Genomic DNA, 57,671 nt, shown 5'->3' on the forward strand with positions numbered 1-57,671 from the left:
CGTGCGCGCGCCGTTGAGTCCATTATGGTCGAGCGTATGACTGCCCTCTCTTCGGAGGAGTTTCAGGATTTACTTCGTCCTTGCTTCCAAGAAGATGAGATTAAACTGATTCTTGTGGGTGCTTTTCTCGGCTTTTCGGCCGGTGTTGGCCAACTCATTTTTGTATTTGGTGAGGCGTTAGTCTAAATAATTTAATAACCGCACAGGGGTTAGACTGTGCAAGGCGGTAGTGGGCCTCTATACTGCAATACACAAGAACGTACACTTTCGCGACTGGTTTACCTGGGGGCAACGGATGCCAGGCTTCTTTTCCTGGATTGCAGGCTTTTTTGTAACGGAAAAACCGGCACCTCCTGCAGTTTCTGAGGCAAGGCTATTTAATCCTTCAAAGCCTACACAACCTGCCATAACAGCGGAAGATGCTCAAAGCCTGTCCATGCAGCTTGAGGAAAATCTTTTTTGCTGGCTTCTAGACACCGGCCCCGCTCAGCTTCGCTCTGATCAGGCCCCGTCACACCAAGCACTTCAAGAGCTCGATCACCGCCTCGCGAACAGAAAAATGGAAGAGCTGCCAAGGCGGCCCATGACACTTCCCATGCTGATGAAGGCGCTTTCTGATGAATCCGGCGACCGGCAAAAGCTGAGCCAGATTATTCTAGGAGATCCCTCCTTAACTGATCAGATATTGCAGGTGGCCAATAGCCCCTATTTCCGCACTGGCGACGCCACCATCGAGTCGGTGGATCAGGCTGTTTTCATTCTAGGCATTGATGGTATTCGGAATGTGATTTCGGCAACGGTTATGCGACCAATGATGGCAGCTCGCAATAGCCGGGAAGCTCTTTTTGCCCAAAGGGCTTGGCGCTGGGGCCTCACCTGCGCCCGCGCGGCAGAGTTTATCGCGAAGTTACAAGGGGAAGACGCAAGTGCTCACTTCACTGTGGGACTTTTACCGGCACTCTCCTATATCACCATTCGCAGGGAGCTCCAACAGATATGTCGAGCCCAGCGTGGTAGCGGGGAGCCGGATGTTGTGTTGATTCGTACTGCTTTAGCTCGCTACCAATGGGTTGCCTCCCAATTGATCGCCAGTGAGTGGGGGCTGCCCCCTAAATACCACGCGTATCTAATGTCGGCAGAGCGGCCAGTGCCCGATCAGGAGCAGGCAACGCTGGTAGATGGCATGGTGATAGGTAGTCGTGAAGTGTTACGCCATGCGCACCAACGCAACCTGCCTGAAGAAGATTTGGAGCACATCGTTCACCTTACGCCGGAACAAACAGGCCGGGTGCGCGCTGCCATCAAAGCCCTGCTCAGCCAGCAGAGCTAGTGTCAGCACCGTTTTTCAGCAAAGCAGCAAATGTTTTAGATTCATTCTCCCGCTCGCCGTTGAGCAAATCAGCAGGGAATACCGGCGGTAGCCTGTCTACAACACGATCTTCATCGCGGCGCACAACCTTAAGTACTTCCCCTACTGTAATAAGATCCAGTGCTCGCCCCGGTACCAGCTGATCACCCTGTGGCCCAGCAAGGCTTAAAAGGCCCGCGCGAATCAGCTTGTCGCTAACAGCCCGAGTTACTTCACCCGGCACACGCAAATCATGTTCCAGAGCTTCCTGCTGCGGCGCTTTTTTGCCCTCGCTAAAAGGCCGCGCTACAAGCCACATCATGGCCAAGGCAATTTTTTCCTGTAACTCTGGCGCAAGCTGCACATGGCGGCGTTTAGCAACGGAGCCTGGGTTTTGCAGGTAATACGAAAGGCTTGCCCCTAGAAGTAGAATCATCCAGTTCAGATAAATCCAGATCAGCATGATAATGCCGATCGCAAAACTGGAATAGATAGCTGCGTATTTAGCCGAGCCAGCTACAAAAGAGGCAAACAGCATGCCTCCTGCCTGCCAGGAAACCCCTGCAACCAAACCTCCAATGGCCGCATACTGAACTTTTACGCGAGTGTTGGGCATAAATACGTAAACAAAAGTGAAGGCGCCCACCACAAGGAAAAACGGTGTGAAGCGGCTGACTGCAAGAATCACCGAACCAAAAGGTTCGATGGCAATCAGAGTTTGAACGAAGGACGACGAGAAGATGGTAGCGCTCACGCCGATGGCAGAAACCATCAGCAGCGGGCCGACCATAATAACGCTCAGGTAGTTGCTGAACCTCTGGGCTACCGAGCGCATCTCCGGCACATGCCAGATCATATTGAACGACCGCTCGATTTTCTGCACCAGCGACACCACGGTGTATACCAGCAGGCCTAAACCGACAGAGCCCAGCACTCCGACCTTCATGTTGTCCACGAAGCCCAGTATACGCTCCGCCATTTCGACGCCCTCAGGCCCCATGGGCTGGAAGAACTGGAATAGGAACGGCTCCATACGCTGGTGCACGCCCAAAGCTTTCAACACAGAAAAGCTCAAGGCCAGCAAAGGCACAATACTGAGTAGTGTGGTGTACACCAAGCTCATGGCATGCAGAGTTAACTGCCCACTGACGACATCACGCACCAATGCATACGCTGAGCGGCCAACCTTATACAACCAGGTCCAAGGCCAGCTTTGTGGCGGATTCGGGTTTGCGAGAATCCAGTTTTCTGCAGCCTGCAGACGTTCTTTTAATTGGAAAGAAGCCACTTAACGTCCTGTTTTCTATATATCAAGAAGGTATCCTGAAACGGATACGAAACAAAATGAGTATGGCCTACTTTCAGAGGCAGAGGAAAGCAGGCCTGTCGGATTCCATGCACCAGTGCAACTTTACCGCGCCTTTGCGGCGCATCAGCCCTACCAAGTAACGGACTTGTTAGGGCCCCGCTTGATGATAGGAGTTTCACCTTCCCAAATGGCCAGACCGGATGCTAGCTCCGTTAGAGACAGTTGAATGTAATATTCCACCTGCTGCTCTTTCCCGACCTTATGGTTACGCTGAAGAATCTTTCCGGAAAGACTTAAATCCGGCGCCTGAAGCGTACCCTTACTTTGCACGGTAGACTGGTCAAACTCCTCAGATTCCCGCAGTTCACGCGCTTTCTGAGTCATTTCGTCTTCAGCGCCATTAAGGCCAACCGCCGTGGTGGTTACAACCTTGCCAGAGCGTAAAAGCGCCACCCGGATTTTCTTGGTTAGTTGGTCTGTGTCGATCCGTTGCATGGTGTCGTTGGTAATACGGCTGACCACCATTATGTAACGGCCGCCGTTTGGGTTATTCACGGCTCCGCTTGCAAGCATGTCTTCAACGGCATCGGTAGCCGCTTTTTCAAAATCCCGATAATCCATAGTCATGGCAACCGGGCCATCGTCAGCAGCGGGATCGATGTAGCGGGTAGGTGCAGCACAGCCAGCGAGAACCGCAAGTCCTGCAGTTATAACAACAGCGCGTATCAACATTAGGTTTTCCTTCTATTTGGGCTCACGAAGATGTAACTGGTAACTGGTGGCCCTTGAGTGGGGTGCCGTCGCCTTAAAATAGCGGGTTTGCCCGGTTAGTAAGCTCGCTTTGCGGTAGCCTTCACCAACACCGGGCACAGTCATACCCTTGGCATCAAACCAGGTTACTTTCCACGCCAACTCTGCGTCTGATCTCGCCTCAACGGCGAACTGTATCTGCAGAAGGCTCTCCCCATCGGGCTGGGGTATGCGTTCCTCAAAGAGCTCTGTTACGGCCGTGATGTAAATAACTTCCGGGTCTACCTTCAGCTCTTGCCTATCGGCCAATAAGTTACTTACTTCGGGTTGCGAAGCACAGCCTGCCAAACCAAGAACCAGCAAGCTGGCGAACAATACTGATTTCATAAGGCGCGTCCTGTTTTGTGTTAATCAGCTTATCTATATTGCTGTGAAAGCTCATGCTACTACTCATACCACTTGGGTAAACGCGCAAAAGCCGCCTCAGCTCCACCTTGCAAATCCATAATAATCACCGTTGCCGGTGCCTGTAACGTCGGGCGTTTCACATACACCAGAGTAAATGGCTGTTGCGGAATTTCCAGCGCGCCCAGCGTCTCCCCCCTATGATCCAGCAGTGGCAGAGTTCCGTTTTCCGGGCGATCAATGCGGGCAGTCTGCCAGTGGTTCGGCAGCGCCTGCCAACTGCGCAAATCAGCCTGAGTGGTGGCTATGGTCAGCACCGCGGCGAAGAGCTGCCCCACAGGGCCAAATTGTTCAGCTGCTTCTCTCTGAAGAACCGCTTTGCTGATAGCAGAGGTAACCGCTCTGGTGAGTATGCCTGAAAAACGCTCTTTCATTTCAGTACGGACAACCTTACCCATATCCGAAATGCGCTCGGTTCGTATTACCTCGCCGGAGGAATCTGCTGCGCCGATGCTCCCGGGTACCGCAGAGCGGTCAGTGTATACAGGTAAGGCAATGCTAAAATACGAGGGCACTTGTTGGTTACCGTAGGTCAAAAACAACGGCACATCCAAACGCGATTCCCTAAGCACCGGGCCCAGCCCGTTTTCATACACAATCCACACCTGTGGCGGCAGGGTTTGCAAGCTCTGCGCGCCCGAGGCAAGGCTCTCAGCTAGGTCCGCATCTGCTTGCAGCATCCTATTCCCGGGGCTCATTTCTGCCACTCGGGCAAGTGAGGTCACAGCACGTTCGTAGTCTGAACCGCCTTCGGCATTCGCGAGAAAATAAAGGCCGTGCAGGTAGGTGCTGAAAGGCACGATGAACTCCGGGAAAACAGACCATTTCGAAGGCGCACCATAGCGGTTGTCGACCGCTGATTGAAAACTGCCGCTCTGAAGGCTGTTGCGAACCATAGAGGCTTTTTGGCTTCCCCCCTCCGCTTCATGCTTCAAGGCGGCCTGTTGTGCAGCAATCTCCTTACGAAAATAATCAACAGCGCGTCTGGTACGATCATTAGCCCGGTTAAATTCCACTCGGGCATAATCATTATTGCCCGATGCAAGAAACGCCAGCCCTTTGTAGGTGTTCACCAGAACAGCTTCTGACAGCAAAGCCTTGTAGTCTCGCTCTGAGTCATTAACCATCACCGCCATCAAGCCTTCCGCAGTGCTTGCCAGCAGCCCCATGGTATCTTGGCCTTTCATTCCCTCTTCAGCGAGGTCGTAGGCTTTTGTGGATTCACTGTTTCGATCGGTCAGGCGGTACATTTCCCCCTGATGCAGCAGTTCTAGCAAATGTTCTTGAGTATCGACTGGTTTGTTTTCAGGCGCAGGGAAGCTCACTGTTTTCAGCGCAGCGTCGTAATCACCGGTCACATAAGCGGCGTTAAACAAAGCCAACTGGTCGCGATGCTGGAATGGCGAGCACCCCGACACAAGCACCGTCGCAAAAGCGGCCAGAATCATATAGCGCAGTGCTGTCAAGCCATTACCTCTCGCACACCCTCTCTCCCTGCACAACATTGCCTGTTGATAGATCAAGAAACCGAAGCAAGGTTGTGCGCTGTGATATCCACAATGCGTTGTCGTGCTTCGCGGCTGGCCCATGCCGAGTGCGGTGTAATGATGAGATTCGGAATATCTCCAGCAAGCAGGGCATTGCCATTGCGCGGCGGCTCCTCGGTCAGAACATCAAAACCGGCACCCCTAATAATGCCTTCGCGTAAAGCGTTCGCAAGAGCGCCTTCATCCACAAGGCCGCCACGGCTGGTGTTAATTAAAAGCGCGTCCGGCTTCATCATCTGCAACTCACGTGCGCCAATCAGGTTGCGGGTTTCATCGGTAAGAAGACAGTGCAGCGAGAGCACATCAACTTGAGGCAAAAGCTCATCCAGCGGAATCCGTGAGTAGCCATCAACCTTGCCGGTTGCCTGCCCCGGCCGCGCGCCGAGCAATATCTTCATACCAAAGGCTTTGGCTCGCTCGGCCACACCTTGGCCTAAGTCACCGTAGCCCACAATACCTAAAGTTCGGCCTTCCAGCTCCATGATGGGGTGGTTCATTAGGCAAAACATGTCGCTCTTCGCCCAGCGCCCTGCCCGCACATCCCGATCGTAATCCAGCAAGCGCGTTGCTAAAGCCAAAATCAGCGCCATGGTGTGCTGGGCTACCGTGGAGCGCCCGTAGTTCGTCACGTTCAGCACCTGTATGCCGTGGTCTTTGGCAGCATTCAGGTCAATGTTGTTCAGCCCAGTGGCCACAACCGCTATGGTTTTTAGCTCGGGGCTTTGTTCAAAATGCTCGCGCCCGAGTACCACCTTGTTGACCAACACCGTATCAAAACCCCGAATCCGTTCAGCCACCTGCTCCGGCGTTGTAGCTTCATACTTCACAAGACCACCAGTCACGCGCTCAATAGGCCCAAGATCCACATCATTGCCAAGCGTAGCAGTATCCAAAAACGCGGCTTTCATACTTTTCTCCTTCATCAACAAATGCTGAGATTAAGGTAGACTGAATCAAACATCCAAATAAGAGAATCGAAACTATGGAACACGAATTCTGGCACGAGCGCTGGAGCAAAAAGGAAATCGGCTTTCACGAAGGCTCCGTCAACAAGTTTTTATACGATCACTGGCCCGAGCTTTCTGGCGGCGGCACTGAGGGTGTTTTTGTACCCTTGTGCGGCAAAGCCCACGATATGTGGTGGCTGCACGATCGCGGGCACCCGGTTATTGGTGTAGAGCTGAGTGAAATCGCCTGTAAAGACTTTTTTGAGGAGGCGGGCGAGAAAGCCATGGTGCACCCAAGCGAGCCCTTCACCAAATTCAAGCATGAAAGCCTGCAGCTCTGGTGCGGCGATTTCTTTCAATTGGTGCCAGATGACTTAAAGCACAGTCGCTTGGTATACGACCGTGCTGCGCTCATTGCCCTGCCACCTTCAATGCGCAAAGCCTATGTGGAACATCTTACGGCCGTCATCCCCGATGGCACACGCATTTTGCTTATCACCCTCGACTACGGCACAAAAATCAGTCCGCCACCGTTTAACGTGAGCGATGAAGAGGTTCGCGAACTCTATTCACCGGATTACGAGATTGAGCACATTCTTACCAACACGCTGCCCAACGACCACCCGTTCACCAAGCGCAAAGGCCTTATTGGTGCAACAGAGAGCGTATTCAGACTGACTAAACGCTGAGGCCAGCAGCCCAGCGGTAACATAATTTAATGAACCTTAACCATTAACAGCCTGTCCAACCTCGTGACCGTGAACTAAGCTCAGATTGAATAGGTCAAAACCCGACACAGATCGTGACAGGCCAAAACCGATACTTCCATTCACCTATAACCAAAGCGAATCGCCGTCGTGGCGACCGTAACTTAACGGGGATACTGCGTGCACTGAAAGCTGAAGAACAGCGAGCGAGGGGCTACCAATGAGCATACTGCAGCAATTCAAAAACCGGTATGAGAGCACCCAAGAAGAAGAGTGCAGTCTTGAAGAATACCTAGAGATCTGCAAAAACGACCCAGCGGCCTACGCCACGGCTGCAGAACGGTTACTGATTGCCATCGGCGAACCCGAATTTGTCGATACTTCCCGCGATGCACGTCTGTCGCGCATCTTTTCCAACAAAATCATCAAACGCTATTCGGAGTTTTCCGAGTTCTACGGCATGGAAGAAGCTGTGGAGAATATAGTATCGTTCTTCAGGCACGCAGCTCAGGGCCTGGAAGAAAAGAAACAGATTCTGTATCTGCTTGGGCCGGTTGGTGGTGGTAAGTCATCGCTGGCAGAGAAGCTGAAGTACCTGATGCAAAAGGTGCCCTTCTACGCAATCAAGGGCTCCCCCGTTAACGAGTCGCCTCTGGGGCTTTTCGATCCGGCAGAAGATGCCGCCATTCTGGAAGAAGAATATGCCATTCCTTCCCGCTACTTGAAAAACATCATGTCGCCTTGGGCAGTTAAGCGGCTGCACGAATTTGGCGGCGACATTAGCCAATTCCGCGTGGTGAAGAAATACCCCTCCGTTCTAGACCAGGTTGCCGTCTCTAAAACCGAGCCAGGGGACGACAACAATCAGGATATCTCTGCCCTTGTGGGCAAGGTGAACATCCGCATGCTGGAGGATTATTCACAGGATGATCCCGACGCCTACAGTTTCAGCGGCGGCCTGTGCAAAGCCAATCAGGGGCTGATGGAATTTGTGGAGATGTTCAAAGCCCCCATCAAAGTGCTGCACCCGTTGTTAACCGCGACTCAAGAGGGTAACTACAACACCACCGAAGGCATGGGTTCGGTGCCCTTTGATGGCGTTATTCTGGCCCACTCCAACGAGTCGGAATGGCAAACCTTCCGCAACAACAAGCACAACGAGGCCTTTCTTGACCGGGTGTATATCGTCAAGGTGCCTTACTGCGTGCGGGTTACGGAAGAGATCGAGATATACAAAAAGCTTCTGCAAAACAGCTCTCTGGCTGGGTCGCCCTGCGCCCCGGACACACTGGACATGCTGGCCCAGTTTTCAGTTCTCTCGCGTATTAAGGAGCCTGAAAATTCCAGCATTTTCTCCAAAATGCGGGTCTATGACGGCCAGAACATTAAAGATACAGACCCCAAAGCCAAATCCATTCAAGAATATCGGGATGCAGCGGGCGTAAACGAGGGTATGGACGGCCTCTCGACCCGGTTCGCCTTCAAGATTCTCTCCAAGGTGTTCAACTTCGACACCACTGAAGTGGCCGCCAACCCGGTGCACCTGCTGTATGTGATTGAAAAGCAGATTGAACAGGAGCAGTTCGCGCCAGACGTTCAAGAGCGCTATCTGCGCTTCATCAAGGAATTTCTGGCACCCCATTACGTTCAGTTTATCGGTAAGGAAATCCAGACGGCCTATCTGGAAAGCTACAGCGAGTACGGGCAAAACCTGTTTGACCGCTACGTGACCTATGCCGACCTGTGGATTCAGGATCAGGAATTCCGGGATCCGGAAACTGGCGAAATCCTCGACCGTTCTTCCATCAACGAGGAACTGGAGAAAATCGAAAAGCCGGCGGGCATCAGCAACCCCAAGGATTTCCGCAACGAGGTGGTCAACTTTGTACTGCGGGCGCGAGCCAACAATCAGGGCGAAAACCCATCCTGGCTAAGCTATGAAAAGCTGCGCAGCGTGATCGAGAAGAAAATGTTCTCCAACACCGAAGACTTGCTGCCGGTTATTTCGTTCAACCCCAAAGCCAGCCAGGAGGATCAGAACAAGCACAAACAGTTCGTCGAACGCATGGTCGATCGTGGCTATACGGAGAAGCAGGTGCGCCTGCTGGCAGAGTGGTACCTGCGGGTTCGCAAGTCTCACTAGCAGGATGGCAGGCTCTATAAACGAGCCTGCCATCCTAGGCCGGAACCTGTAAGTGGAGTGTGAATTATGGGTATGACCCACATAGTCGACCGACGACTGAACGGCAAAAACAAAAGCGCGGTGAACCGGGAGCGGTTTTTGCGCCGCTACCGGCATCACATAAAAAAGGCGGTTTCGGATGCGGTGCACCGGCGCTCTATCACTGACATAGAGCGGGGGGAGAGCATTAGCATTCCCTCGCGGGATATTGATGAGCCTGTGTTTCACCACGGCCAAGGCGGTCACCGGGAGATGGTTCACCCGGGAAATCAGGAGTTTGTAACCGGAGATCGGCTACCCAAACCAGAAGGTGGTGAGGGCCAAGGTCAGGGGCAAGGCCAAGCCAGCCCCGATGGCGAGGGCATGGATGAATTTGCTTTCCAGATAACGCAGGAAGAGTTCTTGAACTTCCTGTTTGACGATTTGGAGCTTCCTAACCTTGTTCGCAAAAAGCTCAAAGACACCGAAGCATTCAATTACGTGCGTTCCGGATTCAGCACTCAGGGTGTGCCCGCCAAGCTCGACGTTGTAAGGTCACTGCGTGGCGCCCACGCGCGCCGTCTCGGCCTTGGCGGTGCCCGCAAGAAAAAGATTCGCGAGCTTGAGGCCCAGCTTGCGGAGCTAAAAAGCGCGACCGCTGATCTGGACGCTGCGTTCAGCCATGAGGATCAGGTTAAAGCACTCGAAGACGAAATCGCACGGCTGATAGCCAATGTGAAACGGATTCCATTTATTGATGAAATCGACCTGCGTTACCGCCAGCATTTAAAGCAACCCAAGCCTGCAACCAGCGCTGTGATGTTCTGCCTGATGGACGTTTCCGGCTCTATGACGCAGATGCATAAAGACACCGCCAAGCGGTTTTTCATCCTGCTGTACCTATTCTTGAAGAAGAACTATAAAAAGATCGACGTGGTGTTCATTCGCCACCACACCAGCGCCAAGGAAGTGGACGAAGAAGAGTTTTTCTATTCCCGTGAAACCGGCGGCACAATTGTTTCCAGCGCTCTGAAGCTGATGCACAAGATCATCGAATCCCGCTACTCCCCGGCCGAGTGGAACATCTACGCAGCTCAGGCATCCGATGGCGACAACTGGAACGACGACTCGCCGGTGTGTGGCAAGCTTCTGACCGACAGCATTCTTCCATTGGTGCAGTATTACGCTTATGTAGAGATTACGCCCCAAGATCACCAGATGCTCTGGTACGAATATGAGCGGGTGCAGGAGCAGTTCCCCGGAAGTTTTGCGCAACAACAGATTGCGGAGCCCAGCGAGATCTACCCGGTCTTTCGCAGGCTTTTTGAGAGGAAAGCGGCATGAGTGACGCCATAGATCGCCCCAATGCTCCGGGCAGCGACAGCCCGGCAACTCGCAAACCGGTTTCCACCGGATCAGAATGGACCTTCGAGCTGATACGGCAATACGATGAGGAAATTGCCAAGTGCGCCGCCGAGTTCGGCCTAGACACCTACCCCAATCAAGTTGAGGTGATCAGCGCCGAGCAGATGATGGACGCCTACAGCTCCGTTGGCATGCCGGTTGGCTACAATCACTGGTCTTTCGGCAAGCAGTTTCTTAGTACCTCCAAAGGCTACCAGCGGGGGCAGATGGGGCTGGCCTATGAGATTGTGATTAACTCTAACCCCTGCATTGCCTACCTGATGGAAGAAAACACCCTGCCTATGCAGGCACTGGTGATTGCCCACGCCTGTTATGGCCACAACTCGTTTTTTAAAGGCAACTACCTGTTCCGCACATGGACAGATGCCAGCGCCATTATTGATTATCTGGTGTTTGCCCGACATTATGTTTCTGAATGCGAAGAGCGCCACGGCGTGGATGCGGTGGAGCAAATACTGGATTCCTGCCATGCATTGATGAACCATGGCGTTGATCGCTATAAGCGGCCTGCCCCGATCTCGGCTGCTAAAGAAGTCCTGCGCCAAGCAGAACGGGAGGAATATCTGCAACGCCGCGTGAACGATCTGTGGCGCACCATTCCGAAAATGGATGAGGACGAAGACCCGATAACGCGCAAAAAACGCTACCCGGAGGAGCCTCAGGAAAACCTGTTGTACTTCATCGAGAAAAACGCGCCCCTACTGGAAACCTGGCAGAGGGAAATCATCCGGATTGTGCGCAAACTGGCGCAATATTTTTATCCGCAGCGCCAAACGCAGGTAATGAACGAAGGCTGGGCCACCTTCTGGCATTACACCCTGCTGAACAGAATGTACGAAAAAGGTTTGGTCACTGACGGTTTCATGCTGGAGTTCCTGCAAAGCCATACCGCTGTGGTGTATCAGCCGCCGTTCAATAGCCCCTGGTATTCCGGCATCAATCCTTACACCCTCGGGTTTTCTATCTTTACGGACCTACGGCGAATCTGCGAAGCACCTACAGATGAAGATCGCGAATGGTTTCCCGATATTGCTGGTACTGACTGGGTAAAAACCCTGCACTTTGCCATGGCCAACTTCAAAGACGAGAGCTTTATTCAACAGTTTCTGTCACCCAAAGTGATGCGGGATTTAAAGCTTTTTGCCGTTGAAGATGATGATCAGGAAGACAGCTACAAGGTAACCGCCATTCACGATGAGCCTGGCTACCGGGAACTGCGGGAGAAGCTGGCCCGCCAATACAACCTCAGCCACCGGGAGCCCAATATTCAGGTCTGGAATGTGGACGTTCGTGGTGATCGTTCTTTGATGCTCAGGCACGTACCTGTAAATAGAGTGCCTTTGGGCAAGGATACAGAGGAAGTGCTGCGGCATGCGCACAGGCTGTGGGGGTTTGATGTGCATCTGGAAAGCGTGGATGAAGGTACGGTAGTTGATGAATACCACTGCCCGCACCCGCCGCCGTTAACGTCCTGAGCGTAAGTGAGTCAGTGGCAAGACCACTTCCGCGTGCAAACCGCCCAAAGTGCTTTCGCCCAGCCTGAGGTCGCCACCGTGTAACGCCGCCAGCTCAGTAACAATCGACAGCCCCAGCCCGGAGCCGGATCTTGTTTCATCCAGCTTGCCGCCCCGGCTCAGGGCCTGCTCACGTGTTTCTGGTGACATACCGGGGCCGTCATCGGAAACGCTGAGCACCAGCCAGCCACCCTCTACAGTGCCCGTCAAGCTGATGCAACCCTTGGCCCAGTTGATGGCATTTTCCAGCAGGTTCCCGACAATTTCCTGCAAGTCCTGTGCGTCAATCCGTACCTGAAGCCCTTCCTGTAAATCACTCTGAAACACCAATCCGCGTCTTCCAGCCAAACGCTGGACGCCTTCAATAACCGGCGCAAGTACGGTGGTTACCTCCTGTTCCGCGCCCAGAGTCACCGGCCCCGCTGCCGACGCGCGGGCGAGATGATGCCGTATGGCTTCATCCAAACGCTTGAGCTCTGCTTGCATGGCCGCTTTCTGTTCACGCGGTAAGCGTTCTGCCAGAGTGCCCAACACGGCAACCGGGGTTTTCAAGGCATGGGCCAGATTTCCCGCAGCGGTTCTGCCCCGTTCCATCAGGCGTTGGTCTCTTTCCAATACCGTATTAATGGCATCTGCCAGACGCGCCAGCTCTCGTGGCAGATCGGTCTCAACTGACGGTTGCCGACCCTGCTCTACCGCCTTCAAGCTTTGCTCAATTCGGCGCAGGGGCGCTAATCCCCAGCGGATCTGCAAGCCGATTAGCACAATCAGTAGCCCGCCCAGTGTTGCCAGAGAGAGCCATAATAAAGTCTGGAATCGCGCAACCTGGGCATCTACCTCATCCAGACTCGCAGCCACCTGAACATGCAGAACATCGTTGAGGTTGGGCAAACGAATGTCCCGTTCCAGCAAGCGAAGTTGTTTCCCTCTGGGGCCAGCGATGGTTCGAAACGCCATGTCGGGCTCTTGAGACACCGCCAGCCTTTGATCCCACAACGAGCGGGAAGTAAGTACCCGCTGGCCATCGTCACGAACCTGCCAATACCATCCGGAGAATACACGATCAAAGCGGGAGTCTCCCAACTGCCTATTGGTTACCAGAGCATCCTGATGGATATCGTAGCTAACCCCGGCGATCACTACGTTAAGTAGCGACTCCAACCGTTCATTGAAGGCTGTGTTCACCGCCTCGCGAAAGTTCCACGACAGCAAGGAACCGGCAGCAGGTAGAACCAGTACAACCAAAACCAGCGCAGATACCAGCATCCGTGTAGCTATGGGAAGGCGACGCAGTCGGTCTGCCAACATCATGATTCCTCGCTGGTATCCGTAACCATTCGATAGCCCTGTCCCCGCAGGGTTTCAATACTCTTGCTACCCAGTTTTCGCCGAAGGCGGCTGACCTGCACATCAATCACATTGGAATCCGGCTCTGTATCACCGTCATACACGTGCTCGGTTAATTCCGCTCGGCTGACCACGCGAGGCGCAGCGTGTACAAGGTGGGAAAGCAATCTCAACTCCTGAGCGGTCAGGGATACCGGCATGCCAGCGCGGGTTACTTGGGCGCTGTGGGTATCAAGGCAAATATCCCCTACCCGAATAACCGGATGGGCATGTCCATGAGCCCGGCGAACCAAAGCTCTCAAACGGAACAAGATTTCTGCCGTTTCGAACGGCTTGGTGACGTAATCGTCAGCTCCGGCAGAAAAGCCGGCAGCTTTATCAGACCAGCGTTCTCTGGCCGTCAAAATCAGAACCGGTAGTTCAATACCCTGCTCGCGCCACCCCGACAACCATTGCGCTCCGTTGCCGTCGGGCAGGCCCAAATCGAGAATAACCGCATCATAACGCTCGGTACTGATCATAAAATCCGCAGTGCGACCATCGCCTGCAATTTCCACCAATAAGCCAGCATCCTGTAACGACGATGCAAGCCCAAGGGCCAGAGGTTCATCGTCTTCTACCAGTAAAATTTTCATTGGCGTTTCATTCCGTTGATGTTGTTACCTTCAATGCCGATAAGCTCACCCGTGACCGCATTCACTTCAAACTCGACGACCTGCCCCTCGGAGCCCAGCAATTCAATTTCATAAAGCCGCATGCCATCGTCTTCTTCAAACTCCACGTCAATGACCTGACCTTCCCAGTCCCGGAGCAGGCTGTCCAAAATCTCACCTAACGGCTTTATTCGGCCTGCTTGCACCTCTTCATGGAGCTTGCGCCAGTCTTCATCTGCAGAGGCTGGCACAGCGGCTGTTAGGCAAAAGGCTATGGCTAAGGCTGCGGCAATGAATGCGGCTGTGGGGATGATCAGTTTCAGAAGGTAGCAGGGTAAATTTTTCATAGGGTCATTTTGTCAGAGCCAACATGAATGAACCATGAACGAAACACTCACTCTCCTGCAAGCAGCCCTTACCTAAGATGCACTCAACGTTCAGGAAGTCTTCCCACAGGAGCACGTCCAAGAACGCTTTTAAAAGACGATTGAAACACACTCCACCATCATTGAATCAGGAGCAATACCATGAAAACACTCATAGCAACCGCACTGACCGCAAACCTTGTTACCGCGCCACTGGCTTTCGCATCCGGCCCGGTTGACGACGCCAAGCGGGCAATCCAGATTGGATCCGACTACGGCATTTCGCACTTCCACAGCATTGAACTCGAAGACGATCACGACGACGTTGGCAGCATGGAGATTGAAGGCTGGGTAGATGGGCAATGGTATGTAGAGCTAGACATCAATAGCGATGGCACCATTCAAAAAGAAGAGCGCCGCAAGCGAAATGACGGCCCTTGGGGCCTGACTGCCGCGGATGTTGAAAAGTACATTGATGCCAGTGCAAAACAAGGCATTAACCGCATTGAAGACATCAAAATCAACGCCAAGGGCGAGATTGAAGTGGAGGGAGACAACGCCGAGGGGCAAGAACTGGAAATCGACTACCACGCGGGCAGCATGGAACCCACACGGGTGGATAAAGACGGCTGGATGTAAGCCAAAAACCCCTGCCGGCGCACAAGCGCCGGCAAACGCTATTTCTCCTTACTTCGAAAGCTCGGCGCTGGCTTTGGGAATGAGGCGCCGACCGTACATAGCAAGCAAAAAGCCGATGGGGAACATGAGTACGCCATAAACGGCGGCCGGTATCGACATGGCGCTAGACTCCAGTAACGTGAGGGTCACCATCAGAGCAATCGTGCCATTTTTCACCCCCAACTCTACAGCAACGGCCAGAGATTCTCGTTGGGTCAGCCCCGCCATACGGCCCGCAAGCAAGCCGATAAAAATACCCGCTGCATTCAGCAAAATGGTTGCTGGCCCTGCCTGCTTGAGCAATTCCCAAATCTGGTCCCGCGCCCCATACATAAGCGCAACGATCAACAAGGCAAGTACAACGCCGCCGAACACACTCACAATACTTTCAGCCTTGCGCGCCACCTCTGGCTTACGTGAGCGCACCTGCATACCGATTGCCACCGGAAACAGCACGATTCCAACCAGCATACCGATGGTTTTCCACACCGGCAGAACAATATCTTCCTCCGTGCCCATGTAGAACTGCAACGCCACATTGGTAAACAGCGGAAGTGTGAGAATGGTGATCAAACTCGCACTAACGGTCAGCACAATCGACAGCGCTATGTTGCCTCTGGCAAGCAACACAAAGAGGTTGGAGGTAGTGCCTCCGGGGCACGCGGCAATAATCACCAAGCCCACCGCAATGGCGGGCGGCACTGCTAATAGAGACGCCAATGCAAACGCCACCAAAGGCATCAACAAAATCTGCGTTAGGGTTCCGACAATTAGGCCTTTGGGATAAACCGCCACTTGGCGAAAATCGCGAATGGTCAGGGTCATGCCTATACCAATCATGATAATGAACAATGCAATCGGCAGTCCTGCTGAGATCAGTGGGCTGGATTCCACAATGCCTCCGGATGTTGTTATTTGTTATTCGTTTAACGTTGTGAAACTAACACAAGCGCTACACTTTCGGGAGCCTGATAGTCGCAACCTTGTATAAAACCTCTGAAATGGTTTGAAGATATTTTTTTACATCAATGATCGCCTGAGTAAGCGGTAACCCGTATACTTGCAGACAACAAATAAAAGACACTCTTTGACGCCCCGAACCGGGCAGAGGTGCTTAAGGAATGAAACGCCTGGGAACACTTGATGCCTCATGGTTAGCCGTAGAGTCTGAAGACACGCCAATGCATGTCGGCAACATGTTGATCTTTTCATTGCCGGAAGACGCGCCCGACACCTTCCTTCGCGATATGGTTACCAGCATGAAGGAGACTGGCGAGATTGCACACCCCTGGTGCGCCAAGCTTGCATGGTCCGGCACACTGGGGCGGCTAATAGCTCCCGCTTGGAAGGTCGACAAGAACCTCGACCTTGACTACCACGTGCGCCACTCAGCTCTTCCCAAGCCCGGCGGTGAACGGGAGCTAGGCGTTCTAGTATCACGCTTACACTCCAATCCTTTGGATTTCGCTCGCCCGCTTTGGGAGTGTCACGTGATAGAGGGGTTAGAAAACAACCGGTTTGCCCTCTACACGAAAATGCATCACTCGATGATTGATGGCATCAGTGGCGTGCGTTTGCTGCAGCGGGTTTTGAGTAAGGATCCTAATGAAAAGGGTATGTTGCCGCCCTGGGCCATGCGTCCAGAAAGGCTCAAACCGCGCAAAGGCGAATCAAGGCAAAGCGCCCCCTCTGTATTTTCTCAGGCACTGGATGCCGTTAAGCTGCAAGCAGATATGGCGCCCACTCTATGGCGCGCCGGGAACCGCCTCGTGCAATCTGCTCGCCATCCGGAGGCTGGCCCTACCGCACCCTTTGTCGGGCCAGTCTCGAAGATTAACCATCGGGTGACCGGCCAGCGCCGGTTCGCCACCCAGCATTACAAGCTTGACCGCCTGAAAGAACTGGCTCATGCATCCAAATCGTCTCTGAACGACATAGTTCTGTACCTGTGTGGCACAGCACTTCGGCGTTTTTTGCTGGAGCAGAATGATCTGCCGGAGACCCCACTTACAGCAGGTATTCCGGTCAACATTCGGCCAGCAGATGATCAGGGCACAGGCACGGCGATAAGCTTCATGATCGCCACCCTCGCAACCAACGAGGCCGACCCACTTACCCGCTTACAGAGCATCATTGCCTCCACAAACCGGGCAAAAGAGCACTTACAAAAGCTGCCCAAGAGCGCCCTCACCCAGTACACCATGCTGCTGATGTCGCCCTATATCCTGCAGCTTTTGTCTGGCCTTGGCGGGCGCATGCGCCCCGTGTTCAACGTGACCATATCCAACGTACCCGGCCCGCAGGAATCCTTGTATTACGAGGGCGCCAAGCTGGAGGCCATGTATCCGGTTTCATTGATAGCGCACGGCGGTGCTCTGAATATTACTTGCCTAAGCTATGCGGGAGCACTGAATTTCGGATTTACAGGTTGCCGGGACACCTTGCCCAGCATGCAAAAACTGGCGGTGTATACCGGAGAAGCGTTGGATGAACTAGAAGCGCTAATTCTGCCGCCCAAGCGTAAGCCTAAAAAAACGCGGGCAAGTAAAAACGGCAAGGCCTGAGCTAGATTAGGCCTGTTTGTTATCCCAGTGCGCAGCACCAACGAAGATGAGCTGAAGGAAGCGGCATGTCCGCTTCCGTATTTGCTCTACCTGATACTCGTCTTCAGCCGAAACGCCCATTAGGTCGGTAAGGCTGAAGGCGACACTGCGAACCACCAGATCGCAGGTCATTTCAAGATCTCCGTCAGTAAGGTGGTCTGCCAGTTTCAGTCGCCGCAAGTCGTTCGCCAACTCCGTGGAAAAATATCGCATTTCACTGCGAATGCCGTCTTGAATAGCCCGGCTTTCCCCCGCCAACCCTTGGGCCATAAACAAAAAGAAACTGCGGTTAGCCTGTGCATGGCTGACAAAAATCCCTACCGACTCCTCAATAAGCTTATCCGCCTGAAAGACGTTTTCACGCGCCTCCCGCATCATTCGCCGCAGCACCAGCCCAAGCTCATCGACCAGTTGCAACCCCAAATCATCCATGTTGCGAAAGTGCCGGTAAAAAGAAGTAGGAACCACACCCGCCTGACGCGTTACTTCACGAATACCTAGGCTGGCGAAATGTCGCCCCTTGCCTACTAGTGTTAGCACGGCACTCATCAGCTTTTCACGGGTCTCCCCGGGTTTGCGCTTTTTTCTTTCCGACATGACTTGCCCATACCGCATTTATCGTTGGGTTAGGGTAACAAGTGTACACATACATAAAAAATAAAGTATCAAATGCTTGTCATTTCGTGCCAACGAAAAGCTCCCCATTGTTTGCTCACACCCCCATGTGTACAGTCGTACACAACATGTGCACAAGTGTACACATTAGGTTAGGCCGCATAAGGAGAAAGCATCATGCTGGCAAGAAACACTCAAACAAACGCACTGCACTGGCTTGGAAAGCAGCTTTTTAATCGGAATGATCCGGCTGCCTTCTTTGACCCACTGCTGGAGACGCTAGACCCCATGTTGGTGCAAAGCCAAACACCTGCAAGGGTCGAGCAGGTTATTGAAGAAACCGCTGACACACGCACATTTGTAATGAAACCGGCAGCACGCTGGGCTGGCTTTCAAGCAGGCCAACACGTCAACATATCCGTTGAGATTAACGGCGTTAAACACACGCGCACGTTCAGCCTATCCAGTTCCCCCGAGCTATGGTCTACACAGGGACTGGTTACCCTAACCATCAAACGGCTGCCCGGCGGTCTGGTAACCAACTGGCTGCATGACCACCTCGGTCAAGGGCAGGTGTTAGGTTTGGATGAGGCCTTTGGAGACTTCCTGTTACCAAAAACGCCTCAACCGGTGCTCTTTATCGCTGGCGGCAGCGGTATTACACCGATTCTTAGCCAACTGGAAACCATGGCCACGCGCGACTTCCGGGCACCGGTCACCCTGCTTTATTTCGTGCGCACCCAGCGGGATGTCATTGCGGAAGAGCGCTTGAAGGCTCTTGCAAGCCGCTACAGCGCTCTAACCTTGAACATTATCGCTACCAATGAAAACGACAAGCCCCGTTACTTGAAAAGCCAAGACCTAAAAGCTGTGCCAGGCCTCAAAGCAAGGCGCGTATTTCTGTGCGGACCAAAAGGTCTGATGGATCTGGCCAATGAGTTATTGCATCAGCAGGGTGTGCGCGAAAAGGACATCCACAGCACTTTCTTTTCTTCGGCAACTCCAGCTTTGAACGCCGATCTGGCAGATCAGGTTCTTGGCGGCAAAGTGCAGTTCGGCAAGAGCAATCTGGAAGCCAGCTCTGAGGGCGATGCCAGCCTACTCGAAATCGCCGAGGCGTCAGGCCTTAAACCACGCCACGGCTGCCGCATGGGTATTTGCCACCAATGCAGTTGCCGCAAAACCAGCGGCACAGTCATCAATCGACTCACCGGTAAAGCCTCCGGCTCTGGGGAGGAAAGCGTTCAGCTTTGTATATCCATTCCCCATGGCCCTGTAACTATCGACGTTTAAGGAGCAAGACTATGAAACAGATGACAGAGGTACAGCTCCAAGAACTGGAGCAAGACCTGAACACCATTCGTGATGAGATTCTCGCAGACTTGGGAGAGCGGGATGCGCGCTACATACGCCGAGTCATCCGCTTGCACCGTGCCCTTGAAGTGGGAGGTAGGGTAATGATGCCGTTCGGCTTAATCCCACCCGTTTTTGTGGCGGCAACGGTTTCTCTCGGTCTTTCTAAAATCATAGAAAACATGGAAATTGGCCACAATGTAATGCATGGCCAGTATGACTGGATGAACGACCCATCTCTACACTCGCAAACCTACGAGTGGGACACCGCGTGTTCATCAGACTCCTGGCGACGAACCCACAATTTCGAGCACCACACCTACACCAACATCATCGGTAAAGACCGTGACTACGGCTACGCCCTGCTGCGTCTGAGTGATGATGAAAAATGGCACCCGGCCCACAGCCTGCAGTTTCTAAACTACATTCTGTTGAGCGTGTTTTTCCAATGGGGTGTTAGCTTGCACGAACTGGAGTTCGAGCGGATACGACGCGGCGAGATCCGCTTGAGAGACAAACTTCCGTTTCTAAAGGATTTCCTACGTAAAGGCGGCAGGCAGGCGTTCAAAGACTATGTATTCTTCCCGCTTATTACGCTACCCGTAGCACCCATCGTACTGGCGGGTAACCTTGGGGCCAATCTGATGCGCAACTTGTGGTCGTCCACCGTGATCTTCTGCGGGCACTTCACTCAGGATGCTGAAACCTTTAACGCAAAAGACTGCGAAAATGAGAGCAAGGGACACTGGTATTTACGCCAGCTTACCGGCTCCTCAAACTTTACCGGCAGCAAATGGGTACATCTGCTCAGCGGACACTTGAGCTATCAGATCGAACACCATGTTTTCCCGGATCTGCCGGCACACCGTTACCCGGAGATTTCCGACAAAGTTCAGGCGGTATGCCGCAAACACGGCATAGGTTACAACACAGGCAGTTTTGGGCACCAGTACGGCACCGTAGTGAAAAGAATACTGACCTACTCTCTGCCTGACCGACTGCGCACTAAGCTCATAGGTCAGCCAACCTAAGCAGGCCGTCAGGCGATCTGGAGCAATCTTAGCAACTGCGGCTTGTGCTGATCTTTCATAATGTCTTGCAGAGTGTATTTATCAAGCACTGAAAGGAATGCCTGCAGAGCTTCTCCGAACATGGGCTTGAGCCCGCAAACCGGAGCGATTTTGCAGGCATTTTTAGAGGAGTAACATTCAACAATGCTCAGATCATGCTCGGTTTCGCGTACCAGCACGCCCACGTTGATATCTTCTGGCGCCATGTGCAGCCTCATGCCGCCTTTTTTGCCTCGCACTGTTTCTATATAGCCCTTTTTGTTGAGCTGGTGCACCACCTTCATCAAGTGGTTTTTTGAGATATCGTAGCTGTCGGCAATTTCCTGAATCGTTGCCAGGCGATCACCCTGCACCGCCAAATAAATCAGCACTCTGAGTGAGTAGTCGGTGTATCGGGTAATATGCATTCAATACTCCAGATATTCAGTGAAAGCCGTTAAGTTAATACGAAGGCCGAGTTAGCAAGTACATCGCCACGCACGCCATAAAAGTGCCTGATATAGCCAATACAATTGCCGCCACACCCATAAAAAACAACAAACTCCAGCTGAGCAACATCATGCTGCAAGCCAGCACTTTGGCCTTTTTGGGTATAACCCGGTTTCGGCGCCAATCTAGTATGGCTGGACCAAACGTCGGGTGCTCCTCCAGCCAACTGGCGAACGCCGGAGAGCCTTTGCTGGCAAAGAAAGCTGCCAACAAAACAAAGGGAGTGGTGGGCAGCAAAGGCAAAACCACGCCGATGGCAGCCAAAGCTATTGATATGTACGCAAGAACCCTGAAACCGGTTTTGCCGGATCGAGCGGCCATAGCGGGAACCTCACCCCTGTTCAATCTTTCACCTATTCTAACGCTAATCAGTGGACAGGTCTTCCGAGGCGACTTAAAAATACCAGCCGGGCGACATAAGAAATCTTGATACCAACCGCAAACAGCAAAGTGCCCACATGGGCAAGCACTTGAATCATCATAGGAAATCGCCCGGCAAAGGGGTAAGCCATCAAAATGGTGGCTATCAGGCCGAACAAAGACCAGACCATAGCGCTATTGGCACGAAACAGCAGTTTTTCCATTCTATCCTCCAAAGGGACCTTCAGCGGGCATCAGGGATGAGCGCCCAACTAATAACAAGTATTTTATAAACACCTTTTGAGCAAAGATCAACCACAACCTAGAAATCAATCAGGCCCGTTCAACAAAGCAAACACCGCCAAAGGCATTAGGCTGGCTTACCTAACGAGGGGTATCGGCTTCCCTGTTTGATTCTGCGATACTCGACCTATCAGTAATCCGTAAACGCGCATTCAGCAGTTACAGGAAAGATACCGATGTCCAAGAGCAAGCTGACAGACCGTTTTGGCAGAACCGTCAATTACGTGCGCCTGTCCGTTACCGACCGCTGCGATTTTCGCTGCGTTTATTGCATGGCAGAAGAGATGACCTTTCTGCCCCGGCAACAGGTTTTAACGCTTGAGGAAATTGCCCGAGTAGCGAAAACATTCGTATCTCTGGGCACAGAAAAAATCCGCCTCACCGGTGGGGAACCTCTGGTTCGCAAAGACATTCTCGAACTGGTTCGGGAAATAGGTACCTACGGCCTGCGTGACTTTGCCATGACCACTAATGGCAGCCAGTTGCCAACCATGGCAGAGCCACTGCAACGAGCTGGCCTGAAGCGACTGAATATTAGTCTGGACTCTTTAGACCCGGATAAGTTTGCCAGCATTACCCGCACGGGCAAGCTGTCGCAGGTTCTAGAAGGTATAGACGCAGCCAGAGCGGCCGGGTTTAAAGGCATTAAACTCAATACCGTTGTAATGAAAGGCGGGAATGATCACGAAGTTCCGGATTTAATCGAGTTTGCGCGAAAGAAAAACGTCGACATTACTTTTATTGAAGAAATGCCACTGGGTGAAATTTCCGAACACGACCGTGGTCAGGCTTTATGTACCAGTGACGAGGTGCGCGACATAGTCCGCCAGCACCACGATTTGAGGCCAACGCCGGAAGACTCCGGCGGCCCCGCACGCTATTACCGAATGTCTGACAGCCCCATTAAAGTTGGCTTTATCTCGCCCCACTCCCACAATTTTTGCTCAACTTGCAACCGCGTGCGGGTAACCGTTGAGGGCAGGTTGCTGCTTTGTTTGGGCAACGAGCACTCTGTTGATCTTCGCCGGGTACTTCGTGGCCATCCGGTAACCAATGACAAACTCCGACAAACCATCATCGACTCCATGGACCTAAAGCCGGAGCGCCACCACTTCTCCACCAATGGCGATGTGCAGATTCTGCGCTTCATGAACATGACCGGGGGTTAATCCCCGGCAAACCTCCGACTGCAATTTCAACGGCCTTCTCGCCAGTCAAAGCCCTGCTTAAAACACAACAATAATTCTCAGGGCATATCCATGAAAAAAACGGGCGCGACTCTTGTTCGCCACGCTTTGGAGCAACTAGGCATACGCCGCACCTTTGGCATTCCGGGTGTACACACCACTGAAATTTATGACGAGCTCAACCGTTCTGAGAGCATTGAGCCGACACTTGTAACCCATGAGTGCGGCGGCGCGTTTATGGCAGATGCGGTCAGCCGCACCGGTGCAGATCAACACGGTTTACAGCGGGGGAGGTTAAGACCAACTTGTCTCGGATGGCAACCTGGGACAAGTTGAAGATTGTGGGGCGCGCCCTATGGAGAAGGGTCCGGCCTTAATGCCCCATATCGCCATGCATTTCACCAGCGGGCATCTCTGTGTTGAGGTGCTCCAAGGTAATTGCATCAAAAGCCAATAACTCACCACCGCGTTCCATCATGAAGTCATGGGCAGCCGATTCGGTGGAGAAGCTCACCAATGTCTGGCCCATGGCGCCTTTGCGTTCTGAGCCGACCACGTAAACAGCTTCGCGGGCGTCTATCAGGGCGGTGTCGTCGGGGCTCTCCCATTCGGTTTGGCTCATGTCGTGAACATACAGCGTGTGCTTGCGCATTGTGTTCTCTGGCTGCAGTGCCCATGCGAACATGTCACGGGTGGAGCAAAATTTGTAGACGGTTTGCTCTTTCTCGGTAATCACTTCGCCCTTAGGGCCAGGGAAGCGGGTTATGGCCATGCCGCATACGTGGCACTCGTCGCCATCTTCTATATGTACCGCAGCAGGTTTTTCGACGATTTTTTCAGTTTCCCCGGAGCAGCCGACCAGAAATAGTGCAAACATCAGCAATGCTGGCAGTAATTTTAAACGAACAGGTTTCATGGAGTTCTCCATAATTAAGGGGCTAAGGTTAAATGCGTCGGCTACGGAACAACGCCCATGCGCCAGTTAAGGGAATAACAAACCAAAGAACCAATGCTAGCCAAAGCCCGCTCGGGCCAATGGGCAAGTCTGCCCCAAGGCTTAGAACGCCACTGAGCTGCGCGCTATCGCTAAACGTCACTATATTTAGCAAGCGGTAGATATCTGTGGGATTGAGTAGCAGAAGCCAGGGTAGTAGTTCAGGGTTGAATTCGCCTTGGCTTGCAACCAGTGTGCCCAGCAGCATCAAATCGAATATCAACACAAAGAAAAACCAGATCGCTAAAGCTAGTCCTGCAGCAACAGGTTTCTCGCTTACACGCACGCTAACGACATACGCCAGTGCAATAAAACTCCAGCCTAACAATGTGGTCGAAACGATAAAGCGGAACATGGCGACAGCCAGAGCGCCTACAGCGACATCTTCTACCAGCAATGCAATGGCAACACCTGCCACGCCAAAGCCAATCAAAGTGGCCAGTGCCAATGTCAGCCCGTGGCCGAGAAACTTGCCGAACAACAACTGCCCACGGCTTAGGGGGTAGGTCATTAATAGCAACAAGGTGCCGCCCTCTTCCTCCCCTACAATGGCGTCATAGGCCAAGAGCAGGGCAATAAGCGGAATGAGGAAAATACCCAAACTGGCAAGGCTGGCAATCGTTGCAGGGGTAGATGCGTAACCCACCTGACCAGATGCTGCGGCACCAAACCAAGCGATACCCACTGCGAGAGTTGCGAACACTATGGCGATGGCAATCAGCCAACGGTTGCGCAAGCTGTCGCTCAACTCCTTACGTGCAATAGTCCAGATACTGTTCATTGCGCACCTCCACGATGGGCAAGACCACCCGACCCTATAAAGTGCACGTACACGTCCTCCAGTGTTGGCTGGTAAATACCTAAGTCACGCACCTCCCCGGAGGCCATCAGAGCCTTCACCAGCTCCATTTTTTCCGCTGGGCGAACATCCACATGCAGCCGTCCATTATCGTGGCGCATCATTAGCCCTGCCGAAGCCTTGGCGCTATTGACAACAGACTCCAGTGCCGCAACGGTGTTTTCCGGTTCTATAGAAAGCGTGGTGGGCATATTAGCTTGCCTACGCAACGAGGCCAGATCTCCCACTGCTTTCAAACTGCCGTCAGTAAGAATCGCCGCCCGATCAATATATGGCTCCACACCGGGAAGCACATGGGAGCAAAGAACAATCCCCGTGCCTTCATCCCGCAACTTGCGTAAGAGGCGGTAAAGATCAGCCGTCGCCACCGGGTCCAGCCCAACTGTAGGCTCGTCTAACATCAACAACCGAGGTTTACCAAGCAACGCTTGCGCGAGCCCAAGGCGCTGGCGCATGCCTTTGGAATAGGTTTTAACTCGGGCATCCATCGCGTCATCTAACCCCACCTGCTCCAGCAGCTCAGGCACTTGGCGTAGGTTCGCGCCTTTTAATCGAGCAAAATGCGCAAGAATCTCACGACCTGTGAGCTGTGGATAAAACATCACATTCTCTGGCAGGTACCCGATGTACTGGCTGATTTTGGGGTCGCCAGCTTCGCCCTCCAAAACCGACACCTTACCTTGGGATGGTGTCATCAACCCCAGAATCAACTTGATACTGGTCGTTTTGCCAGCGCCGTTGTGGCCAAACAACCCAAGAATCTCTCCAGGCTCAAGCCGCAAATCAACGCCATTCAACACCAACGCCTTATCGTACTTGTAGCTCACATTCTCAAGACGAAAACAGCTCATCAGGACTCCGGTTGCAACATTTTGGGCGGACTCATCAACGGGTGTGAATCGGTCACCCCCGCGGCCTTAACTACTGGAAACGCTTCCTGAACCCAACGCAACGTATCCACCGCAGGGCTAAACATCAGAATTTTCGCTTCCGGATAAGTCCATAGCAAACGATCAACATTGTCATTGGGCTCGTAGGGCACATCACCAACACCATCCTGATTGCGATCCCAACCCAGATAGTCACTCCAGAAATTACCCTCACCGTCCTTAGACCACTCCTGAGTGCGCAGGGCGACATACTTTACTTGACGTTGATTGTTGATAAACGCATTACGGAAAACCTCGTTATCCTCCGAACCTGCGGTTAAATGGATACCCACACCACTGTCTCGAAACACGTTGTTTTCAAAAGTATTGTACAAAGAGTTATAGATAAAAACGGCTTTCCCTTCAGCGCCAGATACAGAAACACCCGCGGTCTGGCCCTGCGACACACCAGAAACTACATTCCCCCGCAAAACAGACTGGGTAATAAAGTTCATCAAAATGCCGTAATTCTCATCATTCTCCGACCGGTTATTGAGCACCGTAAGCCGCTTGCTCTGCATCAGCGCATACCCAGTGCGGGTTCCTCGGGTCACATTGCCTTCCAACAGATTATCCATGGAATACATATAGTGAATCCCGTAACGCAGATCCGACATAGTGTTATTGCGAATCTTATTCCCGTTCGCCGTCTCAATATAAATCGCATCCCGGGTTTGGCGAATATCATTCCCTTCAATCAAAGCCCCGGTGGTATTGAACAAATGAATACCATTCCCACGATCGTTCGGACGAACAGTCGCATCACCACGAATGGTATTGTTCCTCACCGTCACATCCGGTGCCGCATCCAGCCAGACACCAAACGCCTGGCCCTGAAGATAGTTATTCTCCACGGTGGCACCACGGGCCTCTCGGTTGACAAACACCCCAGCATCCAACTCATTCAGATCCGTACCCCAGTTACGGATACGGCACCCGGTGAGCGTTACCCTCTCGGCCACAATCTTCACCGCATTGCCCGTGCCCCCGCCATCAATAAGCGTTTCCGGACTGCAGGCGACAGTCACCCCCGGCACCCGGATAGCCAAAGACGAAAGGTTTTCAGGTGGAAGCTCAAAAGAAGCGCCCGGCTCCAGATCATCCAGCTTCTGCTGAATATCGGCCTGAGCGGTCAGCGATAGTAACGCGGCTGTCAGGGCCGCAACTACGCGCAAAATGTGGTGCATTAAATCGGTTCTCACACTGGAAGCTATTGCCAAAGTTGGGCAATACACAGGAAGAGCCACTTCCAAAACTGTGCGAAGCCATGGGTGGAGTGCGAAGCACTTCACGGGCAAGCCATGGACGGCTTGCCCAGGACCTTTAGCGCGACGCAGGAGCATTAGCGCTAAAGGGCGAAGCCAAGCGTACATGGACGTATTTACAGCGTGTTTTGGAAGTGGCTCTTCCTGTGTATTGTTGCTCAAAGCCAGAAGAACCGGAGCCCATAAAGAGCTCCGGCCAAAACGCCTAAATCAAGCCTTCTCTACCAACATCCGCCCAGTCATCTCCATGTGCAGAGCGTGACAGAACCAGTTGCAGTAGTACCAGTTAACGCCCGGCTTATCCGCAATGAACGTAACCGAAGACGTCTGCTGTGGGCTGATCTCCATGCTCACACCATGGTTAACCATAGAGAAACCATGAGTCACATCCTCAATGGTATCCTGATTGGTAACATAAACAGTCACCTCATCGCCCTGCTTCACCTTAAATTCCGTCAAGCCGAACATAGGCGCAACCGACGTCATGTAAACGCGAACCTTATTACCATCGCGAATCACCTTGTTATCGGATTCCAGCGTAATGCCATCCTTCTCAGCCTGAGCGCGGGCGCTAGCAAAGTAAGGATCGTCGCGAGTATAAACCTTCTTGGTTTTGATCTGATCGCGACGAACCATAATGCAGTCGTGCGGCTCGGCGAAGGCTGGGCCATCGTGAACCAGCTTCATCTCCTCACCGGAAATATCAATCAGCTGATCATTCTCAGCGTGCAAGGGGCCAACCGGCAAGAAACGGTCCTTGGAGAACTTGGACAGAACCACCAGCCACTTGCCATCGGCATCCCGGGACTCGGTCAGCGACGCATGGTTATGGCCTGGCTGGTAATGCACATCCAGCTTCTGGCGCAGATAGTTAACATCTTCACCGTTATAGTGCCTGATGGCATCAGCGATGTTCCACTTGGCTACCTGGCTGTCAATAAACAGCGTGGTATAAGCGTTACCGCGGCCATCGTAGGTGGTGTGCAAAGGCCCAAGACCCAGCTCTGGCTCGGCAACAACAACATCGCGAAGTTCGATTTTGTCATCAAACACATCGTCCAACTTATCGATCGCAATAACCGTGCAAGTAGGCGACAGTTTACCGGCTGCAATGAAGTACTTACCGTCCGGAGAAGTGTTCACACCGTGCGGGTTTTTAGGCACAGGAATGTAACGGGTAAGTCTGGATTTGCCACGGCCATCGACAACAGGAACTTTGGAATCGCCTAGCGTCTTGAAATCGCCATTCTTTACGGCTTCCTCGATGCGCTCAACGTTGAACACAACCACCCAATCGCGATCGTTGCGCATGGTGCCCGCAAGATCTTTGGCTTTTTCCGAGTTGTAACAGGTAGAGGCTGCGTACTTGCCGGTGTAGTCGGCGTCGGTGTTGTCCAGGTTACCGTCGACAATCACCTGCCAGGCCACTTCCATGGTTTCCGCATCCAGTGCGTTGAACATGGTGTAGCTGTTCTCCATGGAAAAATCGCTGCCATCGTTAGGGTGCGGGATCATATATTCTGCGTTGCAGAAAACGTACTTGGTGTGCGGCACCTTCTGCAGACGCAAGCCGTGGATGGCCTGCACGTTTGGAATAGTAGTGATCTTGTCACACTTCATGATATCCAGACGGATACGCGCAACACGGGTGTTGGCCTTGTCGTTGATGAACAGGTATTTTCCGTCATAACGACCATCGGTCATGGATACGTGAGGGTGGTGGCAGTCACCGTTCAGGAACTTGTTGTCGTGGCCGAGAACATCCTTACTCTCGTTGGTGATACCCCAACCTGTCGCTGAATCCACGTTGAACACAGGAATACGCATCAGCTCACGCATGGATGGAACACCCAGAACCCGAACTTCACCCTGGTGACCACCGCTCCAGAAACCGTAGTACTCGTCCAGTTCGCCCGGCCCTACGTGGATCTTATTCTGAGCTTCTTTCGCCGCAGCGGCAAAGGACTCACGAGTCATTACAGCACCACCTAGGCCCGCAGCACCAACCGCACCGGCCAGCGCAGTGGCGCCCAGAAAGCGGCGACGGCTCAAGCCGCTTTCGCCATTTTCAACCACATCCTTCTTAAGCTCATCTGTCTTTTTCATAACATCCAACTCCGTTATTAGTAATGGCGGTTCTATTTCTCTTTTTTTTGGTTTTGCTCTGCTACGTCACCTGCACCACCGGAATCTCCTCCGGGTGGCCCGGCGCGTTGTGACCACGACGTTTGCCTCTTCGCTTAACAATCAGCGGCGGACACTTGTGGTCATCGAAATAGGTCATCTGACAATCCAGACAATAATGGCATTCCTGATAATTAATGGTGCCGTCCGGATGAATAGCCTGAACCTCACATTCCTTGGCGCATAGCTGACAAGGGTTGCCGCACTCCTTACGGCGTTTGAGCCAGTCGAACACACGCAGTTTGGTAGGCAGCGCCAAGGCAGCACCCAGCGGGCACATGTAGCGGCAGAATACTTTGCGAGTAAAAATATTCACTACGAGCAAAAGCAATGCGTAGGTGACAAACGGCCAACTGCGATCAAAGTGCAGGGTAATCGCGGTTTTGAAAGGCTCGATTTCTGCCATCTTTTCAGCAGTTGCTAGAGAATCCAGAGACACCCCGAACAGCACCAGCAACACAATGTACTTAACGGCCCACAATCGTTCGTGAATGGCCCAAGGCACGTCGTACTGGGGCACTTTGAAGAAACGAGCAATTTCGTTGATCAACTCCTGCAGGGCACCAAACGGGCATAGCCAGCCGCAATAAACCGCACGTCCCCACAGCAGCACAATGCCTGCCACAGAGGCCCAGAGCACAAAGATAATCGGGTCAATGAGGAAGGTTTCCCAAGTGAAGCCACTGACCAGACTGTGCACGAACGCCAATACGTTAACGATCGATAACTGACCCAAGGCATACCAACCAATGAAAAACAGCGTATAGGTGAGGAATGCGTGGCGAATCCAGCGCGTAATCTTAGGCTTTTTCACCAGCCAGTCCTGAAAGAACAAAATCAGCAGCAGCACACCAATACCAATACCCAGCACGATCACCTGAAACTGACGTTGATACCACACCTGCACCCACAAAGGCTGCTCCTCAAGCCACTCTTCTTCCGTCAGAACAGGCTCTGCACGGGTGTAGTACTGATCCGGCAACTGGTACTCCAGCGGGAACACCTGAAATTCACTGTCCAGAGGTCCTGTCTGGCGCTTTACGGTCAGCTCCAGAGTCCAGGGTGTGCCGGGGTCGAAGTTGTGCTGTTGCCGAACAATAAAAATTGCCATTTCCTTGAAACCCGGCATGCCTTCAGCATAAACATCGTTGAGGCGATAGAAATCTAGATCCCGGAAATTGAAGGTGTCGCCGTACTGACGAATCTGAACGCGGTCGAATATACCACCGCGCACATAGCCGGAGCCTTTGAAGGAGTACTCACCGTTTGCCATAACGGCAATTGCTTGCTCACCCTCTTTCAATTCAGACATCAGCCAGTCGTACTGGCTCTCTCCGAGCAAATTCCGGCCAATGGTTGGTGTGTCCAGATAGGCTGTATACAGGTCTATTAGAGCTTCATCACGCTCGTCCTGTGCGGCTATTTCGATACCTTCTGCATCGGTGCCTTTAAAGGAGTCATCTACCTGACCTTTGGTTAGCAGCATACGGCGAATTGAGCCATCACCAGTTAGCTGCTCCCAGGTACGGGCCTGAAAACCATCCATAATGACTTCAGCTGTGGGCGGGCGCTTGGTACCACTACCTTCGACCAAACCCAGCTCAACGCCCACCCGGTGAGCGGTTCGCATAATAACTTCGTTGATCACCATTACCGTTACGGTAGCTCCGGAGAGGCCATCTACGGCGACCTTACGCTCGGTAGAGGTACCGCCCACAGTCACGCGCTGGTCTGCTTTCAGCCCCGCGTACTGATCGGTGAAGTCATGCATCTTGCTTTCAGGAATACCCACCAAAAGTATGGGCTCGTCGTGGTGAATCACTTTGGCAAAGCGAATGGTGCCCTCAGTATCCAACACCACCATAGCGTTCAGCGGTTTGCCGGAATAGGCTGGGGTTTGTACGAAATCGAGTGACTGGTAAGCATAGCCTTTGAGCTCGTCGCCAGCGTACAGCTCTTGTATGGCGCGATTGCCTTCTCTGGGCTCCAGCCGTGTCACTTCCGGAAAGGCTTTCTCGATAACTTGGCGCCCGGCCACCGGCTCATACTGACTAAGAGGGGCGGCCTGAGCCAGAGGCAAGGTTGCCAACAGCAGGGTGAATAAACAAAAAACAACACGGAAATTAACGTTCAAAGCAAGCCCCCAACAAAAACAGCAAATCATCCAAGCTTGAATTAACTAGCCTAGGTGACTGAGGAATAAATCAAATACCTCTATGTGGTTAGGTCTTCCGTGAAAACCAGATAGATAACGCCGTTTAACCAAGGCTAACGGCGTTTCCACTCGTATCTAAGGGTAGGTAATTGCTGACATTTCCCAAACGAATGGATTCCACCATCATGGTCATCGGCTGCTGAGCTTCGTCTGACGATGGAGGTGTTCCGCCTCTGCCGGACATGGCTGCGACAAACACCACATCCCATGACTGGCCGGTATTTCGAGACTCTTCCGCCAGTACAGAAAACTCTGAAACCTCTTGTGGGGTTTTATCTACACAGACAACCGGAGTGAGAGCGCCGCCCTCCCCCCTTTCGAATGCAGCTTTTTCCTCGGCGGAGGCATCATCTGGCAATTCAGCACGGCAGAAAACGAACAACAGACGCTGGGGTTCGCGCTCGCTTTTCGTTGCTTTGATCAAATCACTGTAACTGCTAATCATGAAGGCTATATCCTTTCTAATTTCTACTGGCTGATTTCGATCAATCTTTTAGGATCGGAGATAAACAGTTTGCTCCGGTTTACCCTAACCAACCCGTTAGACTTAAGATCCGCCAAAATTCGAGAGAAGGTTTCCGGCTGCATTGCGAGCCTTGATGCAACCAAGCATTTTGGCAAAGGCAACTCTACTTCCCCACCCTCTGCAACGCCGTTTGGCAGCAAGTCAATCAAGTATCGGATCAGCCGATCTCGGGCATTCTGAACCGTCATAATCTCAAGATCATGAAATCGGGAAACTGCACGCATGGCATAGTGCCTAAGCGCTGCGTTAGCGTACTCAGGCTTGCTATCAAGTAGCTCCTGATAGGCTTTCACAGGGATCATCAGAACTTCACTGGTTTTCAGTGCTTCGGCGTAGCATGCGTATCGGGCAGGGTCGGCGTAGATCATAACTTCCGCAAAGCAATCGCCGGGCGCAATGCTATCAAGAGTGCGATCAATGCCTGATGAGTCCAGCCTATACAGCCGCAAGCGACCCGATATAACAAAGAAAAAGTGATGGGCGGGCATGTCCTGACGATAGAGTAATTGGTGATGCCCAAGGCGAAGGCGGCGGGATTGTAGAATCAGATTCTCCAAATCCGAATCGCTGAGTGCACTGAAAAGGGCGTGACTGCGCAGTGGCTGCAACCCTCCTTCATCGTCTACTAGCGTGTTAGTAGCCACCATAACCGGTTTGGCGTAGCGGGATTCTGCAGATTGCATCGCCACCATTATCATATCCTCGCTCATATCATGCATTCAAAATCATGTTTTAAATAATAGGAGGATACTCTCGAAAAATCGCTCCCTCCATGGAGGTAGTAACACGGTTATTCAGGGGAAATTGACTTAACGCAAAACTTCGCATTACTACCTGCTTTGTATATTGACTTTTCGTTCGCGGCTTTTAATTACTGCATCAAAGGTGAGTCCGGCAATTCAAGATCTACGCCTTGAACCCCCGCCTCGAATGCCAACACTTGCAGATATTGACGGCATGCCCGCCGGGTGACGCTTTCACTCAAATACTGGCGGATTTTCGGCTTCACATGTTCGTATGGCAGTTGCTCGCCATCAATGCGCTGATCTACGCGCACAATGTGCCAGCCGTAACGGCTTTCAATCAATTCCGGATTCAGACCCTCTTTGAGTGTGAGCACAGGCCTTTCAAACTCTTCGACGGTTTGCCCTTTACTGATTTGGCCAAGGCTCCCGCCTTGATGACGAGATTCGCAAGCAGAGTACTGCTTGGCTAAAGGCAAAAACTGGGCACGGCCTTCTAAAAGTGACGACAACAACTGCCGCCCTACTTCTTCTTGGCGCATGCGTTCTTCCACATCATCTGGCGCAGCGGCCAGCAGAATGTGGCTCACCGCCATGAGCGTTGGGCTGCGGAACCGATCCGGGTTCGACGCATGAAAGCGCTCGCAATCCTCTTCACTGGGCTCCGGCACATCGAGCTCTTGCTCTAACACACGAGCGATCGCGGCTTCTTCGTCTAGTTCTTCCGGTAAGTTGAGAGCTTTCGCCCGTTGCAATAAAAGCTCCCGAATAACAAGGCTTTTAGCCGCTTCATGCCAAGCTTCAGCAACCTCCTCAGCCGGATGGTGCTGCATTTCCCGAGCAATATCTTCTTCGGTAATCAGGGTTTCACCCACATACACTGGTGGGAACTGATTTCTGGGTTTTTCCGGCTCACCGGTGGGGATCAATTGCATGGTAGGTCTCCGTATATGTTTTCAGTGGCGCCACCCTCCTCTCCCCCAGCCCCTCTCCCACGAGGGGAGAGCGGAGCTACACATCCCAACCTGCGGGATTGCCCTCACGCCAGAGAGCAGTGCAGTAAAAGCCCCTCTCCCCTCGCGGGAGAGGGGTTGGGGAGAGGGGGCGCTTTATCTCTTACGCCCGCTTACGCACCACCTGATACTTCCGCCCGAAATACTCCAACGGCACACTTAGCATGTGCACCAAACGGGTGAAGGGGAAAAGTACAAAGATGGTCAGACCAAGGAACATATGGAGCTTATAGATCCAGTGTACGCCCACTAAGTATTCCGCTGCCCCACCCTGGAAGGTAAAGATCGCTTGTGCCCAACCCGCCAATTGCAACATGGTGGCACCATCAAGGTGGCCCAGTGTTGGCAGGATAGTTGCCAAGCCCAGTGCCACCTGAACCACAAGAACAACAATAATCATGTTGTCAGCAAAGGTGCTGCTAGCGCTGATTCTGGGGTCGGTCAGTCGGCGATAAGCCAACATTGCACCACCAACCAGGCACATCACCCCGGCAATACCACCCACCACAATCGCCATCACCTGCTTGGTACCCGCTGTCATGAAGGGTTCATACATGAAGTGCGGTGTAAGCAAGCCAACCAAATGACCAAAGAAGATCACCAGAATGCCTACGTGGAACAACACGCTGGCCAACACCATGTTTTTCTTACGCAGTATCTGGCTGGAATGTGCCTTCCAGGTGAACTGCCCGTGGTCGTATCTCGCCCAGGTGCCAACAATCATCACCACCAGAGCAATGTACGGGTAAATCCCGAAAATCAGTGTATTCAGATAAGACATCATCTTGGTCTCCTCCTGCGCCGTCAGGCGTCTCTCGCGGCGGCACGCGCCTGAGCGGGCGTTACATCCGTCATCAGATGATCACTGAGGTGAATGGTTTGGGTCTGTTCCATTTCCCGGCGGCGCTGACCAACAACGCCACCTGTGTTGCAGGAACTGCCCTGATCATCCACAAACTTCACCATTTCTTCTTCCCATACCTTGTCCAGAGCTTCTGCCGTATCGTCGCGCTCCTCAGAGGCCACAAGCTGTGCTAGCTCTTGACGGTTCGTTGTGCGACCAGACAGTTCCAGCAAAGAGTCCATGGCTACGTGATAGATGCTTTCACGCTGGTACAGGCGCTCGCCCAACAGGCCAAGAATGTGGTGGATATCTTCCAGCCAGTTTTTAATCTCGTCCCAAGGCCGGGTAGACAAATACTCCAGGAACAGCGGCAAATAATCCGGCAACTCCTTGGCGTCGATTTCCAGCCCGTTGGCCCGATATTGTTCCATCAGATCAACCATGGCCTGACCGCGGTCACGGGACTCCCCATGAACGTGCTCAAACAACAGCAGCGAGGTGGCGCGGCCTTTGTCGAAGGTGCCTGTGTAGGCTTCTTCGAGATCCAGCAGGTCGCCATCGCATAAACGGTCAATACACTGGAGCAGTTGCTCTTTGTTTGTCCGTGGCAACCGGCTGTCCTCCAGAACAGCGGCAACCATGGCGTCTTTGGAGGCCTGAAGTTCCGCGGTGGGATACTCCAGAATCCGTGCCAGTACTTTCAATAGTTTCATGCGGCCTCCTTACTCCTGCAGCTGTTTCGGGTCGACTTGCTTCACTGTGGTCAGCTTTTGCACCATGGTGGAGGTGTTTTTACGACCGCCAAACATGCTGAATTCGCTGTCACCACCGCTGCAACCGTCGCCGAAGCTGAAGCCGCAACCACCGCGCTCACCGTGCGCATCCGGGAAGGCTTCTTTCGCCAGCTCACGATGGCTGGTGGGAATCACGAAACGATCCTCGTAATCGGCAATGGCCAGATAACGGTACATTTCATCGGCTTGAGCCTTGGTTAGGCCAACCTCTTCCAGTGCACGCAGATCCTCCACGCCGTCTACTGTTTCTGCACGCTTGTAAAGACGCATAGCCATGATGCGCTTGAGTGCACGCACAATCGGCTTCTCGTCACCTGCGGTGAGCAGGTTGGCGAGATACTTCACCGGAATCCGCAGGCTTTCGATCTTCGGCAACACGCCATCAAACTCAACCTTGCCAGCTTCTGCTGCAGACTGGATCGGGCTAAGAGGCGGCACGTACCAAACCATTGGCAGAGTGCGGTATTCAGGGTGCAGTGGCAGTGCCAGTTTCCAGTCCACCGCCATCTTGTACACCGGGCTGCGCTGGGCTGCCTGAATCACGTTCATTGGCACGCCGTCTTTTTTGGCTTGCTCAATGACTTTCGGATCGTTCGGATCAAGGAAAATTTCCAACTGCTTTTCGTAAAGCTCGTGCTCCCCTGGAGTGCTTGCTACTTCTTCAATGCGGTCGGCATCGTAAAGCAGCACACCCAGATAGCGGATACGGCCTACGCAGGTCTCTGAGCACACGGTCGGCATACCGGCTTCAATACGCGGATAGCAGAAAATGCACTTCTCAGACTTGCCAGTTTTCCAGTTGAAATAGATTTTCTTGTACGGGCAGCCGGATACACACATACGCCAGCCACGGCACTTGTCCTGATCGATCAGTACGATGCCATCCTCTTCCCGCTTGTAGATAGCGCCACTTGGGCAACTGGCCACACAGGTAGGGTTCAGGCAGTGCTCGCACAAACGCGGCAGGTACATCATGAACGTGCTTTCAAACTGACCGTAAATGTCAGCTTGAATCTGGTCGAAGTTCTTATCCTTGCGACGCTTGGCGAATTCGGTACCGAGAATTTCTTCCCAGTTCGGGCCCCACTCGATTTTCTGCATGCGCTTGCCGGAGATCAGCGAGCGAGGCCGTGCAACCGGCTGGTGCTTGCTGTCGCCTGCGGTGTGCAGGTGCTGATAATCGAAATCAAACGGCTCGTAGTAGTCATCAATTTCCGGCAGGTCCGGGTTGGCAAAGATGTTTGCCAATACTCGAAACTTACCGCCAATGCGCGGGCGGATCTTGCCACTGGCATCACGCATCCAGCCGCCTTTCCACTTGTCCTGATTTTCCCACTCTTTCGGGTAACCAATACCGGGCTTGGTTTCTACGTTGTTGAACCATGCGTATTCCATGCCTTCGCGACTGGTCCATACGTTTTTACAAGTCACTGAACAGGTATGGCAACCGATGCATTTGTCCAGGTTCAGCACCATGCCTACTTGGGAACGGATCTTCATTTTACAGCCTCCTGAACAGTGTCGTTGCCTTCGCCATCAAGCCAGTCAACGTTCTTCATTTTACGCACCACCACGAACTCGTCGCGGTTGGAACCCACGGTTCCATAATAGTTAAAGCCGTAGGAGAACTGCGCGTAGCCACCAATCATGTGTGTGGGCTTCGGGCAAGCCCGGGTTACCGAGTTGTGAATACCGCCGCGGCTACCTGTTACCTCAGAGCCCGGGATGTTCACAATCCGCTCCTGAGCGTGGTACATCATCATCATGCCCGGCATAACCCGCTGGCTAACCACCGCCCGCGCTGCAAGTGCGCCGTTGGCGTTGAATACTTCTACCCAGTCGTTATCTTCCACGCCCACATCGCGGGCATCGTCTTCACTCAGCCATACAATGGGGCCACCGCGAGACAGGGTCAGCATCAACAGGTTGTCGCTGTAGGTACTGTGAATACCCCACTTCTGGTGCGGCGTCAGGAAGTTCAACGCTTTTTCCGGGTTGCCATTGGGTTTTGCGTTCAGCAATGGCGCTGCGGCTTTGGTGTTAATGGGCGGACGGTACACCAGCAGGCTTTCGCCGAAGGCCCGCATCCACTCGTGGTCAAGGTAGAACTGCTGGCGGCCAGTCAATGTGCGCCAGGGGATCAACTCATGCACGTTGGTGTAACCAGCGTTGTAGGAAACATGATCATCTTCCAAGCCAGACCATGTGGGGCTGGAGATGATTTTGCGGGGCTGGGCCACGATATCGCGGAAGCGAATGGCTTCGTGCTCTTTGCCCACGGCTAAGTGACTGTGATCCAGACCGGTAAACTCCGACAGCGCAGCCCAGGCTTTCACAGCCACGTGGCCGTTGGTTTCCGGCGCCAGCGTCAGAATTACTTCGGCTGCATCAATAGCGCTTTCAATCTTCGGACGACCTGCGTTCGCCCCGTCGATGTGCTTGTAGTTCAGCTCACCCAGGAAGTTCACTTCTTTTTCGGTATTCCAGTTAATACCCTTGCCACCGTTACCGAGCTTGTCCATCAATGGCCCAAGTGAGGTGAAGCGCGCGTAGGTATTGGGGTAATCCCGCTCTACCGTGATGAAGTTAGGCGCGGTCTTGCCAGGAATCAGCTCACACTCGCCTTTTTTCCAGTCTTTAACATCGAATGGCTGGCCCAGCTCTGCTGCAGCGTCGTGCATCAGCGGCAGGGTAACCACGTCTTTCTCAACACCCAAGTGGCCTTCCGCCGCCTTGGAGAAGGACTTGGCGATGCCTTTGTAGATTTCCCAGTCACTGCGGGATTCCCACGCAGGGTCTGTCGCAGCAGTCAGCGGGTGAATGAACGGGTGCATGTCTGATGTGTTCAGGTCGTTCTTTTCATACCAGGTAGCGGTAGGCAGAACGATGTCTGAGTACAAGCAGGTTGTAGACATGCGGAAGTCGAGAGTAACAAGCAAGTCCAGTTTGCCCTCAGGCGCTTCGTCGTGCCACTTCACTTCTTCAGGCTTCACGCCGCCGCTATGGCCCAGATCTTTACCCTGCACACCGCTCTTGGTCCCCAGCAGGTACTTGAGCATGTACTCATGACCCTTACCGGATGAGCCCAGCAGGTTAGAGCGCCAGATGAACATGTTGCGCGGATGGTTCTGGGGTGCTTCCGGATCTTCCGATGCAAAGGCCAGTGAACCGTCTTTCATGGATTGGGTTACGTAGGCTGGCACATCCATGCCCGCTTTTTCAGCTTCTGCTGCGATGGTCAGCGGGTTGCGATTAAGCTGCGGCGCAGATGGCAACCACCCCATGCGCTCTGCACGCACGTTGTAGTCGATCAGGCTTCCGCCGAACTTGGACTTGTCTGCCAGAGGCGAAAGAATCTCGCTCACATCCAGCTTCTCGTAGCGCCACTGTCCGGAGTGGGCGTAGAAGAACGAGGTACCGTTCATCTGGCGTGGTGGGCGCTGCCAGTCCAGACCGAATGCCAGCGGCTGCCAGCCGGTTTGCGGGCGCAGTTTTTCCTGACCTACATAGTGGGCCCAGCCGCCGCCGCTCTGGCCGATACAGCCACACATGACCAGCATGTTGATCAGCGCGCGGTAGTTCATGTCCATGTGGTACCAGTGGTTCATACCGGCACCAACGATGATCATGGAACGGCCCTTAGTTTTGTGGGCGTTCTCACCAAACTCTCGAGCGATACGAATCACTTTCTCGGCGGGTACGCCGGTGATTTTCTCCTGCCAGGCCGGAGTGTAAGGCTTGACCTGATCGTAGGAGGTTGCACTGTCGTCCTCACCCAGACCACGGCTCAGGCCGTAGTTGGCCATCATCAAGTCGTACACGGTAACCACGAGGGTTTCGCCGCCTTCAGCCAACTCAATTTTACGGCTGCCCAGCTTGTGGGTCAGAGTGTCGCTAATTTCAACAGATTTGAAGTGGTCGTGCTTAACCCCACCGAAGTACGGGAAGGCCACATCAACGACTTCGTCATGCTTTTCAACCAGCGACAGCTGCAAGCTTACATCTTCGGTTTTTGCTGTTTGCTTGAGGTTCCACTTGCCTTTCTCACCCCAGCGATAGCCGATAGAGCCGTTGGGTGCAGTGAGTTGGTTACTGGCCTCGTCGATGGCAATGGTTTTCCACTCAGGGTTGTTCTCTTCACCCAGACCACCCACCAGATCACTGGCGCGCAGGAACCGGCCAGGTACGTAACGGCCATCTTCCATTTTGTCGAGCTTAACCAGATACGGCATGTCGGTGTAACGGCGCACGTAGTCGGTGAAATACTCGCTGGGGTTGTCGAGGTGGAACTCTTTAAGAATGACATGGCCCATGGCCATACCTAGAGCCGCATCTGTACCCTGCTTGGGGTTCAGCCACTCGTCAGAAAGCTTGGATACTTCGGCGTAATCCGGGGTAATGGCAACGGTTTTGGTGCCCTTGTAGCGCACTTCGGTGAAGAAGTGAGCGTCCGGTGTACGAGTTTGCGGCACGTTAGAACCCCAGGCAATGATGTAGCCCGAGTTGTACCAGTCTGCTGATTCAGGAACGTCGGTCTGCTCACCCCAGACTTGCGGGGAAGCCGGTGGCAAATCGCAGTACCAATCGTAGAAGCTTAGGCACACACCGCCGATCATCGACAGATAACGGCTACCAGAGGCGTAGGAAACCATCGACATGGCCGGGATTGGAGAGAAACCAATGATCCTGTCCGGCCCAGTTGTTTTGGCAGTGTAAACGTTCGCCGCACCAATCAACTCGTTAACTTCGTCCCAGCTGGAACGCACAAAACCACCCATACCACGGCGGGGTTTGTACTCAGCAGTTTTCTTGGGGTCTTCAACGATGGAAGCCCAAGCTTCAACCGGGTCATTAAACTGCATGCGTGCCGCACGCCAAAGCTTCATCAAATGCTTACGCATCAGAGGGTACTTCAAGCGGTTGGCGCTATACATATACCAAGAATAACTGGCACCACGGGGGCAGCCGCGAGGCTCATGGTTGGGCAGATCCGGGCGGGTACGGGGATAATCGGTTTGCTGAGTTTCCCAGGTAACCAGACCATTCTTAACGTAAATTTTCCAGCTGCAGGAACCGGTGCAGTTTACGCCGTGAGTGGAGCGCACAATCTTGTCGTGCTGCCAGCGTTGGCGGTAACTGTCTTCCCAGTCGCGATTCACATCGTGGGTTTCGCCGTGGCCGTTCGCGAAGGATTCGCGCTTTTTGCTGAAGTAACTCAGCTTATCGATCAAATGACTCATGGTCTCTCTCTCCGTCTGCCGGATCGTTTTTCCGATTTAAGATCATTGTGTGGGAGAACAACCCTGAAATCTGCGTGGTTACTACCACATAACCCGCATCTACCACTGAGGTGGTAGGCGACTTATATCCCCGGTTGGAGAAAAGTCTGGCGCTCGTGCTGGCGATTGAAGCGGGCAAACATAAATTGGCAAATGCAAAGCAGTAGAAACAGGATCATAAACACAGCACTGCGAACACCCAGCCAGTGATTCACAGCTCCAAATATAACCGGTAATAGGAAAGCCACGGAGCAGGCGCTAACGAGTAGTAAACCGGCAACAAACGCGGCATTCTGGCGACTTTCAAGGATCACCATTCTCTGAAGGCTGCCCATAGCGCAACCAAGGGCCATTCCGAGCACCACTACAAAAACACTTTCAAACGTCATAGGCAGAGCAAACTCAACCTTAATGGTTGTTTCCACACCGCGAATAAACAGTGTCATAGGCGGATAAGACAACACCACCAAAGCTACGAGACCCACCAGAAGCGACCGACTAATGACCCGGGGGCTGCCGAAACGATCAGACAAACCACCCCCCAGAATCTGCGCCATAGCACCGGGGATGATGAACCATTGAGCAAGCTTGGCGCCTGATTGTACTTGCAAATCGAACTGGGACGAAAGGTAATCTGGAAGCCACAAAGCCAGCGCAAAAAAACTGCCTGCAACCACACCAAAGTAAGCGCCAAGCTGCCAAATGCCCTGCCGTCTATAGCGACATAACAGCATGGATATAGAGATTTCAGTTTGGGGGTCTGCTATGGCGTCTTCTGGGTCTGTAAGCAACAACAAAAGTGCAAGCACCAACAAAAGGACAATCAAATAAGCCAGCGGAACGCCATGCCAAGAGAAGGCTTCATGGAAAAGCGGAACAAGGTAGTAGGTAAACCCGGCACCGGTAACGCCAGCACCAAAGACTCCAAGTACGAGCCCCAACCGTTGGGGCTTGCAACTACTGGTTACAAACTGCAGCCCAGCACTGTAAAACCCGCCAGCCAGACCGAGCCCGCCAGCTGCAAAAAGATATCCGGGGAAAGTATCGGTGGTGAGCAAAACCATCATGCAAACCGCAAGCCCGGCAAGACAAATGAGCATAATACGGCGGGCACCAAATTTTCGGGCAGCAAGGCCTGAGGGTACAGCCAAAAGCGCGCTTACAGCCATGGGCATGGCCAACAAAAGGCCAAACTGAAGATTACTCAGGCTGAGCTCGGCTCTAAGATGAATGCCAGCAACTGCAAATAGCGTCCAGCAGCCTGCCGCAATAACGAAGCCTGTTAGTGCCAGCGGCAGAATCACGGCAAGTGCTGCCAGCCGCTCATCCTCCTGATCCGCCTCTGACTTCATTCGCTGACGCCCTTGTGAACTGTTTTTATTACTACCTTTTAGTCTCATCTTTTGCCCTGACGCAGGTCAAAGACTATGATGGGATACCAACCATTGGGGTAATTGACTATCCTCAAGGAGGTATCCAAGCCCGGCGACTGCAAAGACGAGACGTAATGAGATCCAGAAGCCCCCTTGTTAACCGGATTGCCATCGTTGTTTCTGCCGTTGTACTGACATCTATTGTCAGCATGGTGACGACGCTTGCAGTTTCAAAAAGTATTGAAGGTAACGCCACTGCAATCAATGTAGCGGGCGCACTGCGCATGGGCGCTTATAGGTTGCTGTCTCACGCCGCCAGCCCGGAATATAACAGCGTTGGAGTAGGCAAGTTTCAAGAACTAGCCTCCCGTTACGAGCTAAGCCTCAAAGACACTCACATTACTCGCGCTATTCCTGCCACCGACGATCACCCGCTCGCCAACCAGTATCGAGAGCTAACTGCTTTTTGGGAAGAGACCCTGCGCCCAGAGCTTACACGCCACCCAAAAGGCGCGCCGATTCAACCCGAGATGCTTGCCGCAACTGAATCCTATGTAGCCTCGGTAGACCAGCTGGTCAGCATGCTAGAGCGACGCACCGAAGCGCGCATCGGATTGCTACATCTTATTCAGGTCATCAGCTTGGCATTTTCCATACTCATTATTGTTGCCCTATTTGTTGACCTGAGAAACAGAGTTCTCAAACCCCTACGCAAACTGGTTAGCATTGCGGGAGCCGTCGGCGAGCAAAACTTTTCGCTAAAGGCGAACATGAAAGGAAGCGACGAACTGGCACAACTGGGTAGCGCATTTGACCAAATGACCAGTGAGCTGGCGCTCACCTATTATGAGCTGGAAGAGCGTGCTCGCAGCAAAACTGAAGAACTCGAGAAAAGCCACGCTGCTCTACAATTACTTCACTCTGCCAGCCGTAGTTTGTTTGCCAACCACGACCTATGCAGCGGCGCGGTGCCTATGCTGCAGGAGCTGGAGCAGCTTTTGGGTATAGGTCCAATTCGGCTCTATCTCCACGACAAGGAATCCTCAGGACCGGTGCAAACTGTTACCACGGCGACAACTGAACGGCCGTTTTACTGTCGCGACCACCACTGCAATGCCTGTTTGGTAACAGACGAAGTTTATGATGATCTGCCGATAGAAGAGAATGACGGACGCAGGCTGCTGTTGCCCATTCGAACACCCGGCACACTCCTTGGCACGCTGGAGGTTTGGTACCCTGCCGACGAGGAACTTTCAGATACAGCCCGCCACCTTTTGGAAACCCTTAGCGACCAGTTGGCAACGGCCATTTTTCTGGAACGCCAGATCACGGAAGAACAGCAGCTTACGCTAGCCGAGGAGCGCACAGTTATTGCCAGAGAACTCCACGACTCTCTAGCACAATCCTTGTCTTATTTAAAAATGCAGGTCGCCCGTTTAAGGCGCTTGAACATAGAAGGTGATCAAAAAAGCGCCCACGACGCTATTCTAGAAGAGCTGAGCACTGGCCTGAACAGCGCCTACCGTCAGCTGCGGGAGCTGTTGGCGACCTTCCGCTTAAAACTGGACACTCCAGATCTCGCTACCGCTTTGCGCAAAACCATAGAGGAATTTTCAACGAGGTTGGGTAAGGCTGTCGGTCTGAATTACAATCTCCCGCCTCAGGCACTATCGCCTAACGAGGAAATTCACACGCTGCAGATTGTGCGTGAGGCTTTGGCCAATGCTGTCAAACACGCTGACGCGACCGAGGTTGCTGTGGATGTGCTGTTCGAATCTCCACAAGTTAAAGTAAATATTCGGGATAACGGCAAGGGTTTGCCAGAAGGCGGGCAGCCGGTAAACCACTACGGGCTGATCATCATGCAAGACCGTGCCCGCACATTGGGTGGCCAGATTATTGTGCAAAACCGCGATAACGGCGGCGTTGAAGTTATACTTACGTTCATTCCAAAAAGCCGGCACTTGATTCCAAGCGAAACATCAACCAGTTGAACACAAAACAGGTGGCAACTCGAAAACGCCGCTACCTAATCAAGAGAGAGGAAGCGAAGTACCATGTCTGAAGTAGCGTCTGATACACCCGCCAGCATTTTGCTGATCGACGACCACCCGCTGTTGCGCCAAGGCATCAAGCAGCTCGTCGAAATGGAAGAAGACATGGTAGTGGCGGGCGAGGCCAGCAATGCCAACGACGGCGTTCGACTGGCAACCGAGCTAGAGCCCGACCTGATTCTAATGGACCTCAATATGCCGGAAGTTAGCGGCATTGACGCACTGAAAAAACTTAGGGAGCTGAATGTAAGCTCTCGAATAGTAATGTTTACGGTATCTGATCAAGAAGATGACGTAGTCGCCGCCCTACGCGCTGGCGCCGACGGCTACTTGCTGAAGGACATGGAACCGGAAGACATGATTGCCCAGCTTCGCCAAGCTGCAACAGGAAAAATGGTCATTAGTGACCGCCTGACAACTCTTCTCGCTGAAGCTTTACGCTCCAACAAGCCTCAGCAAACTTCACGCCCTGATTTCGACAGCCTAACCCCGAGGGAAAAAGACATTCTGCGGCTGATTGCAGAGGGCCTATCCAACAAGATGATCGGTCGCAAGCTGGATATCAGTGATGGCACCGTAAAAGTGCACGTGAAGCACCTACTCAAAAAACTCAGCCTGCGCTCGCGAGTTGAGGTTGCTGTGTGGGCTGTGGAGGAGGGTCTGCACAAGGGCTGAGCTATATCAAATCAAACACAGCGCGTTTTGTTTACTCTGGGCAGTCTGAATTCACTGCCCGGAGTTGATTATGGCCCTGCCCTTGCCGATTCGTTTACCTTCGTCTAGCAACCTTCTGATTAGCGATTCTCTGGCATTGCTTTCTGAATACCTGCCATCACCCTTTCCTTTACTCGACGCCATTGATCGCTCAATTCCGATGCCGATGAAACAACTGGTTGCTGAAGCACCCCTCAATCGAATTTTTGCGGAAGCCATAGCTGATGGCGAGTTTGACGATTTTGAAGGACGCAGTATTCGGCTGGAGGTGAACGGCGGCCATCCGGGCATTACATTTGGATTTTGGTCTGGCAGGCTACGTGTGCTGAATGGCCCGGGCGAAGCCACCATTCGAGGCTCCTTCTCTGCGTTCAAAACCCTCGCCGAACGTCGGCAAGACCCTGACCAGCTGTTTTTTCAGCGACGACTGGTCATAGAAGGAGATACGGAATTGGGTCTAGCGCTGAAAAACCTTCTCGACAGCCTAGAGTGGGATCTCAAGCTCCGGAAATTGCGTTTATTTTGAAGCTTTCTGTTGTTAGGGCCATATGAAACCCATGCCCCCCTGTGCGATGGTTTAGGATCATTAAACGGGGAGTCCAGCCCGGATTTGCACAGTGAGCGAACAAAATGAACGAAATTCACATGATGTCACTGGCTGAAAGGCTTTGCCTTACCGCCGCTTTTGTCTTTTTTATGACTGGGCTGCTAACAGGTATCTGGAAGTACTGGTGCATGGCCCGAAGCCCTAAAGCAGCTGCGCCACGGTATGTAGACATTGCCCACCGCAGCTCACTCATGTACAGCTTTGCCGCCGTGTTGCTAGGTTGGTTTGCCAGCTACAGTGTATTTCCGGATTGGCTGAATACTCTGGGCGCCGTATCTGCCCTGAGCTTTTTTGCTTTAGCCATTGGCACTTACATCATTCACGGTTTTTTGCGGGATACCAGCAACCAGCTACGCAAGCCGCACACGTTGGGCACCATGGCACTGCCGTTTTGGATTGTTCATGGCTTTATGATTACCCTTATTGTGGCTGAGGTGGGAGGCTCGCTGATTTTGGGGGCCGGTGCCATGATGGCAATCTGGTGACCGCTCACCTGTTATAAATGCTTAGGGGGCTTTCGATGACTAGCAGCATTATAATCAGGCAACTCAGAGTCGGCCGCCTGACAAAACTCGCAGATACCGAAACTCTTACCGGCATTTACAAGCAGGAAGTTGACTCTGCGTACTTAAGTGTCAATGGTCTAAACAATGACCAGCAAGGTGACAAACGCCATCATGGCGGCCCCGAGAAAGCCCTGCACCACTTTGCCTCAGAGCATTATCCGCGACTTCGCAAAGCACTGCCCGAACCCGCCGCTGAGTATTGTCAGCCGGGAGCCTTTGGTGAAAACCTAGTGACTTCAGGATTTACCGAAGCCGACGTGTGTGTGGGCGATATTTTCGCGCTTGGGGAAGCCGTTGTTCAAATTTCCCAGCCTCGCCAGCCTTGCTGGCGCCTGAACCTGCGCTTTGGCATACCGGATATGTCCAAGCGGCTGCAAGCCAGTCTCAGAACCGGCTGGTATTACCGGGTTCTTCAGCCTGGGGTCATCCGTCGCGGTGACACTCTGACTCTTGATCAACGACCAAACCCGGGCTGGCCTCTGAGCAGGGTATTATCATTGCTTTACGACACCACTCTGGAGCATGCCGCACTTACTGAATTGATTAGGCTGGGGCAGCTCACCCCCAATCTTCGTGCTCTGGCCCAAAAGCGGCTCGAAACAGGCAAAGTCGAAGATTGGGAGCTGCGACTGTTTGGGCCAACGATTGCTGAATAACTGAAATGCTACTCAGCAATCACAATCCTGTGCTCAAGCACACCAGCCGGATGCAGTTGTCCAAACGATTTCAGCATCAGACCCAGCTCTTCGGCAAGATCTTCAAAAGCCTCTGCCTCCGCCGGATCGACAGCCACAAGAAGGCCACCGCTGGTTTGAGGATCACAGAATATCAGGGTATCTGCAGCACTCATGCCTGCAACACCCCCAGCAAAGGCGGCGGAATTGCGATGGGTGCCACCCGGGACGCAGCCTTTATTAATGTAATCCTGCACATTTGGTAGCACAGGTACCCTGCTACGATTGATGAGCGCGCTCAGATTACTGCCACGGCAGATTTCCAGCAGGTGACCGGCAAGTCCGAAACCTGTGACATCTGTCATCGCGTGTACGCCGTCCAACCCTGCGAAAACCTCGCCAGCCTTGTTCAAGGCTGACATGGTTTCAACAGCCAGTGCCAAATGCTCTGGCTCGATACACTCCTTTTTCAAAGCACTGTTCAGAATACCCACACCCAGCGGCTTGGTGAGGTACAGCAAATCCCCTGCTTTGGCCGTGTTATTGCGGATAATGCGATTTGTAGCGACCTGACCGGTCACCGCCAGCCCGAAGATGGGTTCCGGCGAATCGATGCTATGGCCACCTGCCAGGGTAATCCCCGCCTCGGCACACACAGCGCGACCACCGTCGATCACCTGCCCCGCGATCTCGGGAGCCAGTGTGCCTAGCGGCCATCCCAAAATAGCAATAGCCATAATCGGGCGCCCACCCATGGCGTAAACGTCGCTGATGGCATTGGCAGCAGCAATACGGCCAAAATCAAAGGGGTCATCCACCACCGGCATAAAGAAATCCGTGGTGCTAATAATCCCCATGCCATTGCCAAGATCCGCAACCGCCGCATCATCGCGGCTCTCGTTACCCACCAGCAGCCGGGTATCGCGCCGCTCCGGAATACTGGTGTGAAGTATCCGCTCCAGTACATCGGGGGCAATTTTGCAGCCACAGCCCGCGCCGTGGCTCAACTTTGTTAATCTGACAGTCAAACGCCAGTCCTTTTCCATTAAAGGCCTTGTGAAGGAACCAGGTCCATGCCCGGTTTGCCATACCAATATCCATTACAGGGTGGAGCCTCCACCAACTGCAATGGATCGCTAGCCGGAGCTTCGCCGCGGCGTACCTGATCATAGCGACGAACCACTTCCGCCATGCCCTGATGTTCTGGGCTCAGGCGCACAGTAGCCACGCCCATTCGCTCCATATCCGGTATTTCGCGCATCAGGTCGTACCGGGAGCCAGACAGAGTTGAAATACCGTTTAACCGAAATAACTCTTGAGATTCCCGTGAGCGCAGTTCCATACCATCCGGATGCTGCAAGCAGCGGAACTCACAGTTGTCTTTAGGCAGATTATAGTGCCGAGCCGTAAAACAGCGGGACGACCAGGCCAGAGGCAGGAAGCCCCAAGCGAACACTTCCGCAGGCAAATCCAGCCCTTCGTTTTTTAACTCCACTATTAACTGCTGTAAGGTTTCACGGCCCAGCTCTACAGGCAAGCTCCAACCTTTCAGACCCTGTTTTGCTAGCAGCTTCAAGGTTGCAGTGTTGTAGAGATTCATTGATGGGCCGGTCACAAATGGCAGTTGGTTCTGAGTTGCCAATTGCAACGCACTTTGGTCGTTGGCCTCAACCAGATACTCCTGCTGACTGCAGATTTTACGCAACGCCCGCAGGTCAGCTTCAGACTCGATCAGCGTTTGCGTTGATAGCACGACCTGTTTGCCGGACTCCTTGAGCACGCTGGCGATCTCGAACCAATCTGCCAACTTCAATTCACGACGGCGGGAACAGACCGTCTCCCCTAAGTACACCGTATCTACCGGCCAATCGGCTGCGTTGGCGTAGAAATCAAATACGGTTTGCTTGGACCAAAACCAAAGAATAGGGCCCAGAGAAAGCTTCATCATGGAGATACTCCGCTTTATTTCCATTTGCGATGATAGGCACCGATGGTGGTCAAGCCACCTTCCGACAAGCCCGCAAGCGTGCTGTTCCAAGTAGGGTCTACACGAAAATCCCCAGCGCCTGCATCCAGACGATTAAGAGCTTGGCGCCAAGTGCGCGCAACATCAGCGATGTATGACGGGCTGCGTTGGCGGCCTTCAATTTTCACTGCGCTGATGCCAAGCTCTTTCAGTTCCGGGAGCAAATCCAGTGTGTTCAGACTCACTGGCTCTTCAATGGCGTGGTACACACTGCCCTCAACTTCAAAACGGCCCTTACACAGAGTGGGATAACCCGCAGATTCGCCCTTGCCATACCGATCGATCAATACATCGTTGAGGCGAGACTCCAAACCATTCGGAGTTTCATGCCAACGTACAGCCTTAGCTGGCGAGCAGGCACCGCGGGTATTGGGTGACTCATCGGTGAGGTAGGAAGACAAATAACAACGCCCCTCTGCCATGATGCACAGGCTGCCAAAGGCAAACACCTCCAACTCGACCGGGCTGTGCTTTGCGACACCACGCACCTGATCTATAGATAACACCCTAGGTAACACGGCACGGCGGATATCAAAGTTGTCTTTATAGAAGCGTAGAGCTTCGTAGCTAGTGGCCGAACCCTGCACTGACAGGTGCCGATTAACTTGTGGATGTTTGTTAGCTGCATAGTCCAGCAGCCCCATATCTGCGAGGATAATTGCATCCACTCCCAGTGCCGCCGCCCGGTCAACGGCACCTTTCCAAGTCTCCCAGCCATCCGGCTGTGGGTAGGTGTTGATGGCACAAAATACTCTGGCACCTTTACTATGGGCGTACTCAATGCCCTCGGCTGCTCGCTTGTCATTAAAATTAAGGCCAGCAAACTGGCGTGCATTGGTGCTGTCTTTAAACCCCAGATAAACGGCATCAGCGCCGTTATCTACCGCGGTTTTAAGTGCCGGCAAGCTACCGGCCGGGCAAACAAGTTCCATGGGCTTTCTCCCGGTCAACGTTGCACAGACCATACGCCGGGCCATCTTCTGGGGCATTGACCTTTGTCAGCGGAACCCGTAATACCCGCCATGCGCCACGCCAATACCCATTTAGGGTTACTCCACGCACCATTACGTATAGTCAGTTTTTTTCGTTAGAACCCATGCGCTTAACATTGAATAACAAGAAGTTACCAGCGTATACCTACCACCAAACGTACCTCGTGCTGTGAATGGTTTTGGCAACTACACTTATCCACAATGGACGCCATTCATGAACATGAGGGATCCCGATGAACAACATCATCAACAACCTCTCCATGCGAGGAAAGCTCATCACGCTTGTGATGCCCGCCTTGCTGGTGATCATCTACTTTGCCGTTGAGAGCATTGCCGTGAACGCAGGGCAACTGAACGATATGAAGCAGCTACGCTTATTGGTTCAGTTGGCCAATATCGGCGACCCGCTGATTGAGACATTGCAGAAAGAACGCGGCCGCTCGGCGGTTGTGCTCTCAGGAGGATCAGATCGTGAAGCGGCACAGCAAGCAAAACAGGCACTAGCCAGCCAGCGCCTGCAAACCAATGACCGGTTATCTGACTACCAATCAAACCTTACTGCTCTTCAACAGGAAGCCAGCTTCGGCTCTAAGGTAACCGGTAGTATTGAGTCTGTCGCTCAGAAGCTAGCGACTCTTGATCAACTTCGTAATAGCGTCGATGGGGGTTCTCTGAGTGGGCTTGAAGCTGGAGGCCGTTATACGCAGCCCATCGCCGGATTACTTAACCGGATTCCTCTTGTTATTTCGCGCTCCACTGACCCAGAGCTTACCCGCGACATCAACGCCTACTATGCTCTAGCAGAGGCTGCAGAAGCTGCGGGCAAAGAACGTGCAACGGGAGCTGCTCTCATTAGCAGCGGCGATTTCGACCTTCCGTCGATTCAAAAAATTGCAGCCTTTGAAGGCCACCAAGAAGCGTTCATTCGTGAAGCCAGCGCTATGTTGGTATCAAACCCCGCACAGCTTACAGTCTTGGAAAACCTTGCCACCACCGAAGAAAACCGCGACCTGCAAGCGAAACGTGACACTCTTTTTAGCAGCCCTTCAGGCATGTACGCCCTGAATTCGGCTGAGTGGTTTGATATTACAACCAAGCAGTTAAGTAACCTGAACGAATTGCGCAAAACCTTGCTCGACCGCACCTCAACCGCTGCCACTGATGGTGTAGCCAGCGCCCGGCACGATCTGCTGGTGGCATCCGGAATTGCAGCTGCAGCCATCATTGCCGTTTTTGCCCTGATGCTCCTTATGGTCAACGCGATAAACAGGCAGATCAACAACCTGCTAGACGGCGTGCGGTTTGCTATGGACAACAAGGATCTGAGGCTGCAAGTGCAGGTTTCCAGCAAAGACGAAATCGGCAATATTGGGCGGGCAATCAACGAGCTCTTTATCAAGTTTGGTAGTGCCCTTAAGCACATCGACAATGCCAGCATACAGCTAGCGACAGCCACCGAAGAAACCAGCTCCACAGCCAGTCAAAACGCAGCTCAAACAAAAGACCAGCAAACCCAGATTGAACAAGTTGCTGCAGCCACAGAGGAAATGTCGGCTACGTCTGAGCAGATTTCCCAAAACACACAGCAAGTGGCAGACGCCGCCAATATGGTTACAGAGAGAAGCCAAACGGGTGAGAACGTGTTGCGTAGTAGCATAAGCCGTATACGCTCTCTGGCCAGCTCGGTGGAAGACGTAAACGAAGTGATCGAAGAGTTGGAGAAGCGCAGCAGTAGTATTGTGGAAGTTGTGGATGTTATCCGCAAGGTGGCTGACCAGACCAACTTACTGGCCTTGAACGCCGCCATTGAGGCCGCACGAGCTGGTGAGTATGGCCGGGGGTTTGCAGTTGTGGCCGACGAAGTTCGCACTCTGGCCCGACAGACTCACGATTCCACCACGCAAATTGAGGACATCGTTAATAGCTTCAAGGTAATCACCGACAGCGCCAGCCGCTCGATTTCGGCCAGCCACAAACTTGCCAATGAAACCAGCGAGCAATCTTCGGAGCTGGAACAAACCTTTGCCGCCATTCTTGGAGACGTCAACAATATCTCTGGTATGGCGACCCAGATAGCGGCCGCATCCGAGCAACAGGTTGCGGTTACCCGTGAACTGGCCGGGAACATGGAATCGGTCAGTGAGGTAGCCATACTGACACTTACCGGCTCTCAGGAGATATCCCACGTTACAGGAGAGCAGGCACGACTCGCCCGGCAACTTCAAGATCTGGCCAACGAGTTCAAGGTTCCAGCAGCCTAAGTTTAATGGGCTGATATGAAAACGGGAGCCACATGGCTCCCGTTTTCATATCAAATTAACTACTTGTCAAACTACATTATTGTTTGACTTACGCGCCTGAACGGCGTCTTTGATTACCGCACCGCAAATAACGGCCAGTACACCCAATGTCAGTGCTGGCCAAACCAGAATATAAGTACCATAAACAAGTTCACTCATGAGTGTGCTCCTTCAGGGATCATCGTGGGTTCATTCTCGTCTTCATCTGCAGGCGCGTCGTAACTGCCAACGCGCTGCTTGATCAGGTCAAAATCAAATCTTTCCTTATTGCGCAGTGTCATTGCAGTGCACACGATGGCGCTAGCCCCATAGGCAGTGAGGGACGCTGTAAGAACCATGTAGTCCCGTAGGAACCCTGTGGCATAAACCAACAAAATCGCGCCGGAAACAACTCCAACAATCAGGCCAACATTGCGACCAAAGAAACCAAACGCCATCAACCCGAATACAACCGCGCCGCCCACAGAGGCCAGAACTTCGAAAAAAAGAACGGTCACACCGGTCATTTCCAAAAGCTCAAAGCGCGCGATACAGAAAAAGGCCATGGCGATAACCACAGACCAGGTAAACGCCGCGTTGCTTACCCTGTCCCAGTAACAGCTAATAATGACCGGGAAAACGATGGCACCCCAAAGTGCGCCAACAAATACCAGCATTACTAGAATATCCAACGAAAAACTGGCGAAAATCAAACCGGCAACAGTTGCCACGATCATGGTAGCGCGACCAATCAACAACATTGTTTTAGGGTTAGGATTGTCCTTGGCAATATTTTTACCGTAGATGTCGGCCATAACGATGGTCGACAAAGCAGACAAGTCTGAGTCTGCGGTGGATGACAAAGCGCCGATCACCAACACAAAGAACAAGCCAACGAATACCGGAGGCAAGTAGGCTGATACCATTTGTGGGATCAAGTTATTCATGTTGCCGTTTACAGGCTCAACCCCAACCGTTAATGCCATCAAGCCAATCATGCCGAGGCCAATAACAATGGCTCCGTACCCTAGGGTGGCCGTCACAAAAGTTCGCTTAATGTGTTTTTCACGCACAGCAAACAAGCGTTGAGAGATGGTCTGGTTACCAATGGCATACGCGAGTACCGCCACAAAAAAAGGCGCACCCTGATTCATAATCGCATCGACAGAAAAGAAATCGGCTTGCTCACTTGTGAGGTTTTGAAGGCCAGCAACCATTTCTGATGGCCCACCAACAGCAAACAGAACGGCAGGGATAATCACCACAGTAATGGCCATCAGCGCGACAAGCTGAGCAAAATCTGTAAACACAGAAGCCCGAAAGCCAGACGTTAGCGTGTAACTGAGCACACCAACCCCAGCTACCAGTACGCCAGTTTGGAACGACAATGGCGAAAGTACAGACACCAACGCACCGGCAGCGGTGAAGTTCACCATAAGGCTGATTACGCTGCCCAGAATGTTGGAGCCAGCCAGAATCAATTGGCTGGAAGACCCATGGCGCGCATGAATAAGTTCGCCAAGCGTATGGCCATTGGGTGCCAGTTTACGGAAGCGTCGACCAAACGGATAAATGAACAGAATCATCAACGCACCCCAAAGGCCGTAGTGTATCGGCCCGGATACGCCATAGGTGTAGCCGGAGGTCGCCGCCGCATAAAATGATGCAGCCCATATCCAGGTTGCCGTCATGCTGGCGGCGCCCATGCCAAAACCGACATTGTGACCTGCGACCATAAAACCGGAAGTATCTTCTTCTTTCTTGCGAATTAGCAGGGTTAGCAGATAGGTGCCGCCATAAAAGCCAACCAGCAAAATTACGATTGTCAGTATTGAGAACTGAACAAAGCTACTTTCGTTCAAACCAAAACCTCTTTACTACCAAAGTGCCAACAGATCAGCGTGTGCAGGCACATTCGATTACTTGGGGCACAAGTATTTTGAAAGACCGCGAAGCGCGGCGAATGGAAATTACGAAAACACCTTGGGGTGTCCGCGAATAGTCGGGACGCTATTTCGCTAAAGCATGAGGGTCGCTAAAGAAAGCGGAAGTGAATATAGAGCCTTGAAGTTTGTTTAGTCGTCATTGCAATTACAGCCTCTTCTGCCCTGAAATTATCTGGCGGCGGCTGTTTTTAGCCCAAAAAGGAGGGTCACAAAAGAATTAGAACAAGCGCAAAGCCTTTAATCCAGAGCATTTTTCTGAACGGAAGCACTAGAAGTTACTCGATATACAGAAAAGAGTCCAGTATTTAGAGGTCGTAACAATTTTACCGGGGCACAGAGCTGCCCCGGGGATGGCATAAAATTAAAAAATCAGATAATGCGGGAAAACCGCTGGCTAGCGCCCTCTTTGCGATAAAAGTCGAAAATCTGGCAAATAGCTCGAATCAGCAGTCGGCCGGCAGGCTCTACTTGCAGCACCTGACCATTATCGCCAATCAGCTCATCTGCCATCATCGGCTTTAGACGCGCCAACTCGTCTGCAAAGTAGCTATCAAAATCCTCCTGCCACTCGGCAGAAAATTGCTGACGATCCAGACGGAACTGGCAAATAAGCTGACCAATAACCCAACGGCGAATTCGGTCGTCTCGGGTCAGGTTCACACCTTTGGTAATCGCTAATTGGCCAGCATCGATAGATGCCTCCCACGCGGGCAGATCATGGTTGTTTTGGAAATAAGCATCGTCAGTCTGGCCGATAGCCGAAACACCCAGAGAAACCAAATCACAATCCGAGTGGGTGGTATAGCCTTGGAAGTTCCGGTGCAAACGCCCTGCACGTTGCGCAATCGCCAAGCTGTCATCCGGCTTGGCAAAGTGGTCCATACCAATGTACTCATAACCCGCCTCAAGCAAGCGGTTGATGGTGTTATGCAGAATGGTCAGTTTTTGTTGCGGCGATGGCAACGTATCGTCCTTGATACGGGTTTGCGGATAAAAACGTTCCGGCAGATGCGCATAACTGAATACAGACAACCTATCCGGCGACATTTCCAATACAGCTTCGAGAGTATCCGCAAAGCTTTCCGGCGTCTGGTGGGGTAGGCCGTAGATCAGATCGAGGTTAATGGAACCAAACCCAAGGTTCCGAGCTTCCTTTAGAACCGCTTCGGTCATTTCTCTGGGCTGTATCCGGTTAACAGCCTTCTGAACCTCGGGATTTACATCCTGAACACCCAGACTGATGCGGTTAAAACCAAGCTCCCAAAGAGTTGGCAGAGTGTCTTGATCCACTTCTCTGGGATCAATTTCTACGCTGTAATCATGCTCTCCATCGCTCTGCAGATTGAACAACTCAGCGTACCCATCCATCAACTCCCGCATAACATCTTTCGGCAGGAAGGTTGGTGTGCCGCCACCCCAATGCAGCTGCTTTACCGGACGATCCGAGCCAAACAACTTCGACTGCATAGCCGCTTCTTTCAGAACGCGCTCGACATAAGGCATCGCCTTATCGCGTTTTTTGGTGATCACTTTGTTGCATGCGCAGTAGTAACAAAGGTGCGCGCAAAACGGCAGGTGGGTATATAGGGAAAGAGGCCGGTTGCTGGCTTTGCTGAGGGCGGCAGCTTCCACCATCTGCTCAACCGGATAGTTCTGGTTAAACTCCACGGCCGTGGGATAAGAAGTATAGCGTGGCCCACTGAGGTCGTAGCGTTTGATCAGCGCATCATCCCAGATGAACTCCGGGAGTGTAGATTCAGCAGCTTGTGGTGCGATGTCGGAAGCCATAATAAAAACTCTGAGCGTATGATGTATGGGGGCAGCGCGGGAGCAACGCATTATAGGCGAGCCCGGCTAAACGCATCTTGATGCGAGTCATCTTGACTAATATCTGGATTTTATCAGGCTGGCGCCTGAACTACCCTTGTGCCTAGTGCGTATTCTCGCTACCTACTATGGGTTAAGAGCCCAAGTGATCCTCAGTGAAACCAAACAATAATCCGCCAGCAACCGGAGCGCACCCTCACATGGCCAACCTGATTCTGATTCTTGGTGATCAGCTGACAACCAACATCAGCGCCCTTGAAGGGGCCGACCCAAAACGCGACACAGTTGTAATGGCAGAAGTTCATGAGGAAGCCAGCTATACCAACCATCACAAGAAAAAGCTGGTGCTGCTGTTCAGCGCCATGCGCCACTTTGCTCAAAAGCTGAAACAGGACGGATGGCAAGTTCACTATCAGCAGTATCATCCGGACAACAAACATCAAAGCCTAGAAGGCGTTGTGTCTTCCCTGCTTGGTGATCTGCGTCCAAGCAACATCATCACAACCGAATGCGGTGAATGGCGATTACACAACCAGATCTGCCAATGGCAGAAACGCTTGGGTGTGTCTGTAGAAATCCGCACTGACACCCGCTTTATTGCCAGCAAACGCGAGTTTGCTAATTGGGCTGAGGGCCGCAAGCAATTGCGCATGGAGTTCTTTTACCGGGAAATGCGGCGTAAAACCGGGCTACTGATGACACCAGACGGCAAGCCAGAAGGCGGCAACTGGAACTTCGATGCCGATAATCGCCGCAAATGGAGCGGCAAACCGCCCGCTCCCGCGCCATTTCGAATAGAACCGGACGCCATAACCCGCGAGGTGATCGGTCTGGTAGAGCAGCACTTCCCCGATCACTTTGGCATTACCGACGACTTTCACTTTGCAGTCACCCCGGAGGATGCGCAAGAGGCCCTGAACTACTTCATCGAGTTTGCTCTACCCTGCTTTGGCGACTATCAGGACGCCATGTCTGACAACGAAGACTGGCTGTTTCATTCCATTCTTTCACCCTATATCAACTGCGGCCTGCTCGACCCTCTCGCGGTATGCGAAGCTGCAGCGAGTGCTTGGTATGCCGGGCAGGCGCCTATTAATGCGGTGGAAGGTTTTATCCGCCAAATTATTGGTTGGCGCGAGTTTGTAAGAGGCATTTATTGGCTGCACATGCCGGAGTACGCAAAGGAAAACCGCCTTGGTAACACCCGCGCACTGCCCTGGTTCTACTGGACGGGTGAAACCAAAATGCGCTGCATGCACAAAACCATCGACGCCACCCGACGCAATGCCTATGCCCATCACATCCAGAGGCTGATGGTTACCGGCAACTTCGCACTATTGGCAGGCATAGCACCGGAAGAAATTTGTGACTGGTACTTGGCCGTTTACGCCGATGCCTATGACTGGGTTGAGCTGCCCAATGTGCTAGGCATGGTGATGCACGCTGACGGCGGCTATCTTGGGTCAAAGCCTTACGCCGCCAGCGGCAAATACATTCAACGTATGTCTGACCACTGTTCCAACTGCCACTACAAGGTTAGCAAAAGCACCGAGCCCGACGCCTGCCCATTCAACTCACTATACTGGCACTTCATTGACCGCCACCGAGCTGATTTCGAGCGCAACCCACGCATGGGGATGATGTACCGGAACTGGGACAAGCAGAAACCGGAAAAGCGCGATGCTCTAATAATAAGAGCGGAGAATCTGCTAACCAATCTTGAGGTCATTTAAGGAAAAATCCCTTTGCAACTGCTAGTGTCCTATATACTC

Annotated in this window: 52 protein-coding genes (1 of these 52 cut by a window edge); 19 read left to right on the plus strand and 33 right to left on the minus strand. The window is 52.8% G+C overall.

Translation table 11 applies throughout. The features are described 5' to 3' along the window. Together MWU62_RS04015 and MWU62_RS04020 are read left to right on the plus strand one after the other, a co-directional pair. Window positions 1-186, plus strand: the final stretch of a protein-coding gene (locus MWU62_RS04015) for a hypothetical protein (RefSeq protein ID WP_247113645.1). Its footprint begins 1,044 nt before the window's first position; the window shows 186 of its 1,230 coding nt (coding positions 1,045-1,230); the start codon falls outside the window, past its left edge; its stop codon occupies window positions 184-186. Window positions 187-295: 109 nt separating this feature from the next. Next, the gene (locus MWU62_RS04020; RefSeq protein ID WP_247113646.1) at window positions 296-1,330 is read left to right on the plus strand and encodes an HDOD domain-containing protein; all 1,035 of its coding nucleotides are present in this window, start codon (window positions 296-298) and stop codon (window positions 1,328-1,330) included. Here the strand turns inward: MWU62_RS04020 and MWU62_RS04025 are convergent. From MWU62_RS04025 to MWU62_RS04045, 5 genes are all read right to left on the minus strand, one after another. Next, complete coding sequence (locus tag MWU62_RS04025) at window positions 1,314-2,636, minus strand: YihY/virulence factor BrkB family protein (protein WP_247113647.1); 1,323 nt, start codon at window positions 2,634-2,636, stop codon at window positions 1,314-1,316. The two genes, MWU62_RS04020 and MWU62_RS04025, sit on opposite strands and share 17 nt — an antisense overlap. Window positions 2,637-2,786: 150 nt before the next feature. After that, the gene (gene lpoB / locus MWU62_RS04030) at window positions 2,787-3,389 is read right to left on the minus strand and encodes a penicillin-binding protein activator LpoB (RefSeq protein ID WP_200361890.1); all 603 of its coding nucleotides are present in this window, start codon (window positions 3,387-3,389) and stop codon (window positions 2,787-2,789) included. A 12-nt stretch (window positions 3,390-3,401) separates the two neighbouring features. Next, window positions 3,402-3,794 carry a YcfL family protein gene (locus MWU62_RS04035; protein WP_247113648.1) on the minus strand — a complete coding sequence of 131 codons (393 nt, stop codon included), beginning with the start codon at window positions 3,792-3,794 and terminating at the stop codon, window positions 3,402-3,404. A 59-nt stretch (window positions 3,795-3,853) separates the two neighbouring features. After that, entirely contained in the window at window positions 3,854-5,338 is a 1,485-nt protein-coding gene (locus MWU62_RS04040) for a hypothetical protein (RefSeq protein ID WP_247113649.1), read from the minus strand. A 53-nt stretch (window positions 5,339-5,391) separates the two neighbouring features. Then, entirely contained in the window at window positions 5,392-6,327 is a 936-nt protein-coding gene (locus MWU62_RS04045; RefSeq protein ID WP_247113650.1) for a D-2-hydroxyacid dehydrogenase, read from the minus strand. A 74-nt stretch (window positions 6,328-6,401) separates the two neighbouring features. Between MWU62_RS04045 and tmpT the strand changes: the two genes are divergently transcribed. The 4 genes from tmpT (at window position 6,402) to MWU62_RS04065 (ending at window position 12,134) form a co-directional block, all read left to right on the plus strand. Further along, a complete protein-coding gene (tmpT, locus tag MWU62_RS04050) occupies window positions 6,402-7,055 on the plus strand; it encodes a thiopurine S-methyltransferase (RefSeq protein ID WP_200361893.1) in 654 nt (217 codons plus the stop codon). A gap of 238 nt (window positions 7,056-7,293) precedes the next feature. Further along, a complete protein-coding gene (locus MWU62_RS04055) occupies window positions 7,294-9,216 on the plus strand; it encodes a PrkA family serine protein kinase (RefSeq protein ID WP_247113651.1) in 1,923 nt (640 codons plus the stop codon). Between the two features lie 72 nt (window positions 9,217-9,288). Then, window positions 9,289-10,578, plus strand: a complete 1,290-nt coding sequence (locus MWU62_RS04060) for a YeaH/YhbH family protein (RefSeq protein WP_247113775.1) — start codon at window positions 9,289-9,291, stop codon at window positions 10,576-10,578. Continuing rightward, window positions 10,575-12,134, plus strand: coding sequence for a SpoVR family protein (locus MWU62_RS04065; protein WP_200361896.1), 1,560 nt, complete (start codon window positions 10,575-10,577; stop codon window positions 12,132-12,134). The genes MWU62_RS04060 and MWU62_RS04065 overlap by 4 nt, the downstream gene beginning before the upstream one ends. Here MWU62_RS04065 and MWU62_RS04070 read toward each other — a convergent pair. Genes MWU62_RS04070 through MWU62_RS04080 form a run of 3 tightly spaced genes read right to left on the minus strand, consistent with a single transcriptional unit; the run spans window position 12,123 to window position 14,520 of the window. Further along, window positions 12,123-13,484, minus strand: coding sequence for a HAMP domain-containing sensor histidine kinase (locus tag MWU62_RS04070; protein ID WP_227714075.1), 1,362 nt, complete (start codon window positions 13,482-13,484; stop codon window positions 12,123-12,125). The two genes, MWU62_RS04065 and MWU62_RS04070, sit on opposite strands and share 12 nt — an antisense overlap. Beyond that, window positions 13,481-14,155, minus strand: a complete 675-nt coding sequence (locus tag MWU62_RS04075; RefSeq protein WP_247113652.1) for a response regulator transcription factor — start codon at window positions 14,153-14,155, stop codon at window positions 13,481-13,483. The genes MWU62_RS04070 and MWU62_RS04075 overlap by 4 nt, the downstream gene beginning before the upstream one ends. Further along, window positions 14,152-14,520 (minus strand): PepSY domain-containing protein, encoded by a 369-nt coding sequence (locus MWU62_RS04080; protein WP_247113653.1) that lies wholly within the window; start codon window positions 14,518-14,520, stop codon window positions 14,152-14,154. Before MWU62_RS04080 ends, MWU62_RS04075 begins: the two co-directional genes overlap by 4 nt. Before the next feature lie 180 nt (window positions 14,521-14,700). Here MWU62_RS04080 and MWU62_RS04085 point away from each other — a divergent pair, with 180 nt between their 5' ends. After that, the gene (locus MWU62_RS04085) at window positions 14,701-15,177 is read left to right on the plus strand and encodes a hypothetical protein (protein WP_247113654.1); all 477 of its coding nucleotides are present in this window, start codon (window positions 14,701-14,703) and stop codon (window positions 15,175-15,177) included. A gap of 48 nt (window positions 15,178-15,225) precedes the next feature. Here the strand turns inward: MWU62_RS04085 and MWU62_RS04090 are convergent, their stop codons facing one another. Next, window positions 15,226-16,110 (minus strand): bile acid:sodium symporter family protein, encoded by an 885-nt coding sequence (locus MWU62_RS04090; RefSeq protein ID WP_200361900.1) that lies wholly within the window; start codon window positions 16,108-16,110, stop codon window positions 15,226-15,228. Window positions 16,111-16,337: 227 nt separating this feature from the next. Here MWU62_RS04090 and MWU62_RS04095 point away from each other — a divergent pair, with 227 nt between their 5' ends. Continuing rightward, complete coding sequence (locus tag MWU62_RS04095) at window positions 16,338-17,780, plus strand: wax ester/triacylglycerol synthase family O-acyltransferase (protein WP_247113655.1); 1,443 nt, start codon at window positions 16,338-16,340, stop codon at window positions 17,778-17,780. 6 nt (window positions 17,781-17,786) lie between these two features. On the opposite strand, the gene MWU62_RS04100 is transcribed toward MWU62_RS04095, so the two are convergent. Continuing rightward, a complete protein-coding gene (locus MWU62_RS04100; protein ID WP_200361902.1) occupies window positions 17,787-18,416 on the minus strand; it encodes a TetR family transcriptional regulator in 630 nt (209 codons plus the stop codon). 195 nt (window positions 18,417-18,611) lie between these two features. Here MWU62_RS04100 and MWU62_RS04105 point away from each other — a divergent pair, with 195 nt between their 5' ends. Together MWU62_RS04105 and MWU62_RS04110 are read left to right on the plus strand one after the other, a co-directional pair. Continuing rightward, complete coding sequence (locus MWU62_RS04105; RefSeq protein ID WP_247113656.1) at window positions 18,612-19,727, plus strand: ferredoxin reductase; 1,116 nt, start codon at window positions 18,612-18,614, stop codon at window positions 19,725-19,727. A gap of 11 nt (window positions 19,728-19,738) precedes the next feature. Next, window positions 19,739-20,818, plus strand: coding sequence for an acyl-CoA desaturase (locus MWU62_RS04110; protein ID WP_247113657.1), 1,080 nt, complete (start codon window positions 19,739-19,741; stop codon window positions 20,816-20,818). Window positions 20,819-20,826: 8 nt separating this feature from the next. Here MWU62_RS04110 and MWU62_RS04115 read toward each other — a convergent pair whose 3' ends face one another. From MWU62_RS04115 to MWU62_RS04125, 3 genes are read right to left on the minus strand one after another with little or no spacing between them, the layout of a single operon-like run. Beyond that, window positions 20,827-21,264, minus strand: a complete 438-nt coding sequence (locus MWU62_RS04115; protein WP_247113658.1) for an Rrf2 family transcriptional regulator — start codon at window positions 21,262-21,264, stop codon at window positions 20,827-20,829. 34 nt (window positions 21,265-21,298) lie between these two features. Next, on the minus strand, window positions 21,299-21,667 hold the full coding sequence (locus MWU62_RS04120; protein WP_247113659.1) for a YbaN family protein: 369 nt from the start codon (window positions 21,665-21,667) through the stop codon (window positions 21,299-21,301). Window positions 21,668-21,714: 47 nt separating this feature from the next. Beyond that, the gene (locus MWU62_RS04125; RefSeq protein ID WP_200361907.1) at window positions 21,715-21,930 is read right to left on the minus strand and encodes a hypothetical protein; all 216 of its coding nucleotides are present in this window, start codon (window positions 21,928-21,930) and stop codon (window positions 21,715-21,717) included. 255 nt (window positions 21,931-22,185) lie between these two features. Between MWU62_RS04125 and moaA the strand changes: the two genes are divergently transcribed. Both moaA and MWU62_RS04135 read left to right on the plus strand, forming a co-directional pair. Continuing rightward, entirely contained in the window at window positions 22,186-23,178 is a 993-nt protein-coding gene (moaA, locus tag MWU62_RS04130) for a GTP 3',8-cyclase MoaA (protein WP_247113660.1), read from the plus strand. A gap of 90 nt (window positions 23,179-23,268) precedes the next feature. Beyond that, entirely contained in the window at window positions 23,269-23,532 is a 264-nt protein-coding gene (locus MWU62_RS04135) for a thiamine pyrophosphate-binding protein (protein WP_247113661.1), read from the plus strand. A gap of 37 nt (window positions 23,533-23,569) precedes the next feature. On the opposite strand, the gene MWU62_RS04140 is transcribed toward MWU62_RS04135, so the two are convergent. The 14 genes from MWU62_RS04140 to MWU62_RS04205 all read right to left on the minus strand — a co-directional run bounded on the left by MWU62_RS04140 (window position 23,570) and on the right by MWU62_RS04205 (window position 42,193). Further along, window positions 23,570-24,112, minus strand: a complete 543-nt coding sequence (locus MWU62_RS04140; protein WP_247113662.1) for a nitrous oxide reductase accessory protein NosL — start codon at window positions 24,110-24,112, stop codon at window positions 23,570-23,572. Window positions 24,113-24,140: 28 nt separating this feature from the next. After that, window positions 24,141-24,971, minus strand: a complete 831-nt coding sequence (locus MWU62_RS04145; RefSeq protein WP_247113663.1) for an ABC transporter permease subunit — start codon at window positions 24,969-24,971, stop codon at window positions 24,141-24,143. Next, entirely contained in the window at window positions 24,968-25,900 is a 933-nt protein-coding gene (locus MWU62_RS04150; protein WP_247113664.1) for an ABC transporter ATP-binding protein, read from the minus strand. Before MWU62_RS04150 ends, MWU62_RS04145 begins: the two co-directional genes overlap by 4 nt. Continuing rightward, window positions 25,900-27,165 (minus strand): nitrous oxide reductase family maturation protein NosD, encoded by a 1,266-nt coding sequence (locus MWU62_RS04155; RefSeq protein ID WP_247113776.1) that lies wholly within the window; start codon window positions 27,163-27,165, stop codon window positions 25,900-25,902. Before MWU62_RS04155 ends, MWU62_RS04150 begins: the two co-directional genes overlap by 1 nt. Before the next feature lie 288 nt (window positions 27,166-27,453). Further along, window positions 27,454-29,349: a TAT-dependent nitrous-oxide reductase gene (nosZ, locus tag MWU62_RS04160; protein ID WP_247113665.1), complete on the minus strand. Its 1,896-nt coding sequence runs from the start codon at window positions 29,347-29,349 to the stop codon at window positions 27,454-27,456. A 61-nt stretch (window positions 29,350-29,410) separates the two neighbouring features. Beyond that, entirely contained in the window at window positions 29,411-31,516 is a 2,106-nt protein-coding gene (locus MWU62_RS04165; protein WP_247113777.1) for a NosR/NirI family protein, read from the minus strand. 169 nt (window positions 31,517-31,685) lie between these two features. Then, entirely contained in the window at window positions 31,686-32,087 is a 402-nt protein-coding gene (locus MWU62_RS04170; RefSeq protein WP_247113666.1) for a ribonucleotide reductase subunit alpha, read from the minus strand. A 23-nt stretch (window positions 32,088-32,110) separates the two neighbouring features. Then, a complete protein-coding gene (locus MWU62_RS04175; protein WP_247113778.1) occupies window positions 32,111-32,860 on the minus strand; it encodes a Crp/Fnr family transcriptional regulator in 750 nt (249 codons plus the stop codon). 179 nt (window positions 32,861-33,039) lie between these two features. Continuing rightward, window positions 33,040-33,846, minus strand: coding sequence for a peptidylprolyl isomerase (locus MWU62_RS04180; protein WP_247113667.1), 807 nt, complete (start codon window positions 33,844-33,846; stop codon window positions 33,040-33,042). Between the two features lie 181 nt (window positions 33,847-34,027). Beyond that, window positions 34,028-34,705, minus strand: a complete 678-nt coding sequence (gene narI, locus MWU62_RS04185) for a respiratory nitrate reductase subunit gamma (protein ID WP_247113779.1) — start codon at window positions 34,703-34,705, stop codon at window positions 34,028-34,030. Between the two features lie 23 nt (window positions 34,706-34,728). Beyond that, window positions 34,729-35,481: a nitrate reductase molybdenum cofactor assembly chaperone gene (narJ, locus tag MWU62_RS04190; protein ID WP_247113668.1), complete on the minus strand. Its 753-nt coding sequence runs from the start codon at window positions 35,479-35,481 to the stop codon at window positions 34,729-34,731. Between the two features lie 9 nt (window positions 35,482-35,490). Beyond that, on the minus strand, window positions 35,491-37,062 hold the full coding sequence (narH, locus tag MWU62_RS04195; protein WP_200361918.1) for a nitrate reductase subunit beta: 1,572 nt from the start codon (window positions 37,060-37,062) through the stop codon (window positions 35,491-35,493). After that, a complete protein-coding gene (locus tag MWU62_RS04200) occupies window positions 37,059-40,802 on the minus strand; it encodes a nitrate reductase subunit alpha (protein ID WP_247113669.1) in 3,744 nt (1,247 codons plus the stop codon). Before MWU62_RS04200 ends, narH begins: the two co-directional genes overlap by 4 nt. A 122-nt stretch (window positions 40,803-40,924) precedes the next feature. Continuing rightward, window positions 40,925-42,193 (minus strand): MFS transporter, encoded by a 1,269-nt coding sequence (locus MWU62_RS04205; RefSeq protein WP_247113670.1) that lies wholly within the window; start codon window positions 42,191-42,193, stop codon window positions 40,925-40,927. Window positions 42,194-42,348: 155 nt separating this feature from the next. Between MWU62_RS04205 and MWU62_RS04210 the strand changes: the two genes are divergently transcribed. The 5 genes from MWU62_RS04210 to MWU62_RS04230 all read left to right on the plus strand — a co-directional run bounded on the left by MWU62_RS04210 (window position 42,349) and on the right by MWU62_RS04230 (window position 46,811). Continuing rightward, window positions 42,349-44,208, plus strand: a complete 1,860-nt coding sequence (locus MWU62_RS04210) for a histidine kinase (RefSeq protein WP_247113671.1) — start codon at window positions 42,349-42,351, stop codon at window positions 44,206-44,208. A 63-nt stretch (window positions 44,209-44,271) separates the two neighbouring features. Next, entirely contained in the window at window positions 44,272-44,943 is a 672-nt protein-coding gene (gene narL, locus MWU62_RS04215; protein WP_247113672.1) for a two-component system response regulator NarL, read from the plus strand. Between the two features lie 70 nt (window positions 44,944-45,013). Next, on the plus strand, window positions 45,014-45,508 hold the full coding sequence (locus tag MWU62_RS04220) for an SCP2 sterol-binding domain-containing protein (protein ID WP_247113673.1): 495 nt from the start codon (window positions 45,014-45,016) through the stop codon (window positions 45,506-45,508). A 104-nt stretch (window positions 45,509-45,612) separates the two neighbouring features. Beyond that, window positions 45,613-46,074, plus strand: a complete 462-nt coding sequence (locus MWU62_RS04225; protein WP_247113674.1) for a hypothetical protein — start codon at window positions 45,613-45,615, stop codon at window positions 46,072-46,074. Window positions 46,075-46,109: 35 nt separating this feature from the next. Continuing rightward, the gene (locus tag MWU62_RS04230; RefSeq protein WP_247113675.1) at window positions 46,110-46,811 is read left to right on the plus strand and encodes an MOSC domain-containing protein; all 702 of its coding nucleotides are present in this window, start codon (window positions 46,110-46,112) and stop codon (window positions 46,809-46,811) included. A gap of 8 nt (window positions 46,812-46,819) precedes the next feature. Here MWU62_RS04230 and selD read toward each other — a convergent pair whose 3' ends face one another. From selD to MWU62_RS04245, 3 genes are read right to left on the minus strand one after another with little or no spacing between them, the layout of a single operon-like run. Beyond that, window positions 46,820-47,875, minus strand: coding sequence for a selenide, water dikinase SelD (selD, locus tag MWU62_RS04235; protein ID WP_281494780.1), 1,056 nt, complete (start codon window positions 47,873-47,875; stop codon window positions 46,820-46,822). Next, entirely contained in the window at window positions 47,875-48,777 is a 903-nt protein-coding gene (locus tag MWU62_RS04240; RefSeq protein WP_247113677.1) for a U32 family peptidase, read from the minus strand. Before MWU62_RS04240 ends, selD begins: the two co-directional genes overlap by 1 nt. Window positions 48,778-48,791: 14 nt before the next feature. Continuing rightward, window positions 48,792-49,787 carry a peptidase U32 family protein gene (locus MWU62_RS04245; RefSeq protein WP_247113678.1) on the minus strand — a complete coding sequence of 332 codons (996 nt, stop codon included), beginning with the start codon at window positions 49,785-49,787 and terminating at the stop codon, window positions 48,792-48,794. A 293-nt stretch (window positions 49,788-50,080) separates the two neighbouring features. On the opposite strand from MWU62_RS04245, the gene MWU62_RS04250 reads away from it, so the two are divergent. Beyond that, window positions 50,081-52,108: a methyl-accepting chemotaxis protein gene (locus MWU62_RS04250; protein WP_247113679.1), complete on the plus strand. Its 2,028-nt coding sequence runs from the start codon at window positions 50,081-50,083 to the stop codon at window positions 52,106-52,108. A gap of 66 nt (window positions 52,109-52,174) precedes the next feature. Here MWU62_RS04250 and MWU62_RS04255 read toward each other — a convergent pair whose 3' ends face one another. The 3 genes from MWU62_RS04255 to hemN all read right to left on the minus strand — a co-directional run bounded on the left by MWU62_RS04255 (window position 52,175) and on the right by hemN (window position 55,860). Next, window positions 52,175-52,306 (minus strand): putative transporter small subunit, encoded by a 132-nt coding sequence (locus MWU62_RS04255; protein WP_247113680.1) that lies wholly within the window; start codon window positions 52,304-52,306, stop codon window positions 52,175-52,177. Then, window positions 52,303-53,988: a sodium:solute symporter family protein gene (locus MWU62_RS04260; protein WP_247113681.1), complete on the minus strand. Its 1,686-nt coding sequence runs from the start codon at window positions 53,986-53,988 to the stop codon at window positions 52,303-52,305. The genes MWU62_RS04255 and MWU62_RS04260 overlap by 4 nt, the downstream gene beginning before the upstream one ends. 453 nt (window positions 53,989-54,441) lie before the next feature. Beyond that, window positions 54,442-55,860, minus strand: coding sequence for an oxygen-independent coproporphyrinogen III oxidase (gene hemN / locus MWU62_RS04265; RefSeq protein WP_247113682.1), 1,419 nt, complete (start codon window positions 55,858-55,860; stop codon window positions 54,442-54,444). 239 nt (window positions 55,861-56,099) lie between these two features. Between hemN and MWU62_RS04270 the strand changes: the two genes are divergently transcribed. Further along, a complete protein-coding gene (locus MWU62_RS04270) occupies window positions 56,100-57,632 on the plus strand; it encodes a cryptochrome/photolyase family protein (RefSeq protein ID WP_247113683.1) in 1,533 nt (510 codons plus the stop codon). The last annotated feature ends 39 nt before the right edge of the window (window positions 57,633-57,671 follow it).

The sequence above is a fragment of the Marinobacter sp. S6332 genome (assembly GCF_023016045.1).
Classification (GTDB): Bacteria; Pseudomonadota; Gammaproteobacteria; order Pseudomonadales; family Oleiphilaceae; genus Marinobacter.

Coding starts and splice junctions, on each gene's coding strand:
- MWU62_RS04200 (WP_247113669.1), bottom strand. CDS start 40,802: ATGAGTCATTTGATCGATAAGCTGAGTTACTTCAGCAAAAAGCGCGAA.
- MWU62_RS04070 (WP_227714075.1), bottom strand. CDS start 13,484: ATGATGTTGGCAGACCGACTGCGTCGCCTTCCCATAGCTACACGGATG.
- MWU62_RS04205 (WP_247113670.1), bottom strand. CDS start 42,193: ATGAAGTCAGAGGCGGATCAGGAGGATGAGCGGCTGGCAGCACTTGCC.
- MWU62_RS04075 (WP_247113652.1), bottom strand. CDS start 14,155: ATGAAAATTTTACTGGTAGAAGACGATGAACCTCTGGCCCTTGGGCTT.
- MWU62_RS04095 (WP_247113655.1), top strand. CDS start 16,338: ATGAAACGCCTGGGAACACTTGATGCCTCATGGTTAGCCGTAGAGTCT.
- narH (WP_200361918.1), bottom strand. CDS start 37,062: ATGAAGATCCGTTCCCAAGTAGGCATGGTGCTGAACCTGGACAAATGC.
- MWU62_RS04255 (WP_247113680.1), bottom strand. CDS start 52,306: ATGAGTGAACTTGTTTATGGTACTTATATTCTGGTTTGGCCAGCACTG.
- MWU62_RS04115 (WP_247113658.1), bottom strand. CDS start 21,264: ATGCATATTACCCGATACACCGACTACTCACTCAGAGTGCTGATTTAT.
- MWU62_RS04125 (WP_200361907.1), bottom strand. CDS start 21,930: ATGGAAAAACTGCTGTTTCGTGCCAATAGCGCTATGGTCTGGTCTTTG.
- lpoB (WP_200361890.1), bottom strand. CDS start 3,389: ATGTTGATACGCGCTGTTGTTATAACTGCAGGACTTGCGGTTCTCGCT.
- MWU62_RS04045 (WP_247113650.1), bottom strand. CDS start 6,327: ATGAAAGCCGCGTTTTTGGATACTGCTACGCTTGGCAATGATGTGGAT.
- MWU62_RS04140 (WP_247113662.1), bottom strand. CDS start 24,112: ATGAAACCTGTTCGTTTAAAATTACTGCCAGCATTGCTGATGTTTGCA.
- MWU62_RS04225 (WP_247113674.1), top strand. CDS start 45,613: ATGAACGAAATTCACATGATGTCACTGGCTGAAAGGCTTTGCCTTACC.
- MWU62_RS04170 (WP_247113666.1), bottom strand. CDS start 32,087: ATGATTAGCAGTTACAGTGATTTGATCAAAGCAACGAAAAGCGAGCGC.
- tmpT (WP_200361893.1), top strand. CDS start 6,402: ATGGAACACGAATTCTGGCACGAGCGCTGGAGCAAAAAGGAAATCGGC.
- MWU62_RS04035 (WP_247113648.1), bottom strand. CDS start 3,794: ATGAAATCAGTATTGTTCGCCAGCTTGCTGGTTCTTGGTTTGGCAGGC.
- narL (WP_247113672.1), top strand. CDS start 44,272: ATGTCTGAAGTAGCGTCTGATACACCCGCCAGCATTTTGCTGATCGAC.
- MWU62_RS04145 (WP_247113663.1), bottom strand. CDS start 24,971: ATGAACAGTATCTGGACTATTGCACGTAAGGAGTTGAGCGACAGCTTG.
- moaA (WP_247113660.1), top strand. CDS start 22,186: ATGTCCAAGAGCAAGCTGACAGACCGTTTTGGCAGAACCGTCAATTAC.
- MWU62_RS04080 (WP_247113653.1), bottom strand. CDS start 14,520: ATGAAAAATTTACCCTGCTACCTTCTGAAACTGATCATCCCCACAGCC.
- MWU62_RS04150 (WP_247113664.1), bottom strand. CDS start 25,900: ATGAGCTGTTTTCGTCTTGAGAATGTGAGCTACAAGTACGATAAGGCG.
- MWU62_RS04245 (WP_247113678.1), bottom strand. CDS start 49,787: ATGGAACTTGTTTGCCCGGCCGGTAGCTTGCCGGCACTTAAAACCGCG.
- narI (WP_247113779.1), bottom strand. CDS start 34,705: ATGTCTTATCTGAATACACTGATTTTCGGGATTTACCCGTACATTGCT.
- MWU62_RS04155 (WP_247113776.1), bottom strand. CDS start 27,165: ATGCACCACATTTTGCGCGTAGTTGCGGCCCTGACAGCCGCGTTACTA.
- MWU62_RS04220 (WP_247113673.1), top strand. CDS start 45,014: ATGGCCCTGCCCTTGCCGATTCGTTTACCTTCGTCTAGCAACCTTCTG.
- selD (WP_281494780.1), bottom strand. CDS start 47,875: ATGGAAAAGGACTGGCGTTTGACTGTCAGATTAACAAAGTTGAGCCAC.
- MWU62_RS04210 (WP_247113671.1), top strand. CDS start 42,349: ATGAGATCCAGAAGCCCCCTTGTTAACCGGATTGCCATCGTTGTTTCT.
- MWU62_RS04055 (WP_247113651.1), top strand. CDS start 7,294: ATGAGCATACTGCAGCAATTCAAAAACCGGTATGAGAGCACCCAAGAA.
- MWU62_RS04105 (WP_247113656.1), top strand. CDS start 18,612: ATGCTGGCAAGAAACACTCAAACAAACGCACTGCACTGGCTTGGAAAG.
- MWU62_RS04110 (WP_247113657.1), top strand. CDS start 19,739: ATGAAACAGATGACAGAGGTACAGCTCCAAGAACTGGAGCAAGACCTG.
- MWU62_RS04085 (WP_247113654.1), top strand. CDS start 14,701: ATGAAAACACTCATAGCAACCGCACTGACCGCAAACCTTGTTACCGCG.
- MWU62_RS04250 (WP_247113679.1), top strand. CDS start 50,081: ATGAACAACATCATCAACAACCTCTCCATGCGAGGAAAGCTCATCACG.
- MWU62_RS04230 (WP_247113675.1), top strand. CDS start 46,110: ATGACTAGCAGCATTATAATCAGGCAACTCAGAGTCGGCCGCCTGACA.
- MWU62_RS04120 (WP_247113659.1), bottom strand. CDS start 21,667: ATGGCCGCTCGATCCGGCAAAACCGGTTTCAGGGTTCTTGCGTACATA.
- MWU62_RS04060 (WP_247113775.1), top strand. CDS start 9,289: ATGACCCACATAGTCGACCGACGACTGAACGGCAAAAACAAAAGCGCG.
- narJ (WP_247113668.1), bottom strand. CDS start 35,481: ATGAAACTATTGAAAGTACTGGCACGGATTCTGGAGTATCCCACCGCG.
- MWU62_RS04135 (WP_247113661.1), top strand. CDS start 23,269: ATGAAAAAAACGGGCGCGACTCTTGTTCGCCACGCTTTGGAGCAACTA.
- nosZ (WP_247113665.1), bottom strand. CDS start 29,349: ATGAAAAAGACAGATGAGCTTAAGAAGGATGTGGTTGAAAATGGCGAA.
- MWU62_RS04020 (WP_247113646.1), top strand. CDS start 296: ATGCCAGGCTTCTTTTCCTGGATTGCAGGCTTTTTTGTAACGGAAAAA.
- hemN (WP_247113682.1), bottom strand. CDS start 55,860: ATGGCTTCCGACATCGCACCACAAGCTGCTGAATCTACACTCCCGGAG.
- MWU62_RS04065 (WP_200361896.1), top strand. CDS start 10,575: ATGAGTGACGCCATAGATCGCCCCAATGCTCCGGGCAGCGACAGCCCG.
- MWU62_RS04175 (WP_247113778.1), bottom strand. CDS start 32,860: ATGGTGGCGATGCAATCTGCAGAATCCCGCTACGCCAAACCGGTTATG.
- MWU62_RS04270 (WP_247113683.1), top strand. CDS start 56,100: ATGGCCAACCTGATTCTGATTCTTGGTGATCAGCTGACAACCAACATC.
- MWU62_RS04240 (WP_247113677.1), bottom strand. CDS start 48,777: ATGATGAAGCTTTCTCTGGGCCCTATTCTTTGGTTTTGGTCCAAGCAA.
- MWU62_RS04100 (WP_200361902.1), bottom strand. CDS start 18,416: ATGTCGGAAAGAAAAAAGCGCAAACCCGGGGAGACCCGTGAAAAGCTG.
- MWU62_RS04180 (WP_247113667.1), bottom strand. CDS start 33,846: ATGCAATTGATCCCCACCGGTGAGCCGGAAAAACCCAGAAATCAGTTC.